This window comes from Rhodocyclus purpureus, assembly GCF_016653115.1.
Classification (GTDB): Bacteria; Pseudomonadota; Gammaproteobacteria; order Burkholderiales; family Rhodocyclaceae; genus Rhodocyclus; species Rhodocyclus purpureus.
In genome coordinates this window covers 1-57,340 of record NZ_NHRX01000030.1, presented here as the reverse complement: position 1 = coordinate 57,340, position 57,340 = coordinate 1, and the positions used below count along the sequence as shown (strand labels likewise).

Below are 57,340 nucleotides of genomic sequence, written 5' to 3'. Positions count from 1 at the left end.
CTCGCTGGTCGCGGTCACGGTCGAGCGTCTGCATTACGTCGAGGTCGCCCAGCGCACCGAACTCGAGGCTGCAGCCGAACGCCTGCGCAGTTCGATCCTGTCGGCGCTTTCACACGATCTGCGCACGCCGCTGACCGTGCTGGTCGGCCTGGCCGACTCCCTGTCGCTGTGCGCGCCCGCGTTGCCGGCACCGGCGCTCGAAACGGCGCTGGCGCTGCGCGAACAGGCCGAGCGCATGGCCAGGCTGGTCGGCAAGCTGCTCGACATGGCGCGCTTTTCCGCCGGCAGCGTGCGCCTGCGCGCGGAGTGGCAACCGCTGGAGGAAGTGGTCGGCAGCAGCCTGAAATTGCTGGGAGCGGCGCTTGGCAGCGAGCGCGTACGCATCGACCTGCCAGCCGATCTGCCGCTACTGCGCTTCGATGCAGTGTTGATCGAGCGGGTCCTGTGCAACCTGCTGGAGAACGCGGCCAGGGTCTCGCCCGCGGGTTCGGAAATCGGCATCGATGCCCGCCTTGCCGGCGACTTCGTCGACATCGCCGTCAGCGATTGCGGGCCGGGCTTTCCGGAGGCGGCGACCGGCACGGGATTCGATGCCTTCGTGCGCGCACAGCAGGCGCCGGGCAGTTCCGGAACCCGTCTCGGTCTGGCCATCTGCCGCGCCATCGTCGACGCCCACGGCGGCCGGCTGCGTGTCGACAACCGCCCCGACGGCGGCGCCGTGGTGATCGTCAGCCTGCCGCGCGGCGTGCCGCCGGTGCTCGAACCGGAGGTCCCTTGAGCGATCAACGGCCGACCGTCCTGCTCGTCGAGGACGAGGCGCAGATCCGCCGTTTCGTCGGTCTGGCGCTCGCAGACGAGGGCTGCGCGGCGGTCGAGTGCGGGTCGCTGAGCGAGGCGCGCGCAGCGCTCAGGCTGCGAGCGCCCGACCTTGCCATCGTCGATCTCGGTTTGCCCGACGGCAGCGGGATCGAGCTCGTGCGCGAGCTGCGCGGCTGGTCGCCGGCGCCGATCCTGATCCTCTCGGCGCGCAGCGAGGAACACGACAAGATCGATGCGCTCGATGCCGGCGCCGACGACTACCTGTGCAAGCCCTTCGGCGTCGGCGAACTGCGCGCGCGGGTGCGGGCCCAGTTGCGGCGCCGCCCGCACCCGGTCGGCACTTCGCCACAGATGAGCTTCGGCAAGGTCACGGTCGACCTGTCGCTGCGCCAGGTCACGCGCGCCGGCGAACCCGTACACCTGACGCCGATCGAGTACCGTCTGCTCGCCACCCTGATCGCGCATCCGGGGCAGGTGCTCACCCAGCGCAAGCTGCTGCGCGAGGTCTGGGGACCGGCCTATGTCGAGAGCAGCCATTACCTACGTGTCTATGTCGGCCATCTGCGCCAGAAGCTGGAAGACGATCCGGCCCGGCCGCGCCATTTTCTGACCGAAACCGGCGTCGGCTACCGCTTCGTCGCCTGAATCCGCGATGCACAGCCGTTACGGTCCCGTCCTGCGCGCGCTCGGCATGATCGTCATGCTGTTCGGCCTGACCCTGCTGGCGCCGGTGATCCTCTCCTGGGCCGTCGACGACGGCGCGCAGAGCGCCTACGACGAGACCTTCGCCCTGACCATGACCTGCGGCGCCCTGCTCTGGCATGCGTTCCGCGACGACCGCCGCGAACTCAAGGTGCGCGACGGATTCCTGATGGTCGTCCTGGTGTGGACCCTGCTGCCCGCGTTCGCCGCGCTGCCGATGATGATCCAGCTCGGCATGAGCTTCACCGATGCCTACTTCGAAGCGATGTCCGGCCTGACGACGACCGGTTCGACCATCCTCTCGGGTATCGACCTGCTGCCGATGTCGATCAACCTGTGGCGCCATCTCCTGGTCTGGATCGGTGGCATGGGACTGATCGTGCTGGCAATCGCCATCCTGCCGCTGTTCGGCATCGGCGGTCGGCAGATGTTCAAGGCCGAGACGCCGGGACCGATGAAGGATGACAAGATGACGCCGCGCGTCGCCGAGACGGCGAAGGGGCTGTGGCTCGTCTATCTCGGTGTCTCGATCGCCTGCGTCTTCGCCTATCGCTGGGCCGGGATGAACTGGTTCGACGCCTTCTGTCATACCTTTTCGACCATGGGACTCGGCGGTTTCTCGACGCACGACGCGAGCTTCGGCTATTTCGATTCGCCGGCGATCGAGGCGGTCTGCATCTTCTTCATGCTGGTCGCCGGGATGAACTTTGGCACCATGTATCTCGCGCTCAGCGGACGCTCGCTTCGCCCCTACCTGCGCGATCCGGAAGCGCGCTGGTTCATCGGCGTCACGCTGTTCAGCATCGTCGCCGTCAGCGTCTTCATCTGGCAGCAGCAGGTCTATCCAGAATTCCTGACCGCCTTGCGCCACGTCGCCTTCAACCTGGTCTCGATCGCGACGACGACCGGACTGGCCAGCGTCGACTACGCGCAGTGGCCGATCTTTGCCCCCTTGTGCATGCTCTTCCTGTCGAGTTTCGTCACCAGCGCCGGGTCGACCGGTGGCGGCATCAAGATGATCCGTGCGCTGCTGCTCTACAAGCTGGTGTACCGCGAAATGGTGCGCGCCCTGCACCCGAAGGCGGTGCTGCCGATTCGCGTCGGTGACCAGGTCGCGCCGCAGCCAATCCTGTACGCCGTCCTGGGCTTCAGCTTCCTGTACATGCTGAGCATCGCCGCGATGACGCTGCTGCTCTCGTTGAGCGGGCTCGACATCATCTCGGCGTTCACCGCGGTCGTCGCCAGCATCAACAACACCGGGCCCGGTCTCGGCGTTGTCGGGCCATCGACGACCTACGCGGTGCTCAGCGACTTCCAGACCTGGGTGTGCACCTTCGCCATGCTGCTCGGTCGCCTCGAGATCCTGACCTTGCTGGTTGTGCTGACGCCGGCGTTCTGGCGCGGCTGAGCGTCAGCGCCCGTCGATCCTTCTCGCCTCGATGTAGAAGCGCTTCTCGTGCGCCTCGCCCATCGAGAAGGTCTTGCGCGGCAGGGGGCCTTCGCGCACGACCATTTTGAGCAGGTCCGACTTGCTCACCTGCGGCAGGTGGAAACCGACGCAGTCGCCCGAGAGCGACTGGCGTTCGAGCACGTCGTCGCCGTGGATGTAGTCGACCTCGGTGGCGCCGCCGCGCGAGATGAAGTCGTCGATGAAGGCCTGGAAGGTACCGACCGCGAGCGACGAGGACGGAGCGGCGACCTCTATCACGCTGAAACGCTCGCCCGGGCCGATCAGCCCGGCGGCGTGCCGCTCGGCGGGTGTCGCCGCCAGCTGCGCGCGCATCGCTGCCGCCGAAGGCTGCTCGGTGCATGAGCAGCGCTCGCCGAAATACTCGGCGAGCGCCCGGCGCACGTCGGTGCCAACGCCGAAGAGCAGGCGGTGGATCGGCGCGAATTCGAGCGCGGGGTCGTGGATGTTGCCCACCTCGACCAGCGCGTAGCGGCAGGGATGGTCCATGCCGACCGAGTCCTTGACGCTCTCCCAGATCGACTTGGCGGTGGCCAGCGAGTGATTGCCGTCGCCGACGGCGAACAGCAGCGGCGGCGTTCCCGGCGCGACGCCATAGCGTTGCGCGAAGGTCCCGGGATCGACGAGGGCCGAGAGCGCCTGCTGCAGGCGAGCGCTCTCTGCGTCGCCGATCGCGTAGCCGGCGACATGCCCGCCGCCCTGCATCAGCTCGGTCGCGTACAACTGTGTGAGCTGCTCGCGTCCGGCGGCGATCGGCTCGATCACCGTGCCTTCGGGATCGTCGATCAGCACGAGGATGTGCGGCAGTTCGAGCTCGGCACCGCGCCGCACCTCGATGCGCGGCGGCAGGCGGGCGACGATCGTGCCTTCGGTCGGGCGGATCAGGCTCCTCGATTCGGGGCGGAAGTCGAAGTGTTCGAGGTCGATTTCGAGCATCAAGCCGCGCCGGACGCGCCCGCCGATCGTGCGCTCGACGTAGATGGCGCCCTCGCGTTCCTGCAGCAGTCCGGCAGCGAGGTAGTCGCGCATCGTCTGCTGGATGCGGCGGATGCGCTCCGCGGCGTCGGCCGCGCCGAGGTAGGCCTCGGGGAAGATCAGGTGCAGCGTCGAGGGCGAATCGCCGACGGTATCTGCGACCTGCTGCCAGTATTCCGGCTGCGAGGTGTATTGGTCGCAGGCGATCACCGCCCATTTCTTCAGGTCGATGTGCGGCGCCGGCAGGCAGATGCGCGGCAGGCGGAAGCCGGTGGGAGCGTCCATGGTCGGGGAATGGGAAGTGGAGACGCTGCATTGTACCCATTCGTGCATCGCCCATTCGTGTCATGCCAGTGCCTCCCGCTTGAGGGGACCGTAGCTGCTCGCGCGCATCGGTGCAGCCGTCATGGGCCTGTCCTCATGGCTTCGGGATATATCTCAAAGTCATGGTTGCGGCGTTATCCACCTATAATGCGCTGATGCCTTCTTCCCGATGAGCACCGTGCGATCTCATTCCACCCCGCATGCCGCCCGGATGCCCCGGACCAGCGCTGGCGTCGTCTGGTGGTGGTTGCCGTATGTCGCATTCGTGATCTACGGAAGCTTGCTGCCGTTCGAGTTCAGGCCGCTGCCGGGCGACCTGGCGTGGGCGCGATTCCTGCAGATCCAGTTGCTCGACGTCGGTGCGCAGGGGCGTGCCGACTGGATAGCGAACGGCGTGCTGTACGTTCCCGTCGGCTTCCTCTCCGTCAATCTGCTGGCGGGAGGACACGCGGGCCAGCGTTTGCCGGTGCATCTCGTGGCGGCACTGGCCTTCTCGTGCCTGCTGGCAGCCTGCGTCGAATTCGCCCAAGTTTATTTTCCCAACCGGACCGTGTCACTGAACGACCTCTATGCGGAGTGGATTGGCTCCGCGCTGGGGGTGATGCTGGCGGGTCGCTGGCAGGCGCGATTCTGGACCCTGGTTTCGTCCTGGAAACAGATCCGTGCCGAACAGCTCCTGATCCTGTTGCTCGAAGCCTACGCTGCGCTGTACGTCGCGTTCGGCTTGTTTCCCTTCGACGTGATCCTGTCCGCTGCGGAAATGGCGTCGAAGTTGCGCTCGGCCGCCTGGGGCTGGCTCGTCGCGGACGAATTCAGGACGGGCGGGACGCTGGTCGCCACGCTCAAGCTGCTGGCCGAGGCCTTGGCTGTCATTCCGCTGGGCGTCCTCCTTGCCAGACTGCGTCGGCAGGCGACGGCAACGCAGACGGTGCTGGCCGGGCTGGCGCTCGGGGCGGTGATCGAGATCGCGCAATTCTTCCTCGTTTCCGGCGTGTCGCAAGGTGCCTCGGTGCTGACCCGCGCCGCCGGCATCCATGTCGGCGCCAGACTGTGGATGGCCAGGGCCCGATTCGACATGCCCCGCCTTGCCGGATTCGTCCTGCGCTACGCCCGGCCGCTGCTGTTCGTCTATCTCCTGCTGCTGGCGGCGATCAATGGCTGGTTCAGGTACGCGTGGGGAGATCTTGCTACGGCGACCCGAGTGTTCGAGGCAACGCGCTTTCTCCCTTTCTATTACCACTACTACACGACCGAACAGGCAGCGCTGCTCAGCCTCGTTTCCGTCGCCTGCATGTACGCGCCGGTCGGCGCCTTCACCTGGATTGCGCGGACTTCCCCGGCGGTGGCTTTCTGGGCCGCGCTTGCCTTGTCCGCTGCCTTCGAGACGAGCAAGCTGTTCCTGCAGGGCCTGCACCCCGATCCGAGCAATCTGCCGATTGCGGGCCTGGCTGCCTGGGGCCTGGCCAGATCGATCGCGTATTTCGAAGTCACGCTTGGCCGGCTCCCGGCTCCGTCGATTCCGCGGGGAGGGGACGGCGAGGCGCTGTCCGGAGAAATCATGGCTGCTCGCCGCCAGGCGCGGGAAGAATCTTCCGGTCTGGCGACGACCGCCGGAGCCGCTTCGGTGCTGCTGTCTGCGCTCGGCCTGGTTGCGCTGGGCTGGGGGGTCCGGGATTTTCCGGCCTGCAACCTCGCCCTGGCGGTCCTGCTTGCGGCCAGCGGATGCCTGCTCTGGTTGCGTCCGCACTGGATCCTGGTGGTGATCCCGATCGCTGCCGCGCTCCTCGATTTGGCCCCGTGGACCGGGAGATTCTTCATCGACGAGTTCGACCTTTTCATCGCCTCCAGCCTCGGCATCGGCTACCTGAGGACCCGCGGACAGCCGGCGGTCGCGGCGAAGAAGGACATGGCGTTCCTCCTGGCCTTGTCCTTGCTGGGCGTCTCTTATGCCGTCAGTGCGCTCGTCGGCCTGTTTCCCTGGAAGCCGGTCGATGCCAATTCGTTCGCGCACTACTACAGCCAGTTCAACGGGCTGCGGCTGGCCAAGGGCATGCTCTGGGCTTTGTTGTTCCACGGCCTGCTCTCCCGCTTCATCGCTGCTGGCAAACCCGTGTTTGGGCTCATGGCGCTGGGCATGGTGATGGCGGTGGCCGGTGTCGTGCTGGTCACGACCTGGGAGCGCTGGGTCTTCCCCGGGCTGTTCAATTTTGCCGACGAGTACCGGGTCACCGGGCCGTTTTCGCAGATGCACGTCGGCGGGGCAGACCTCGAGGCTTTTCTGACCCTGAGCGTTCCGTTCCTCGTCTACGGCATCTTCGAACAACGCCGGACATCGGCCAAATTCGGCCTGCTGCTGTTGCTGGCGGGCTGCACCTACAGCCTGATGGTGACCTTCGCGCGCGTCGGCTACCTTGCTTACCTCGTCGCCGTGGGGCTTGCCGCGCTGGGGATGTTCGGCGGGAAAGCGGCTGCTCCGGCGACCCGGCGGCGACTCACGATGGCCGGCCTGCTTGCGCTGATCGTCGTCGGCGTCGCCGCCCCCGTCATGCTGGGCAGCTTCGCCCAGGCGCGTATCGCGGTGGCGGGGAACGACCTGAAGCTGCGTCAGGCGCACTGGGCCGACGCGCTCGCCATGCGCGATGCCGGCTGGACGACCCGCCTGTTCGGCATGGGACTGGGGCGATTCCCGGAAACCCACTACTGGCGCAGCATGGAGCCACGCTCCGGCTCCTACGCGCTGCTACAGGAGGAGGACAACGTCTTCCTGCGCCTGGGGCAGGGCCAGCCGCTGTTCGTCGAGCAGATTATCGCGCCGAGACGGGATGCCAGCTACTCCTTGCAGGTGCTGCTGCGCAGCACGGCAAAGGATCCGGCAATCACGCTGGCGCTTTGTGAGAAATGGTTGCTGAGCTCGGCCGGGTGCAGCAACCAGACCATCAGTTTTGCCGGGAACGGCCGCTGGCAAGCTTTCAACCTCGACGTCCCGTCGCTGCAGGGCAGCAGTGCAGGCGGCAGACCGATGAAATTCTCGGTCTTCAACGCCAGCAGAGATTCACCCCTGGAGGTCGACGAACTCGCCTTGCTCGATGAGGGCGGCCGCAACCTGCTGAGCAACGGCAATTTCCAGCAGGGACTGGATCACTGGTTCTTCGTGCCCGATGACGCCCTCGCCTGGAACATGTCGAGCATGCCGGTCCATCTGCTGTTCGAGCAGGGATGGTTAGGCCTGATCGCGTTCGGGCTCCTCGCCGGTGGCGGCTTGGTGCGTGCGTTCGTCCAGGCCCGGAGGCGCAATGCCAGCGCCGTGGTGGTGCTGGCTGCCGCTTCCGGGCTTCTGGTCATCGCCACGATGGATAGCCTGATCGACAGCCCGCGCCTGCTGTTCCTGCTGACGACCGTGTTGCTGCTGTGCTGGCGGAGCCACGAGCTGGACTCGGCGCAGTCGATGAAAGCCTGAGCCGACGGCAGCCGAAGCGGATCAGCAGCCGCCCAGTCCGGGCTGGATGGTGATCAGGATCGACCTGCCGCCGCCGTTCGGCCCGCACAGGCGATAGCTGCCCCCGTCATCCCTGAACAACTGCCAGGCATAGCTGGTGCTGCCGTAGTTGTAGACGACCTTCGCATCGCCGGGCGTTTGGTCGATCGACCAGCTGCCGACCCGGCTGCTCGGGTCGCTCTTGTCGGCAGGTCCTTTCTTGTAATCCCAGAGTTGGCCGCCACCACGGTGCTGCTCCTGCCATAGTTCCCCGTGATCGTTGGCGCAGATCGTGTTTCCGGAGACCGCTTTTTCTATTTGCCTGGCGTTTTGTTGCTTTCCCGTGCACGCGATGGTGTTGCCCGAGAGCGCCAGTGCACCGCTGGCGAGAACAAGAAAGATGGGATTCATGACGGTCTTCTCCAGAATTTCAGGACGACGTCGACAGGTCTGCGCCGCGCAAACGGTTCTCACCCGAAGCGACATCATCAGCATGCTAGCATCTTCCGGTCGAATGCAAATCGCATTTTGGCGACCGCTTCTGGTGGCTGGCTCCGTGCGTTCCTGTGGTCGGCCGAGTGTTGCGCCTGAGCGTCCGCTCGACTGGATTTGCATGCGACCCTGCCTTGAAACTGACCTTGTCTCTGGCATCACCTGCTATGCTACGCAGATAGATCGGGCGCCGCCATGTCGTCAGGCCCGGCTTGGGTGGGGCCATGTGCTTCTGCGGTTCGCGGGCGCCATGTGATCGGGCGCAGACGAAGTTCGCTCGACTTGCAGCGGGCGACTTTCCCGGGTTCCCCCAAGCCCGGCCTGCACGCCAGATGCTTGACGCCAGTGCCGGCGCTCCGGTCCACACCCTGTCAATGAGCGCCAGTTTTATGCCTCAGGGTGGCGAGCGATCCGTCGTTGCCCACTTTGCCTTGCCGGTGGCTCACGACGCGAAGATCTTCGATCTCGTCACCTGTTCATGCCGACGATGGTGACGTCAATGGCGGAAGGAGATTCAGGTCATGTCAACACTCAGTTCCCCGCCGGCAGTGGAAGGCGCGCGCTGCGCCACACATCAGCCGGCGATCCAGTCCGCCGGCGGCAGCCACATCTCCGTCTGCCGTGGCCAAGCCGAAGCCAGCGGCACCGACCGGCATGCATCGCAGGTTCTTCGCCAAGCGCGCTCGCAAACGGACTCGCTTGCATCGGGCAAGCCGCGATTCAATGAGCTTGACATTGACCGGACGGCAGCCACAGAGGGGGGGCTTGCCGCCTGGAAATGCCTGTTTGCCAAGTACGGCGTCGCCTGTGCAGAAAAGGTTGCCGGCGACTTCGCAGTCGGCTTCACCGACGAGCGAGGCGTTTCCTTCGCTGCGGTCGATCGCTTTGCGCGGAACAGCCTCTGCTATCGCATCGACGGCGGCAGGATCCGTTTTTCGCCAAACGCCGACGAACTCGCAGATGACGTGAGCGGGATCGACCCGCAAGCGATCTTCGATTATCTCTATTTCCACGTCATTCCATCGCCACGTACCATCTTCAAGGGAGTGTTCCGCTTGCCACCCGGCCATTGCCTGATTCTTGAGCATGGCGAACTGCGCATCACCCGATATTGGCAAGCGCAATTTGTGGAAGGTGAGCCCGTGGCGTTCGGCCAACTCGCTGCGGAATTCCGCCGCTTGCTGCGCCAGGCCGTGGCAAGACAGCTTGACGGTAGCAAGCCCGCCTCCTTCCTGAGTGGAGGTACCGACAGTTCGACCGTTGCCGGAATGATCGGCCAAGTCTGCGGTCGCCCGGCCGCGACCTACTCGATCGGCTTCGATGCCGAGGGCTACGACGAAATGGCTTATGCGCGGATTGCCGCGAAACATTTCAGCACCGAACACCACGAATACTATGTGACGCCGGACGACCTGGTGCAAAGCATTCCTGCAGTCGCCGCTCACTACGACCAGCCCTTCGGCAATTCCTCGGCGCTGCCGGCCTATTATTGCGCGAGGATGGCGAGGGACGACGGTGTCAGTCTGCTGCTTGCCGGCGATGGTGGCGACGAGTTGTTCGGCGGCAATTCCCGCTATGCCAAGAGCAAGCTCTTCGATTACTACCACTATCTCCCGGGGGCATTGAGCAAAGTCATGGAGCCAGTGCTGGCCGGGGACATTTCGGGACGGCTGCCGCTCTTGCGCAAGCTGCGCAGCTATGTCGAGCAGGCGCGTGTTCCCATGCCGGACAGGCTGCAGATGTACAACCTGGTCATGCGCCTGGGTCTCGACCGGATGATGACTCCCGAACTGCTCTCCCGAGTCGATATCGAGCAGCCGCTGCTGGAACAGCGCAAGGTGTGGCTTTCCGTGTCCACCAACTGCGAGCTCAATCGGGAGCTGGCTTACGACTGGCGCTACACCCTGGCGGAAAATGATTTGCCCAAGGTATGTGGCACCAGTCGCCTCGCGGGACTGAGTGTCGCTTTCCCGATGCTGGACGACGACTTGCTCTCCTTTTCCCTGAGCTTGCCAAGCGCGTACAAGCTGAAAGGCTTGAAATTGCGCTGGTTCTTCAAGGAAGCGCTACGCGGCTTCCTGCCCGAGGCCATCCTCGCCAAAAAAAAACAGGGTTTCGGCCTGCCTTTCGGTGTCTGGCTTTGCCGGCATCCGCGGCTCAATGAACTGGCCAGCGAATCGGTACGCAGCCTTGTCGAGCGCGGCATCCTGCAGGGCGATTTCGTGGAAACGCTGCTTGGCCAGCGCCTGTCGGAGCATCCCGGGTATTACGGTGAGATGGTATGGATTTCGATGATGCTCGAACACTGGCTGCGTGTGCATGCGCCCCGATTCTCGCTCAAGAGCGACTGAGCAAAACGGGCTTCCTCGACGAGCCGAGCCATGCTCTTTACCAGCGCCATCTTTTTCTGCGTGTACCTGCCGATCGTTCTTGTGGGGTACTACCTGCTGGGGCGGCGCGACGCCATGTGGGGGGCCATCTGGCTCTTCCTCGCTTCACTGGCGTTTTACGGCTACTGGATGCCGGAATTCACCACGCTGCTGCTCGGGTCGATCATCTGGAACTTCTGGATCGGCAAGAAAATCGGCGGTGCCCGCCAGGTGGGCGGAGTCCCGGCGAAGACCGTTGCAGCGCGGAACTGGTTCACGCTCGGCGTCGCGGTTGACCTTGGGCTACTTGCGTATTTCAAATACGCCGGATGGTTCGTCGCCAATCTCAACGCGCTGACCGGCCAGGACTGGAGTACGGGCAGGATCATTTTGCCGATCGGCATTTCCTTCTTTACCTTCACGCAGATCGCTTTCCTGAGCGATGCCTATCTGAAGGGTACGAGAGAAGTCAGGTTCGCCCATTTCGGTCTCTTCGTCACCTATTTCCCGCATCTGATCGCCGGCCCCGTGATCCACCATGCGCAGATGATGCCCCAGTTCCGGGATGCGGCCAGCTACCGCTTCGTTCCCGGGCACGTCGCCGCCGGTCTCTTCATCTTCGCCATCGGTCTGTTCAAGAAAGTGGTTCTTGCAGATGCGATCAGTCCTTACGCCGATGCGGTTTTCGATGCTGCCCAAGCCGGCGAGCGTCCCGACCTTGCCGAAGCGTGGATCGGGGCGCTGGCCTACACCTTTCAGTTGTACTTCGACTTTTCCGGCTACTCCGACATGGCCATCGGCCTGTCCTGGATGTTGAACATCCGGCTCCCGTTCAATTTCGATTCACCGTACAAGTCATTGAGCATTTCGGATTTCTGGCGGCGTTGGCACATGACACTGTCGGCCTTCCTGCGTGACTATCTCTACGTTGCCTTGGGCGGCAACCGCAAGGGGCCGCAGCGGAGGTATGTGAACCTTCTGATCACCATGGTTCTGGGCGGTTTGTGGCATGGCGCCAACTGGACCTTCGTCTTCTGGGGCGCTCTGCATGGCGGCTATCTTGTCATCAACCACGCTTTTCGCGCACTCGTCAGCCGGCATCTGCCCCGACTCCAAGCCAATTCCATCTTCAGGCTGGGGGCCTGGCTGCTGACTTTTCTCTGTGTGGTTGCCGGCTGGGTCTTTTTCAGGGCAGCCGATTTTTCGTCGGCAATCAGGGTGCTCGACGGCATGTTCATCCCGGTCTTTGCTGCCGAGGCCGCTGCCAATATTCATCCGATCCTCTGGAACCAGGGCCTCGACGTCGTGCGAGCCCTCCAGTTCCTGACGGTCCTGGGCGCCATCGCCTTTCTCTGTCCCAACAGCAATCTCGTCGGCGAACATGCTTTGCATGCCGCCGGCCGTCATTCATTGGTGCCGCCATTGCTGTCGGGGATTTCGCTGGTCGCTTGTTTACTTCTCGTACTGGTTAACGAGACTCGCGCCACGGCAAGTGCGTTCATCTACTTCAACTTCTGACATGAAGTCCCTCCTTCTCTGCATTTCCGGCGCTGTCCTGATGCTTCTCTTCATCGAGGCCGGCTTGCGCCTGTTGCCGGTATCGACAGCGACGCGGAGCGATTACTACCTCGCTCCACGCATCTTGACCTATCCGCCAGGACACTGTTTCACCGTCTCGACAGGCTGGGACCTCAAGAACCCGCAAAGGCAGTGTGCGAACAACTTCGGTTTCCTCTCCGAGCGGGATTTCTCGAACGATCCGCAAGCTATCGCACTCGTCGGTGACAGCTTCGTCGAGGCCAACATGCTGCCGCGCGACCGCACGCTGGCGGCGCAACTCGAGTCGCTGCTTGCGGACAGGCCCGTGTTCGCGCTGGGAGGTCCCGGTTCCAGCCTCCTCGACTACGCCGAGAGAGCGCTTTTCGCGGCAAGCCGCTTCGGCATTAACACGTTTGTGTTCGTTCTCGAGCGCAGCGATGTCGAGCAAGCCTTCTGCGGTTCGGGCAATGTTCATGCCCTCTGTATCGATGCGGCTTCCCTGCACTTGCGTACCCAGTTGCAGCCCGCGCCGTCCCTTTTCAAGCGTTTCGCCAGGGAGTCGGCGCTCGCACAATATATTTTTTCACAGCTCAAGTTCAATCCCGCGCAAGCTTGGCGCTCGCTCGGCGAGAAGAAGGGGCCGCCACCAGCCCGAATCGCCACGCCAGGCATGAGCGCGGATGCGTGCAGAGTCGCCGTGCTCGCGTTCTTTGCGCAGCTGTCGCAGATCGGAGATGCACGGATCTATTATGTGATCGATCCTCCGCGGGAAGACCTGTTCGCCAAGAATGAAGAGTCTGCCTGTCTGCAGGAGTTAAGAACGGTGGCGGAGGAGCACGGCGCGGTTGAAATAGAAACCGCTCCGTCTTTCAGGGAGGACCTTGCCAGTTCTGGCTTGAAGCTCGAGGTGGGCCCATATGACCACCACTGGAATCCGCGGGCGGTGCGGATGGTGGCTCAGGCGATTGCACAGACGCTTTCAGCACCAAGGTGAGCGCTGCGCGGTAATGGGGGGCGCCAGCATGGCTGCCGGAGGGGAGGAACGCGGGTGACGGCGATGATCTCTGGAAAACTGGAGCTTCTTCAGGTGCTCAGGGGCATTGCGGCCTTGCTCGTCGTGCTCCTCCATTTTCAAGACATATTGCTTGACGAGTGGCCGTGGTTTGCGGAGTTTTTTGCCCATGGCTACATCGGCGTGGATATCTTCTTCCTGATCTCCGGCTTCGTCATTTATGTGTCAACGGAAAACGGGCACGATCGTGATGTGATCAGCTTCCTGACTCGGCGATTCTTTCGCGTCGTTGTGCCTGCGTGGGTGGCCATGGCCCTCCTGCTGTGTATTAAACCACCGCTCCTCGAAAACCTGATCCTCAGTGTGCTGTTCATCCCACTGCAGAACAGCCACCCGCCCGGGTACGGATACAACTTCCTGATCGTCGCCTGGACCTTGACTTACGAGCTCATCTTTTACACCTTGTTTGCCGCAGCGATGGCGTCGGAAACCGGGAGGGCTCATCGTGGCCTGGTGGCGGGCATGCTGATTGTTGGTATGGTCGCGGCCATTCAGACGTTGACCGGGACCTATACCCTGAACGCCGAAGAGGCTGCCGTGCTCCCCTCACGACAGTTCCTTCCCGTCCAGATTTTCAGCTTGTTGGGTAACCCGCTGTTGACGGAATTCGTTGTCGGCGTTGGACTCGCGTGGGCCTACCAGCGAAAATTGCTCGCCTGGCTTGCACGCGAACCTTTCGTCCCTTTGCTGGTGGTGCTCGTGTCAGCCCTGCTGACGCTGATGTTTCACTATCGCGACGGGAATGGGTGGACTAACGCAGGCCTCCTGGCACTCTGTATCGTGATCGGCACACTGATCGCTCAGTCAGCGATCGATCGCACCGCTACGACGAAGCAATACCTCCGGATTGCCGTTTATCTTGGGGAGCTTTCTTACAGCATTTATCTCCTGCACCCGATCGTGAAGTCGATTTTCTCGGTTGCGCCAGTCGGAAAATTGGCCGCTGCAAGTTTCGGTCCAATGGGGATGTTCTTGCTGATGTTGGCTTGTACTTTCTTCGCAGCTCGCTTTTTCTACAAGCTGGTGGAGCTTCCCTGCCAAACGATCGGAAGGGAGGTGGCCGAGCGTCGCCGCCGGTTCGTCGTATAGACGCTTGCCGAATTCCGTGAGGTGTTGGGTTTTCAGGCCGGGGACGAGTTCACGGGCGGGGAGGATTTATCGAGTCTGCCATTTGTTTCGTAAAAAGCTTCCTCCCTCGTCCATGAGCCGCAACAGTCGGCCACGCACATGGCGGTTGTAGAGGAAATAGGAAGTTGTCGAGTAGGTGCGTTCGGTCCATCGCATCTTGTATTCCTCACAATTCCCCATGAAGTCGAAGGTCCCCACACCACGCCTGTAAAGTTCCTCGATCAGCGGTTTGTAAATGTAGGATCCGGCGCCGATCGAGTGCAGGGATTCGTCATAACTGGCTTTTTCGTTGTAGTATATTTTTTCAAAGACGAAGCCCATGGCGTAGGAGATCGGTGTTCCGTCCCGCGAAAGGATGCTTCCCAGAAACCACCCGTTCGCTGCCGCCCTGGCAAGGAAACGACGATAAAAGCCTTCCTGTCGCGGGTTGGTCGTGATCGATGTTCCAGCCTTCTCTTTCCATGAGCGTCGATCTATGCTCAAGATGTGTGTGATGAAATCCTCGACCTCTGCCGGTTGCTCATAGAAGCGGATGTCGAATCCTCCTGATTTGATGAGCCGGTTCTCGGATTTTTTCAGGTTGTCGCGAAAGTTCTTTGATAATCCGGAGAAATACAGCTCCTTGCATTCCGGAAGTTCGATATAGGGCGATTTGCTTTTTCCATATATGTGAAGTGCGTGTCCTTTGTTGCGGCAAGTCTCCTGGAAAATTTTTTGAGAGATGCTGCCATCGACCAATGTTACATGGAATTTGTCCCACTCCCGATGCTGCGAAAAGATGAACTCGAAGAGGGCTTCCAGATGTGCGCTGGCTCGATCGGCGTCAAGAAGGAGACCGCTGCGTCCCGAAAATATCTCGGTGATCGGCTCGAGGATCCTCTGGTGCAAGCCGCGGCTGCGCACGATCCTGACATGGCAAGGGATGATGCCGCGTGTCCTTTGCTCATCATGCACTACGAAGACTTTTTGCGGCACCGACTGAAGGTGGTTTTCCCAGAGGGAGAGCGTCCATTCGATTGTTCCGGAGATGCCGATGCCGTTGGCCTCGGTGGCCAAGGGGCGCAGCAGGTCCGGCCAGTCCTGGGCCAGCCTGCGGCATTCGTCAATCGTCTCCACTACACTTATTTTCATGGATTGTTCCTCGCCGGGCGTATTCTTGGAGGTGCCTGATCCGGTTCCTGAGTTGCCATAAAGCGTGCACGGCCAATCCTTTGCTGGTGCGGTTGTAGATTGTCCATGGCTGTCGTGCGTAGGTCCTGTTAGCTGCCGAGTAGCGCCTTTTGTGTGGTTCGATCAAGCCCATGAAATCAAAACGTGAATTTCCCGAGCGTGCCAGCGATAAAATCGATCGATAGCGGACGAAATGGGAGATCGACAGGTGGTCGAAGTCATCCACGTAGCTGTTTTTCAGGTCGACGAAAACACCGCTACGTGATAGTCCGAGGAGGTAGGCGACGGGACGGCCCGCAACCAGCAACAAATGGCCGGCAAGCATGCCACTGCGGATCGCCCTGGGCAGCAATGCCCGATAGAAATTTTGCTGTCGTGGATGGTTCGTGATGGCCGATCCGGCCCGGTGTTTCCATGAGTGTCGTTCTATCTCGAGAATCGAATCGAGCAACGCATCGCTGTCTTCTGCTCGCGAGTAGCGCAGGTCGAGCAGGCACGCATTTTCCTCTTCCGCCAACTTGCGCTCGGTCTGCCGAATTCGCTGACGAACATCTTTGGCGACTCCGGACCATCCTCTTTTCTCGTCGCTTTCCAAGGGGAAGAACAGCGATTCCCGTGCTTCCCCGACAAGGGCGCGGTATCCCCCCTTCGCGATCGCGTCCATCGCGGCGAGGCTGGCCCTGCTACCTGTCACCAGCGTCATGGCCAGGCTCACCCAGCCGGGACAGGCCAGGTCGAGGCCACCAAGCAGATCACCTAAGATCCGACGAGATCCGGGTTCTTGGAGCAACGGTCCACTGCGCCCCCCGTATGTTTCGGTGGGCAGTATCAAACGCGGCCCAAGTCGACTGTTCCGGTCGATCAGGAGCGGCAGTATTCCGATGATGCGCGAGTTCTCCCAGGCGACGATGACCCGCGATTCGTCTGCCTCGGGAAAGGCTTCGAGGATCGCCTCGAACCATTCGAAGCTCGCAGTGGCGTCGTCTCCTCGCAGGTTGTCGGGGTCCTCCACGGCAAGCGCATTCCAGTATTCCCGCAGGGGTGCGTAAGATCGCCGCTGGTCGAGGATCTCGATTTCTCGGTGCATGCTTTTCAGGGAATGTCCAGGCTATGCGCGATGACTGCGAGCGAACGGTCGATATCCTGTCGCGTGATGTTCTGATGCACGGACAGGCACAGGACATGCCGGGAAAGAAAGACTGCGTCGCTGATCGTTCGTGCGTCGCCGGAGGAAAAAAGGGCCGAATGAAGGTGCAAGCCGAAGGTGTGCAAGGCGACTCCGGAATCCAGCCAGTGATGGTCGATATCGTCGCGTCGGGGCAACAGCAAGGGAAAGACCCATGGGCAAGCTGTCTCGGGCAGAACAGGGAATAGGCAGGTCAGTTCCGGGCACTCGCTCAGTTGTTCCGCATAGCGCCCGTAGTTGGCCCGGCGGAGCCGCGCGATAGCGGCAAGGTCGGCGCACTCGATGATTTGTCGGGCGAGGGGCGGCATGGTGCAAGCAGCCAGACGCGCGTCGAAAGGGTAATGGTCCTCGCCGCGCATCCCGTTCGCTGCGCCGGTCTGCGCTTCCGTACGGCGCGGCTTCATGGCCAGGCGCAGCCGTTCCAGTTTCTGGAAGACCATCCATGCCCAGGAGTGATCGGAGCGTGCGAGCGATTCCTCGAGCATCCGTTTCAGGAGAACGATTCGTTCGTCGAGCGGCGGCAAGGGGGCTTGGGCGCCAGGCACCATCGCCGGGGCCCTTCGCCACAAGCCGCCGCCAACCGAGGAAGGGATCAGTTTCCAGAAACTGAAGATCCCGTAGTCCCCCTCGATCTCGACGAGGGCAGGGGGCGAGCCTTGCAGAAATGAATGCGACCAGTCTTCGATCAGCCGGATGCCGCGTTCGCGCAGCCCTTGCAGAGGTGCGAGGTCAACCTTCATGCCAAAGAAGTGGATCACCAGCACGCCGCCGGTTTCCTGATCCGCTTTGGTGTTCAAGTCGGCATGGTCGATGGAGAGGTCGCGCCGGATACGATAGAAGACGGGCTCAAGCCCGGCGAACAGAGCTGGCGTGACGCCGGAAGGACAGTGAAAGGCGGGCATCAGGATCTTGCGTCGTCCCGAGAGCGCAATTTCCTGGCAGGCCCGCAGCAAGGCGCCTCGGCCATTGTAGGTGAGTTCAAGGCCTGGAGTCTCCAGCAGCGCCCGCGCCGATTTCAGTCGGCGTGGCCGGAAGATGTCGTGCAGCGAGGCCACCGGATGAACTTCGGGCTTCTGTCGGCCAGCCTTCAGGGCCATGGCGCTACTCCGTCCGGGTGGCCACGGACGGCACCGAAGACGGCGGACCCGTCCCCTCCGTGGTGGCAGCCTCTGCGATCGCCGGAGCAGGCAGATCCCGCCATTTGCCCACCCGCATCAACTTGTTGCGCAAGCCTGGCAGTTCGAAGCGAAGTTCATAGGCGCGATGGGCAGACTGCAGGGCTCGCTCGTAGTCACCCATCTGGAAATATGCCAGGCCAATGTTGTAGTGAAGGCCTGCGTTCTCCCCAGCAAGTTGCAGAGCCGACTCCAGCTTGGCCACCGCTTGCTGCGCCCTGCCTCTGCTCAACAGATAAAAACCGTGCAATATCTTGACGTTGGCGTCGTCGGGGCGGAATCGCTCCCCCCGCTCGAACCAGCAGGCCACGGTGTAATCGGACCCAAGCGGACGATCCACCTTTTCCTTCTGCGCCAGCTTCATCATCGCCATCAAGCCTCTGGGATGGTTTGGGAAGACCCGCAGCAGGTAATTCAGGTCGCCTCCCGGCGTGATCGACGAGTGGCCACCGCGCAGGCTCTCGACCTTGGGCGTGAAGTGCGCACTTTCGACCAGCACCCGGCCGGCTTGGCCTTCCGTCCTGTAGTCCTTAGGCCCGTAGTGATTCGCCAAGCTGCCGCACTCTTGATAGGCGTCTTGATAGGCGACTTGAGCGAAGGTCACGGCCGGGAGCCCTGACGTCAGCAAGACGGACAACAAGAAACGAAGCATCGTCGGACTCCCGGTTGCCTTGATCACCCGTCGCGCTGCCAGAAGTTGCCGGCGCGGAGGGTTGATCATGCGTGAACCAAACATCATATTCCGTTTAGCATGTCGCGCTACCGATGTCAAAAGAATTTTTGCGGCGCTGCTGCCCACGGATGGGCAGGAACGGAGTCAGCGCGCACGGGATTTGAGGCGGCCTCCGCCTGAGCATTAGACTACAATGCAGTTTGCGATTAGCATATGCAGCAGTGCTTTTTTGCGTTGGGCGCGCGCTCCGCCCGGCGAACGGCATGGGTTGTTCGGGGCTGTCGAGTTCGGGAAAAGGGCTGGCGGCAGACCTGAGAGATAGCGATCGTCACCTGGGGTGAGGCCATGAACAACGGCAGCCTGGTCTGGGAGCATTTTCCCGCCGCAAAGCTGGAAGAAGATCGCGACCTGCAGAGCGAGTGGAATCGCTTGAACGCGAGCGGAAGCAACCTGCCGTTCCTGGACGTGGCGGTGATGCGCAACGCGCTCGTGACCTTCGGCGATGGTTGCGAACGTCTGTTCGTGGGGCGTCTTGACCAGCGCGCCCTGGCGATGTTGATCGCCAGACCCGTCGGGAGATTCCGCTGGCAGACGTTTCAGCCTTCGCAACTGCCCTTGGGCGCCATGGTCGTCGCCAAGGAGACCTGCCCGGAAGTCTTGCTCGACGGCCTGGTGATGAGCGGCCCGGATCTCAAGCTGGTCTTCTCGCTGACCCAGCTCGATCCCGTCCTCGTCGCACGAACGCCCGATACGGCGCGGACGTTCAGCGCCGACTACATCGAGACGGCCTGGATCGATATCGCCGGTGACTTCGACGCTTACTGGAATGCGCGCGGCAAGAATTTGCGCCACAACCTGCGCAAGCAGAAAAAGAAATTGGACGCCGAGGGCATTGTCGTCACGACGAGGGAAATCACCGCTGCGGAAGACATGAGCAGCGCCATTGCACGCTACGGAGCCATGGAAGTCTCGGGTTGGAAGGCTCTGTCGGGTACGGCCGTACATCCGGAAAACCCCCAGGGACGCTTTTACGAAAGACTCCTGGAAGATGCCGCGGGCAAGGGTGAAGCCGTGGTCTATGAATATCTTCTAAACGACCAAGCCGTGGCATCGAATCTTTGTCTCGTTCGCGGCAAGACGATGACCATCCTGAAGACCGCCTACGATGAGCGGGCTCATGCGTATTCACCGGCGTTCCTGCTCATGCAGGAAATGCTCCAACTGTTGCACGCCGAAGGGAAAGTGAGAACCATCGAATTCTATGGTCGTGTCATGGAGTGGCACACGCGCTGGACGGAGGAAAAGCGTACGCTCTATCACATTACCTGCTATCGCTGGCCAATCCTGAAAGTCATCGCCGCCGCAATGAGGAGGAAAAAAGTGGCAGCCGCGAAATTGCCCGCTCATCTTGCTTGACAGAAGCGCGCAGATCTTCTCCGTTCACGCGCAGGGAAGCCTAATGTTTCATTCTTCGTCGCGGAATATTAGCAGTTCATGCAAGGTGCCCGTATGGTGAGCCTGCGTAGCGCTTTCTTTCTTTCGTTGCTCGAAAGGTCGGCTCTCGTTGCGCTATCGCTCGGCAGCAGCGTCATACTTGCGCGCCTGCTCAAGCCGGAAGAAATCGGCATCTACTCAGTCAGTCTGGCAGTCTTGGCCGTTGCCCAGGTTCTGCGCGACTTTGGTGTTGGCAACTTCCTGATCCAGGAAAGCGACCTGACTGAAGCGCACATAAATACTGCATACGGCGTGTCACTGATCGTCGGCATCGTATTGTTTCTGTTGGTCTGGTTGCTCGCTCCCTATGCCGCCGATTTCTATAGCGAAGCGGCGATGGTCGAGACCATACGCATCAGTTCTCTGAACTTCATTTTGCTGCCTTTTTGCACGATTTCGCTCGCACTGCTGAGGCGAGACATGTCCTACGACCGCCTGGTCAGCGTGAATCTGGCCTCGGCTTTTGGCGGATTTTTGGTCAGCGTCGGACTCGCCCACCTCGACTGCGGACCGAACAGCATGGCGATTGGCGCAGTCTTCGGGAATGTCATCACTGGATTGGGGGCGTGGTTAGTGAGACCGGATCGCGAATTGATCCGACCGACACTTACGGAATGGAGAAAGATCGTCAACTTCGGCGGGCAAAGTTCGCTTGCCAATGTGGTGACAGCCATCTCGATGAACGCGAATGACCTTGTCGTTGGCAAGGTGCTTGGCTTCCATTCGGTCGCGATTTTCAGTCGCGCCCAGGGAGTCATGAATATTTTTCATCGTGACATCTTGAGCGCCGTGCGTAACGTCGCCTTTCCGGCATTTGCCGATTTTCATCGACAGGGACTGGCACCCGAGCTGACGCATGCCCGATTTATAGTGCTGCTGACTGCATTTGCATGGCCTTTTTACGGACTCGTCTCGCTCTATGCGCTAGAGGTCGTCAGGTTCATGTTTGGCGGGCAATGGGACGAGGCTGTCTCCCTGGTGCCTATTTTTTGCTTGGCAGGTGCGCTGTTCGCCGTCAACTCCCTGATTCCTCAGCTGTTGATCGCCGTGGGCAAGATTCATATTGTCACTCGTGCGGAGGTTGTGCTGCAACCGCTGCGCTTCTTCATGATAGCCGCTGCCGCATATTTTTATCGTTCCGTTGAGGCTTGTGCAGTCGCGTACCTGATTTCAAGCATGATTGCGCTTCCGGTGTTTACGTGGGCGCTGGCGAGAGTTTTCCCTGCTCATGTCCTGGATTTCATTTCCGGATTGTTGCCGAGCTTTTTAGTCGCCGTAGTGACCTTGGTTCCGGTCTCGGTGCATGTTTATTTTTCCGGTTTTTCAAGGGGTGTTCCGATCGATTTTTCAGAGATACTGCTGGCGTCGGGTATTAGCGCTGCAGTCTGGGTCTTCTCGCTGCTTTGGTTGAATCATCCACTGAGCGAGGAGCCTATGTTCTTGCGGGTCGTAACACGTTTTTCCTTGGCGGGTAATAGAAGATTCTGAAATTTGATATCGTAATCTTTCCGTTCAAGGTTGGTCACTGGAGTCAGCTTTCCTTGCTCTCGATCTTGTAGAGTCATCTTGGTTGATGTCGTTATTTTGAGTGGCGTTTCGAGCAGTCGAGGGACACAGCTTTTGGCAAGCGGATTTCGGAAGTGGAAGTGCTGGTCCTTGAGAAAATTACAACGTGAAAATTTATGGATGATAGGGTTTTTCTGTGCCAGGATCAAAGCGTAGCCAGCTTGAAGTTTGGGTGAAAAATTTTTGGTGTCGCCAGGTTTCTGGGGAAAAGGGATGTTATTTTATAGGGCATTGCTGGAGTGCTAAATGAAATCTTTTATTAAAAGATTGGCTCGCATGAGTGCTGACGGGTTGTATGTGGCGTACTTGAGGGGGCTGAATCCGGAAAAGCCTTATCCTTTGAGAATGTGGGTCGATAAAAGAAAGATGTTTGGCGTTTTTAAATCAGCCAGAGACCCGCTATTCAATAAGTTGAGTTCCGAAGTCTGTGCTGGCTCCAATGTTGAATTTCTTCCGTATGGGGCTGTGCAAGAAAACGATGTAATCGGTGAGTGGACGATGAGTAAGGCTGTGATGAAGTTCCTGCTGGAAAAAATGCTTGAAGAGAAGCCCCGGGTCATAATGGAGTGCGGTTCCGGATTGAGCTCGATTTTGCTGGCGCATTATGCGTCAATCGCCTCTGCGGATGGTTTTGAGGTGCTGGTCGTGAGTTTGGAGCAAGATAAAGAAGAGGTTGGTAGGAACATGAGTCGATTACGGTCGATCGGGCTTGAAAGTTACGTGAAAATAATACATGCGCCGACAGACGCTGAAGGAAATTACCTTCTGGATGCAAAGGCGATACTTTCAGCCACGCGCAACAGTAAGGTTGACTGCTTGATCATTGATGGTCCATCCGGGCCGGAAGGCTGTCGAATCAGTACGCTCCCATTTTTGTCCGAGTACTGCAGCAGAAATGCGCGATGGTATCTCGACGATGCACTACGTGATGGTGAGTTGAACGCGCTAGTCATGTGGGCGGGCCTGAGTGGTTGTTCTGTGGAGGGGATTTATCCCTTTAGTAAGGGGCTTGCAGTGGGAAGAATGAATTGTTTGGTCGGTCGGCCTTCTGGGTCTTAGTCAAATGAAAGTAGCGCTTCTGTGCTCGGGCTTGGGCAATATATATCGGGGTCACGAAATATTTGCCCGTGACCTCTTTGAACTGGTGGGCGGGTCGGTCGAAATGACTTTGTTCAAAGGTGCGGGAGAGCCAGCCCCAGGAGAGGTCGTTGTCGCCAATGTTCAGCGCACGTCCGCGTCACTGGATCACATCCACGTGGTCGCATCCCCCAAGTGGGAGAGCGCAGTCAAGGAGCAAGAGCGATTGCGGATCGAGACCGCAACGTTCTCCCACGCTGCTTTGAAGCATCTTCTGGAGGGAGAGTTCGACATCATCCACTGCCTGGAGCGGGAAGTGTGTGATTTCGTTTTCGGCGAACGCCACCTCTTCAGGAAGACCCCGAAGGTGCTCTTCTCGAATGGCGGCGCCATTCCATGCGCGGAACTGCCGCGTTGCGATTTCGTCCAGGAACACACTCCGCATAATCTGCAGCGCAGCGCCAGGCACAAGGCCTTCCTGATTCCGCATGGCGTGGACCTCAGCCGATTCAATCCTGGGGTCGAGTCGTCGTTCCGTGAAAGACACGGAATACCGGAGGATGCGTTCGTCGTCATCAGTGTCGGCACGATCTGTTACTGGCACAAGCGCATGGACTATGTGATCAGGGAAGTGGCGGAACTGAACGATGCATACCTGCTGATCGTCGGCCAGGAGTGTTCCGATACGCCGGCGATCAAGGAGTTGGGCAGGCGCCTGATGGGGGAAAGGATCATTTTCGCCAAGCTGCCTCATGAGGAGCTTCCCCAGGCCTACGCCGCGGCAGATGTGTTCGCACTCGGGTCGCTGGCCGAAACCTTCGGTCTCGTCTACATCGAAGCCATGGCGATGGGGCTGCCGGTGATCAGCACCAACAACGTCAATCAGCGGGAAATCATCAAGGAAGGCATTTTCATCGACATGAGCAAGGCGGGGGCGCTCAGTACTTGTTTGCGCAACGTCGATCGGTCGGCGTTGCTTGCGCTCGGTGCGAGAGGCCGAAGACATGTCGAGGAAAATTACGACATGCAAGTGTTGAAGCAGCTATATATCGAGAAGTATCGGCAAATTGCCTTGGCCCCGGTCAGTCTTCCCGAATATTCATTCAAGCACAGGGTGCTGGCCAATGTGCGCGCCTCGATGCGCAAGATTTCCCGGATGCTGTTTGCCTGAGGTGATCCAGCCCGGGATTCATGGTACCTGGAGTCAATATGCTTACGGTCCTGATGGCAACGCACAACGGTGCGACGACGCTACCGAGAGTCCTGAACTCTTATTGCCAATTGGTCGAGCCCGCGGGAGGTTGGCGCCTGGTCGTCGTCGATAATGTGAGCGTCGACGCAACGGGGGAGATTCTGGCTGGCTTTGCCGGGAGTCTGCCAATTACGCCCGTGCGGATTGAAAAGCGCGGCAAAAATGTCGCACTCAATGTCGGTCTGGATCTGGTTGATGGCGACTTGGTCGTGTTCACCGATGACGATGCGATTGTGGATCGGCAATGGCTTGTCCGGCTGCGTCAGGTCGCCGACCAGCAAGCGGATTTCGACGTTTTTGGCGGACGAATCGACCCTGTGTGGCCCGATCGATTGCCCGAGTGGATCCCCCGTGTAGTCAACCTGGGGGCTACCTATGCCATCACGCCAAGGGGACTGAGGTCCGGCCCGGTCAGTGCAAGTCAGGTCTGGGGCGCGAACATGGCGATTCGGACCAGCGTTTTTTTGCGTGGTCATCGTTTCAATGAAGCCGTAGGGCCCAGCACCGGACAGTATATGATGGGTAGCGAACTGGAATTGACATGCCGCATCGAACGCCTCGGGCACAAGGCGTGGTTTGTCGAAGATGCGCAGGTGGGCCACATCATCCGCAGTCATCAACTCGACCGGCAATGGATCATAAAGCGGGCCTATCGGCTCGGCAGGCACATGTTCCATCAGGAGATCGACAGTATTCCACGGGACGTGAAGATGCTTCGCGGTGCTCCTCGCTGGAAATACAGGGAGCTCATTGCGGCGTTAGGCAACTCGCTACGCTGCGCGCTTGCACGAGACGATGACGGCAAGTTTCTGGCCGATTGGCAGCTTTCGTTTCTCAGAGGGTATCTTGCAGAGGCCGGAACTTCAACGCAAGCCCGCAGCCACGGTGCGCTCGTTCGCTAGTCCGCTGCTCCGCCGCTGTTTCCGAGTTCCGGTCAGAAGAGCATGCCTTCCTGGCGCATCCTGCCCGTCCTTTTTCTGGTAATGGCGTTCAGCTTTTCGTGCGCATGGTGCTTGTTGCTGCCGGGAAACATGAAAGACTTCGCACAGAGTCTGGTGGCGGTTTTCGCGTCGAACATTTTGTTCTGGCAGAAAAGCGGCTACTTCGATGCTGCAGCAGAGTTGAAGCCGCTGCTGCACACGTGGAGTCTGGCGGTGGAGGAGCAATATTATGTCCTCTTTCCGCTGTTCATCATTCTCGCGTGGCGCTTCTGGCGGCGCTGGATCGTGGTCCTGACGACGGTGCTTTCTGCCGGCTGGGGAGCGTTATCCGGGCTTTCGCGAAAAGTGCCCGCAGGTGAACGAGAAGGGGGGCATTCTCGTCTGGGGGGATTCGCATGCGGCAGCGCTGGCAAATGGAATCCTGCAGTTGCGGACGGACCTCGTTCAGTTCACGGCGAACAGTTGCCCGCCGGTAGCGGAGCTGGACGTGGCATGGCGGGCCGGCTGCCGTGAGATCGGCGAGCACGTCCTCGGCGAGATACGCCGTCTGCAGCCGCGTGACGTGGTCCTGCACGCCTATTGGACTTTGTACGAGGACCCGGCGCTACTGGACAAGCTGAAAAGAACGGTCGAGCACATCCGCTCCGCCGTGCCAGCCTCGCGCATCACTATCGTCGGCTCGGTTCCGCGGTGGAAACCCAGTCTGCCCGAGTATCTGGTTCGCGAAAGGATCCGCCTGGATGCTGAGCTCTATATCCGGAACAGTGCTTCGGATGAGTTGCTCGGCCTCGACGACTCGTTGAAGACGCTTTCAGAGCAGAGCCTGGTCAGGTTCTTTTCGCCGTTCGCTGCGCTGTGCGTCGGGCGCTCCTGCCGGGCCGGCGTCGAACACCATGGAGTGATCATGCCGACCGCGTGGGACTACGGGCATTTGACCGAAGGGGGCGCATGGTTGGTGGCGAAAGCACTCAGCGAATAGGGGGAGGCCATGCCGCTCCGCCGTCGTTCGCGCACGCGCGCGTGGCGCTGGCTAGGAGCGGGGAGCCCATTTTTTGACGAGGAGGGCGAGCAGGTAGGCAAGGGCGCGCCAGCGGCGAGGGTCATGGCGTACGGCTTGCAGGAAGGCATGCAGGGCAAGCTGGGGCGAGCCGTGCCGGTATTGGGAATAACCGAAGTCGAAGGCAAGCTTGGCCAGGCGGCCACTGACTTGCCTGGCTGTTACCGCCGTGCCGCCAGGGGATGACAATCCCCATCTCGCCAGCGCATCCGCAAGTACCTTGTATTCAAAATTCTCCCGTTTCGGTGTGTTCGACAGGCTTCCCGGCACGGTATTCCGGTAGAAGGAATAGATCTCGTTCAGCATGTGGATCTGGCACGTCTGCGAAACCCGCAGCCAGTAGTCGTAGTCTTCCCCGGTGACCAGGCCGGTGCGGAAAAGCCCGACTTGCGCGACGACTTCGCGTCTGATCATGACCGAGGAGGTGTGTATGATGCAGCCCTTGAGCAACAGGATGTGGTAGATCCAGCCCGTCCGTCGTGCCTCGGTCTCCGTCAGACCGCTCCTGTCCGGCCGCTGTAACTCCGGATATTCGCCTCCGGCATCCGGTCTCCAGTCATACCACTCGTGGAATACCACACCCGCCTCGGGATGACGTCTGAGATAGGCAAGTTGTGCGTCGAGCTTGCCTGGAAACCAGCCGTCGTCGGCATCGAGAAAACAGATGAGGTCGCCGCTGGCATTGCGCAGCCCCGTATTCCTGGCCGCGGCGACGCCGCTATTGGCCTGGCTGATGATCGTGACCTGGGGGGCCTCCGTGCGGACCAGAGCCACGGTCCGGTCGACCGATCCGTCGTCGATCAGCAGTATCTCGAGCGGTGAATAGTTCTGCGCAATCACGCTGCGTACTGCCTGCAGCACATATTTTTCGGCATTGTAGGCGGGGATGATGACGGAGATCATGGGGGAGACGCCAGGATCTCCGAAGCTTGCGGCAGCCTTGTGCTGAGCGTTCATTTCACCCTCATTTCCGGCTTCGGAAAAACGGCCTCGACTGCGACTTTGCCGAGTGCCAGGAGGTTTTCTCGTCGCTTGCCGTAGCGTGCGGAGAGGATGTGTTTTTTCGCAGCCTCCAGTGGTTGCCGACGCTGCCTGCTGCGGTAGCCCCAATCGAAGAGGACCTCGGCAAGGCGCTTTTCGACCAGGGCGATCTGCCCTCGGCTCAAGTCCGGGTAGTCCAGCATGGCGCGATACGCCTTGATGAGATCCGGCGCATTTTCGGCCGCAGAGCCGGCGCTTGCGAAGGAGAGGTTGGCCTCGTGCAACTGATAGCGAATTTGCGCTGTCTCCAGGCTGGCAAACCTTCGTTGTCGTGACAGACGGACCCAGTATTCGTAGTCCTCGGCGATCCTCAGGTCCTCGTTCATCAATACCTTTTCAGGGCCGCAGCGCATGGCGACGGTCGAGAGGTTGAAGTAGCAGCCGTATTCCAGGAGGTGTGTGAAGAAGTCCTCGCTGAACACCCGGATCCAGTCCTGGACATGGCTGACCGGTGCCATGTCCAGTTTCCTCCGGTAGTTGGGGCCCATGTAGTCGACGGCATGGCCGTCCTGTTCGTAGTGGGCGCCGCCGAAGACGACCGCGACTTCCGGGAACTCAGCGAACACGCGGGCACAGGCGGCCAAGTGTCCAGGTAGATAGCGATCGTCGGAATCGAGGAAGGCGATCGCTTCGCCGCTCGCCGCAAGCAGCCCGCTGTTGCGCGCGCCGGCGGGCCCCTTGCTGCGCCGGTTGTGCAGCACACGAATACGCTGATCCTGGCAACTGTCCGCCAGCCAGGCCACGGTTCCATCATTCGATCCATCGTCGACAATGATCAATTCGAGATCGACGTCTTCCTGGCTCAGCGCAGAGTCGATGGCGGCACCGATCTGGTGGCGACGGTTGTAGGTCGGGATGATCACTGAGAATTTCATTGGCTCGATTCCTTGGCGAATATTGCCGCTGGCTCGTTCAGCGGAAAGCGCGGGGGCGTTGCCCCCCCACGTTCAGCAACATCCTGAGCCCGAATCTCCACTTGTTGCGGTCCCAGGGGGTGAAGCGGGGTAATTCGTAGAGGGAGGATTCGGCATGACAGGCTCCGGGCTGGGTGGTCACGGCGGCGTCGAAGCCCAGCGAACGGACCATGTCCACGTGGGTACGCCGGTAGTCGGCGTCAGTCTTTCCGTTCGGGTAGGCGAACAGGCCTATCCTTTCGCCGAGGATGGTCTGTAGGGCATCGCGGCTTGCGCTGATTTCCTCTCGTGCTTTTTTAGCGTCCGTGACTGCCAGGATCGGGTGGCTCACCGTATGCGCTCCGATCCCCATTCCGGATTGCCGCAGGGCCTTCACTTGTCGGGTGCTCAGCATAAGGTCGTCGGGCAGGACCACCCGTGCGGAGCGCGCGATGCTGGCGACAGCCGCTTCCCTCTCGCGCGGTGCCAGGTGCTTGATGGCGGGGATCAACTTGTGCAGCGTCGATCGCTTCTCCGCCAGCGTACCCACGGGCAGATCATCCAACATGAGCGCTTGCGCATCGATGAAGGCTTGTTCCGTCCGTCGCACCGATTCGATGAGCGTGTCGTTCCACATGCGCCCGCCATCGAGAAAGCCGGTAGCGACAAAAATTGTCGCGTGCAGCCCGTGTCTCTTCAGGATCGGCAGGGCTTGGGTGAAGTTGTCTGCGTAGCCGTCGTCGAAGGTGATTGCCGCTGCGCGTGCGGGAAGTTCGTCCCGGGGAAGTCGCTGGATGGCTTGATCCAGCGGGATGATGTTGAACCATGACTTCAACCAGCCGAGGATTTCGTCGAAGCGTCGGCAGTCGGGTTCCTCCGGAAAGAGGCGGTCCGGGCGTGCATGAACGCGATGGAAAATGAGGATCGACAGGCGAGCCTTGCGGCCACCAGGCGATGCGAGCGAAAACGCTGTCCTCAGCAGCATTCGACTAATCCTTCCTGGCGGCGCCGGCAGGCGTCGGCACAAGCGATGCAGTCGCAGGCGGTTTTTTCTTGCTCAGACCGACATATTCGAGGATGCCCATCTTGGGGTCTCGCTCCCAGCCGCGGGTTTCAAGCCATCTTCTGGCAAGTACGACAACGACGATGAGGCTGTAAGGAAGGTCGTAGTAGGCAAGGCTCAGGAATGCGCCGCCCACTGCGTAGCCGACCATGCTGACCTGGACCATCGCGCCAAGATCTTCGACCCATTTGGCTTGGGGAGTGCCCTGCGCATTTTTCTGAAGCCAGCGCGCGCTGCGCCAGGTGCTCATTCCGATAGCCAGAAAGAGGAGCAGCCCGAAGAAGCCATGATTGCCGAGGACCTGGAAATAGATGCTGTGGGCAGCGATAACGTTGGCATTGTAGGTGCCGTACAGGGTGAAAAAACTCTGGTACTGATAGCTCATGCCGGCGCCGAACAAATGGTGCAGTGCGACTTCACGTGCTACGATCCAGCCGTTCAGACGACCAATTGCCGACAAATCCTCCTGGTAGGAGTGGATCGTCGACATGCGTTCCCACCATGCGTCGGGCATGAGCGGCAGAAAGGCGACGATCAGGATCAGGACGATTCCCAACCACAGTTTCTGGTCGTTCCGGATCCAGAGCATGGCCCCCATCGCGGCAATCGCGAGAAACGCCCCACGGGAATACGAGCCGATGGCGGCAACCGCGCAGAGGAGTATCGTTGCGGTCAGGAGGTGTTTGAGCCATCGTTGTACTGCTTGTAGTTGAAGAAATCGCAGCAAGGGGATGACCATGATCAAGGCCAATGCAAACTCGTTGTTGCCTTCGACAAACGAGCCAGGAGGTCCCCAGACTCGATGCGAGCCACCCGTAAGCAGGGTAAAGATCCCACCCTTGAGGCCGATGAGTGCGAGCGAACCCGCGGTCACCGCGACGAAGCTGATGATGTGGATCCGATTCCAGAGGAGGCTCAGGGCGACCAGGTTCATCAGCGACATCTTCATGAAGCGTGACCAGAGCTCGAAGTCGCTGGCCGGGTCTTGTCCAAGGACCCAGGACAGGTTCACCCAGATGATGAACGCCATCAACCACGCAACAGGGGGACCCTGGAATGGGGATTGCTTCTCCTGGCTCAACAGCAAGCCGATCATGGTCGCGATGGCAGCCACGGCGGCAAGTGGGGCCGAATAGGCCAGACCCCAGGCAAATCGGTGGGGGTTCATGATGCTCAACCAGGTCCACAGCATCACCCCGATCCACGGACGGCGCAGTGCAGCCATGGCCAGAACCGCCACGATGGCGATGATAAGCAGGTCACGCATGTCGGTCCCCTGCATGGTTTTTGAGGCCCGACGCCGACATCGCGAGCGACTGGCGGGCGGGGGGCGCGAAGCGGGGGCGCAGATTCATCTTCAGCCCTACCGGCTTGCTCGCGCGGACGCTGTTATCTCCCTGAACAGTTCGACTTGTCGTTGAGTCGTTTCCGTCCAGTCGAAGCCTTCGGCGTAGCGTCGAACTTGCGCTCGTTCCGGCAGATCGGCGAGCAATTTCCTGACGGCGTCGGCAATGCTCGGGGCTGCGCGTTCGGGGACGAGGCGGCCGGCGACAGCAGTCCGTACCACTTCTTGTGTTCCGGAGACCGCCGTTGCCACCACCGGGGTGCCGCAGGCCATGGCCTCGAGCAAGACGTTGGCCCAGCCTTCACGGCTAGAGCAGAGGAGCAGCGCGTCGGCCGCGCTGTACCACCAGCGCAGTTCGTCGTGGCTCACCTCGCCGGCGAAGCGTACCCTGGCGCTTAGCCCGAGACGACCCGCCAAGTCTCGTAGCGCTGTGCGTTCAGGGCCGGCGCCGGCGATGACGAGGCTGACCGTCGTCGGCAGACTGGTCAGTGCCTCGATGGCGATATGATGCCCTTTCAGTTCGACCAGGTGTCCGACTGAGAGGAGCAGTGTCTGATCGGGTAGACCGAGTTTCCTGCGCGCCAGCGCTTTTTCCTCCGGCCTGAATCGCTCCAGGTCGACACCATTGCGCAGCACGTGCAGCTTGGCCGGATCGGCCCCCAGTTCTTCCAGACGGTCCATCAACGCCTTGCAGACGCCGATCGAGGCATGCGCGTTGGCGGCGGTCTGCAGGATGAGCCTGCGCGGGTGGGGATAGCGCGCTATCAGGTTGAGATCGCTGCCGCGCGCGGTGACGACGAAGGGCTTGCCGAGCTTGCGCGCAAGTATCGATGCAGCGACGCCGTCGGGGTAGTAATAATGCGCATCGATGAGGTCGAAATCGAAGCCGTCCTCGATCATGCGTCTGGCGGTCGGCAGTGCGCCGATCGCCAATGTCCGCGGGGCGATGTTCATTCCGACCTTGGGCGGCAGGAAATAGCGGGGGTGGTGGACCTCGATGTCGCCATGCAGTTCGCGACAGGGCGTCGCCGCGAATGTCGCGTACTCGCCGAAGCGTCGCGCGCGCGAAGGAAACCAGGGCACTGGCGCGATCACACGGGTTTCGACTTCGCCGCTCTTCAGCAACTCGCGCAAGCGCGTTTCAACGAAGATGCCGTGCAAGGGCCTGACCACGCTGGGGTACAGCGTCGAGAAGAGCAGGGTACGGATGGGGGGGCTCATGTGCGCAGCGAGCAGACACTTAGTCGCCGGTGTCTTGCTTGCCGATCAGCTTGAGGTAGGGGGCCCGGTAATTGGCAACGCTGTTGCGCCAATTGCGCACCTCCTCGACGAAGCGCCGGCCGTTGGCCTTGAGCTCCGGCCATCGTTCGCGCTGCCTGACGAGGTCGAGGATGGCAGCGGCGAGCGACCCGGCGTCGCCTGCCCGGAAAAGCATGCCGGTCTTGCCGTGCTCGATCAGTTCCCTGTGTCCGCCGACATCCGAGGCGACGAAGACTTGGCCTTGGGCCATCGCTTCCAGAGGCTTCAACGGTGTCACCAGTTCGGTCAGCCGTATCGAATGGCGGGGGTAGGCGAGGATGTCGACCAGATCGTAATAGCGGCTGACCTCGCTGTGCGCCACTCGCCCGGTGAACACCACCTGGTCGTCCAGGCCCAGCGCCGTGGCACGCTGCCTGAGATTTTCTTCCTGCGGACCGCCGCCGACCAGCAGCAGGCGGGTTGCGGGCTCTTGCCGAAGGATGGTCGGAAAGGCGTCGAGCAGCAAGTCCAGTCCTTCGTATGCGTAGAAGGAGCCGACAAAGCCGATCACGGTATTGCCCTCCAGGCCGTACTTGCGTAGCAGCTGCCGCTCGGGTGGGCGGGCTGGCCGGAAGGCTTCGACGTCCACGGCGTTGGGAATGACGCTGACCTTGCTGTCGGCGATACCGCGCGCGAGGATGTCGGCGCGCAGGCCCTCGCAGATGGTGAAGACGTGATCCACCTTACGCATCGCCCGGCTCTCCAACCAGCGGGAGGCACGGTAGCGCAGGCTACCCGCGCGGGTCGTGCCGTGGTCGACGGCCGCATCTTCCCAGAAGGCGCGGACCTCATAGACGATGGGGATGCCCCGTCGGCGCGCCACTCTGATTGCCGGGATGGCATTGAGTACCGGCGAATGGGCGTGGATGATGTCAGGCCGGATGTCGTTCGCGACTTCCTCGATGCGGTTTTCCAGTCGCTGCATGAGGGCGACTGCCTGTGCAAGCGGCAGTCGCGAAAGAGTGCTGGACCGGGATCGGGTGCGGTAGAAGCGCAATCCGTCGACTTCCTCAATGGGGCCACTGCTCGCACCTTGCTTCGGGGACGTCAGGTGGAAAGTTTCCCAGCCGAGCGCACGCTGCTCGCGCAGCAAGGCGGCCGTGCGGAAGGTGTAGCCGCTGTGCAGGGGGATCGAGTGGTCGAGGATGTGCAGGCTGCGAATCATGGGCGGCTCCGCTGTTCCATTACGTTGCGCAGGAAGGCCTCGAACATGAGGAGGGTCCAGATCGGTGCGCTGCAGTCATGGCGACCGGATAAATGCGCGTCGACCAGATGTTCGAGGTAGGGGCGGTTGAACCAGCCGGTTTCGGCCAGTCGCGGGCCGAGGATGGCTTCCTGCATGCGTTGCCTGAGCGGCCCCCGAAACCAGCGGGCCAGCGGTACGGCGAAGCCCATCTTGGGACGGTAAAGTATGTCGTCGGGCAGCTTCGGCTCCATCGCCTTCTTCAGTAGGTACTTCCCTTCCTGACCGCGGATTTTCTGCGAACTGCGCAGGCTCGCCAGCCACTCGACCAGCGGGTGGTCCATCAGCGGTTCGCGCACTTCCAGAGAGTGGGCCATGCTGGCGCGGTCTACCTTGGTGTTGATATCGCCAACCAGATAGGTCTTGAGATCGAGGTACTGGATCATTCCCAAGGGATCGTCGGTGCCGGCCTTGGCCGCGTGCCTCTCGAACACCTCCCGGGCATCGTAGCCGTCCAGCGCAGAGCGAAAGGCGGGGGTAAAGAGCTGCTCGCGCATCGGTCCGCGCAGGATGGAGACGGAATGGAAATAGGCCTCCACCGAACTGCGGGCCATGCCCTCGAAGGTCGTCTTGGCGCGCAGGATCCGTGGCGCCCAGTCGGCTTTCGGGTAGAGCTTGCCGAGCACGCCGAAGAGCGGGCGACGAAGCCCCAGCGGCAGCACCGAGCGCATCTTTTCTTCCATCAGGTGCAGGCGGTAACGCCGATAGCCGCCGAAGCTTTCGTCGCCGCCGTCGCCCGAGAGCGCTACCGTGACATGTTTGCGCGCCAGTTGGCAGACGCGGTAGGTCGGGATGGCCGAGCTGTCGGCATAGGGTTCATCGTAGAGTCCGGCCAAGGTGTCGATCAGGTCGAAGTCGTCGCTTTCCACTCTGTCGAGCTGATGCCGGGTCCGGTAGCGGTTGGCGACCCTCTGTGCGAATTCCGACTCGTTGAAGGCGGGGTCGGCGAAGCCGATGGAACAGGTGTTGACCGGAGACGTCGATAGACCGGCCATGATGGCGACGACGGCGCTTGAGTCCACGCCCCCGGAGAGGAAGGCGCCAAGCGGAACTTCCGAGATCATGCGCAGCCGGATCGATTCTTCCAGACGATGATTCAGTTCGCTGCAGGCATCGGCGTCGCTGATCGGGTTGTCGAGGGTGAAGCTGACGTCCCAGTATGCACGCGCTTCAGGCAAGGGCTGAGCGCGGCGCAGGACGAGCGTGTGTGCGGGCGGAAGCTTCCTTGCCTGCCTGAAAATCGTACGTGGTTCGGCGACGTAGCCCAAGGCAAAGTATTCCTCGACGGCACAGGGGTCGATCTCGCGCTTGAGGCCTCCGTGGGCGAGCAGGGATTTGAGTTCGGATCCGAACAGGAAGCTGCCATCGTCGAGGAGCGCGTAGAAGAGCGGCTTGACGCCGAGCCGGTCGCGCGCCAGGAAGAGTGTCTCGCGCTGGCGGTCCCAGAGGGCGAAGGCGAACATGCCGCGGAAGCGCTCGACACAGCGCTCGCCCCAGGTTTCCCACGCATGGACGATGACCTCGGTGTCGCTGCGGGTGTGGAAGACGTGGCCGAGCGCCTGCAGTTCCGGGATGAGTGTCCGGTAGTTGTAGATCTCGCCGTTGAACACGACGCAGACGCTGCCGTCCTCGTTGTAGAGCGGCTGCTGACCGGTCGACAGATCGATGATCGCAAGACGTCGGTGACCGAGGCCGACTCCGGGTTCGATGTGCAGGCCTCCGTCATCGGGGCCGCGATGCCGCTGCGCCTCGTTCATGCGCTGCAGCACGGCGCGATCGATGTCGCGTTGACCTCGGGTGTCGAAAATCCCTGTGATGCCGCACATGCTCTTTGGTCCGATCAGGTGGAGAATTGCCGGGCGCTGCTTTCGCACAGACGGCCGTATAGCTGTCGGTAATTGCGGACCATGGCCGCCATGCCATAGTTTTTATCGACCAGTTGGCGGCCTTGTCGCCCCATTTGTCGCGCAAGTTCCGGCCGTCGTGCCAAGCTGACAATGGCTTCTGCCAGTGCCTCCGGGTTGGCGGCAGGAACGAGTCGCCCGTTCAATCCATCGCTGACGAGTTCGACATTACCGCCAACCGCAGTGGCGATGACAGGGATGGCGCAGGACATGGCTTCAAGGATCGTATTGGAGATGCCCTCACCCAGCGAGGGGAGGACGAAGCAGTCAAGGGCGCCCATGATCTCGGGCACATCGTTGCGCTCCCCCGGCAACCATGCCAGATCGCTCAGGCCGGCGGCACCAAGGATTGCTTGCGACTCAAGGCGCAACGGGCCATCGCCGATCATGACCAGTCGTAGTCGGTCGCGGAGTTCGGGGGCGATCTGTAGCGTCTTGACGAAGGCCCGGGCGAGGTTGCTCTGATCCTTGATCGCCTGCATGCGGCCTATGGTGCCGACGATCCAGAAACCGGCAGCGTTGAAGGGCGACCCGGAGATCGCCTGCCGCGATGAACGCGGATGAAAGCGCAAAGAATCGACACCGTTGTAAATCTGGGTGATGCGATGCGCACGGATGCCAACCCGACTGACGAGATAGCGTTCGAGATCGCACGACAGGGCGATGTAATGTTTCACGAACGGGCTGTAAATTCGCCGCAGCCACTGGTATTTCCTGTTATCGCCGTTGATATCGCCGACGTCGCGGCCGTGCTCGCCGTGGATGCGCATCGGGACGCCGGCAGCCCATGCCGGCACCACCGCCTCGAGCGCGGCCAGATTTCTGGTGTGGACGATGGTCGGTGCGAGTCGCCGAAACAGGCGATACAGCCTCGGATAGCTCGCCACAAGGTGTCCGGGAGGCTTGTGCAGGGCGATGAATTCGACATCGGTCCGACGAATGCGCTGCCTGAAGGTAGTGATCTCCGTCAGGGCGATGACGACATGACGATAGGAATCTTCGGGCATGTGGTTGATCAGGTTCACGATGCCGTTCTCCAGTCCTCCGATGTCGAAGCGGTACACCACGTGGGCGATCAGCGGGCGAGGATCGTTCATCGCCGCCTGGCCTCGCGCAGGCGGCGATGGATTTCATCGCCCAGGTCTTGGTTGAAGCTGGCCAAGGTCTCGCCGGCGTCGGGCTTGGGTGCATAGAGAATGATCACCGCTCCGTCGTCACCCTGACCGGACAATATGGAAAGCATCGATAGCCACTTGGCCTCGATATCGCTGCTGGTCAGGCGGCCGTTGATCCAGTACCACTGCCAGATGAGGTAGCGTTCGTCGCGCTTGTTCTGCAAGGAGAGTATTTCGCCAGTGCGGACGCGCTGTACCCTTGCCGTGGACGGGGCGGCATCTTCTCCTCTGGCGACGAGTTGCCAGTTGGGGCTCTGCGAGCCGACCAGCACGTTGCTCGATGTCACCAGTTTTCGTTCGTAATTCTGGTTGCGATAGTAAGCGACGTAGACCCCCACCCAGCGGTCGTCCTTGGTGTAGGACGAGTGCGCTTGAGCGGAAGGCTGGTTAAACCTGGGTTGCCAGTTGATCATCGGCGGGCCGGCTTTCCATTCGTGCGTGGATTCGGGCAAGGACAGAGCGACCGGTTCGGCGTGCTTGTCCGCGCGGAGCAGACTGGTAACTGCCGGTCCCGATGCAATGACCAGCGCGACCGCGGGCGCAAGCAGCCAGACACTGTTGTCTTTCGCGGATCCGGGGGCCGCCTCGCTGGCCAGGTCCCGAGCTGCAGGTGCTGGCTCTTGCCAGCGCATTCCTATGCCAAAGATGGTGGCGATCACGATTCCGAAAAATATCCAGCCGTAGATGAGATGATCCACGCCGACCGCCAGCCGGTTGTCGGAGAGGTGACCGATCATGACAATGAGGTATGCCCGGAGCCAGTTCGCGACGATGGGTACGAGCAGTGCCACCAGGATGAGGGCCAGGCGTCTTTGCAGCGACTGATAGTTCAGGTAGGCGTAAAGAGTGCCGATCATCAATGAGGCGATCAGGTAGCGAATACCGCTGCACGTCTCGATCACCGACCAGTGGCCGCTGGGGATCATGAAGTTCTGACCCTCCCTGTAAACGGGTATTCCCGTCAGACGCAAGGCAAGCGTTGTAAAGTCAGCGGTCCATTCCATAAGGCGTGGCATCAGGAAATCGCCGATCGGCACCGAAAAGAACAGGAACAGCAAGGGAAATGCGAGCTTCCTGCTGGTCTGGGTACCGACCAATGCCATGACTGCCAGCACCACGATGCCGACCACGGCAAACTGGGTCAGCGCATTCGCTCCAATCAGGTCTCCCAGCAGCCACAGGAGGACGATCCCCGCCAGCGGCAGGAGAAGCCAGAAGCTGGCGGACGGCTGCAGCCGTCCTAGATGCTCGCGCTCGCGCCAGATGAGCCAGAGCGAGATGGGGGCGACGACAAACCCGTGAAGGTAGGTTTCCGAGCGCCACCAGATTTGGGTCATCCCGTCCAGCGTACGCCAGTAGCAGTAGCCGACCCACAGCAGGGTCGCCCCGATCGCCAGCAGTGTAGGTTGCCATTGCCTTGCCGCAGCAGGCGCGTACTGGTTCATTGGCTGATCCCGTTCGACAATGGAAGATGGCGGTCCAGGGCGGCGAGATTTGCCCCCCAGCTGTAGTGCGCGAGTATGCGTTGCCTTGCCGCGTGGCCGATGCCTCTGCCTGGCTCCTCCGCATTCAGCAAGTGGTCGACCCGGTCGATGAAGTCCGTGGGCGATGCTGCGGTCAGCAATTCCCGGCCCTCCAGGGCATCGATCGCACTCGCGCATTCGATCGATGCAACAACGGGTTTCGCCATCGCCATCGCTTCGAGAATCTTGTTCTGGATGCCGCGCGCGACGCGCAACGGTGCGACCACGACCTTCGCGTGCTGCAGCCACGGGCGGACGTCGGCGACGGTGCCGGTGACGACGACGTGCTCGCCGGCGAGCGCGCTGACCTCGTCCGTCGGGCTGCGGCCGACGATCACGAAGCGCGCATGCGGCTGCCGCGCGCGCAGTTCAGGTAGCATCTCGCGCGCGAACCAGGTGACCGCGTCGATGTTCGGCCAGTAGTCCATGGCGCCGGTGAACACGACCGGCAACTCGCCCGCGCGGTAGGGCGACGGGCGCCCGGGATCGACCGAGAAATAGTCGGCATCGACGCCGTTGCCGACGGCCTCGACCTGCCGGCTGCACTCGGGGGCGAGGCGGGTGAACAGCGCGACCTCGGCCTCGGTGACGAAGAGGCCGCGTGTGGCACGAGCGGCCATCCTGCGCTCGTAGGCGAGCAGGGTCTCTCCCTCGCGCCGGTACAGCCACGACAGCGGCCAGCGATGCTGCGCTGCGTATTGCGTCCACTTGGCCGAATCGACATCGACGAAGTCGATCAGGGTCGGCAGCAGGGGCTTGTCCTCGACGTACTGCGCCATCGCCGAGGAGAAGACCACCGCGGCGTCGATGGCGTTCGTCCGGCAGCAGCGATCGACCCAGGCGCGCAAGCCGCCGTCGCGATAGTAGGCGAGCGTCAGCGGCTCGCCGGCAACGAGTCCGTTCAGGCTGCGCAGCCTGGCCAGACGCGGATCGATGCGGGCGACGTGCAGGTCGGCACACATTCCCCGCAGCAGCTCGATGTGCGGCTCGTCTTCCGGGTCGTCGATGAAGGTGCCGAGGAACACGCGATGCCGTTCGAGCAGGTGCTTGAGCAGATGGTAGGAGCGCAGCTTGTCACCCTTGTTCGGCGGGTAGGGCAGACGATGGACGAGATAGAGGATGTTGGTCATCGCGCGTCATCCCAGGTTGCGCACGATGTGCGGACCGAGCCGGTTGGCCAGCCAGAGCGGCAGGCGTCGCCAGGCTTCGATGAACAGCCTGAATTTCGCGTTGCTCGGGTTGTTCTGCGGGATGCCTGCGCGCCGGTACAGGCAGTATTCGTAGTGCAGCGGCTGCGGCGCGAAGCCCCAGTTCTTCTTGAAGGCGTACGAGCCCGTGCCCTTCTTGCTGCGCCCGTAGTCGAACACCTTGAGTCCGCGCTCGCAGCTGCGGCGCAGCAGTTCCCAGTACTTGAAGTCGTTGGCGGCAAGCTCGCGCGCGCGCTCGTCGTCGCCGGCGTAGTAGGGCAGCACTTCGTCGCGGAAATAGAAGGAGAGCACGCTGCTGAGCGGCTGCCCCTCGGCCGTGCTCACGGTCAGCACCTCGCAGTCTTCGCCGAAGGCGTGCTGCAGCGATTCGAAGTAGCGCCGCGGCAGCGCGGGCGTGCCGTGACGGTGCGCGTTGTCGGCAAAGAGCCGGAAGAAGCGATCGGTCGACGCGTCGATGCTGCTCGTCAGGCCGTTGCCGATTCCCTTGCGCACCATCGCCCGCTGCTTGCGCGGGATGGCGAGCAGGTTGTCCTCGACCGTAGGCAGGATCTCCTTGCGGAAGGTGACGTAGAGGTCCTGGGCCGGCCAGTCGGGATGGCGCTGCCTGCAGTTGCGGAATTCGAGGTGGGCGACGCCGAGTTGTCCGGCCAGGCGCTGTGCCGCTTCTTCGAGCCGCTGCGCGGCTTCGCCGCTGCTCGCCGCGACCCCGCCATAGACCGCGAAGGGCATCGCCACCAGCGCGTGGCCGAAGAGCAGGCTATCGACCTCTGCCAGCGGCAGCACGCCTTCGAGCTCGCCCGCGTCTTCGGCAAAGAGGAAATGGGTCGGGTGGCGGAACACTTCGCGAACGATCCCCTGCCAGGCTGCGCGGTGAAAGAAAGTAGCTTCCGGGCAGGCGAAGACAAACTCGTCCCAGCGCGCGGCGCCGCGCGTGTCGGCAGGCTGCAGCTCACGGATGATCATGGACGCCCGCGCCCCGTGAGGAACAGCTCGTCCATCCGCCCCCAGGAAAAGTCGGCCAGGAGGCGGCGCAAGCGTTGTTCCATGCGCTGGATGTTGAGGTAATGACGGAAGCGCGTCTTCAGGCCGATCCCCGGGATGCGTGGCTGCGCCGGGTCGACTTCCCAGGGGTGGAAGTAGAAGACCGCCGGCAGCCGGTCGACCGTGTTGACGCGGCGGATCATCCAGCGTGACAGGCGGTAGGGCAGCAGGCGGAAATAGCCGCCGCCGCTGGCCGGCCAGTTGCGACTGAGCAGACGCAAGGTCGTCGCCGGAATTTCGAGCACGCCGGAAATCCTGTGCGCATGCCGTGGTGCGTCGGGCATCCCGTAATGGTCGTGACGGATCGGGTAGACGCTCGAGCTGTACTGGTAGCCTGCGCGTTCCAGGCACTCGAAGGCCCACAGGTTGCCCGCACCGATCGAGAAGCTCGGTGCGCGGTAGCCGCGCACGGCGCAGGAGGAAAGGTCTTCGAGGATCAGCTTGGCAAGGCGCACGTCGGACGAGAACGCGGCCGGCGTCTGCTCGCTGGCGCGCTCGTGCGCATAACCGTGGCTGGCGAGCTCGTGGCCGCCGGCGACGATCCGCCGGATGACCTGCGGGTAGCGCTCGGCGACCCAGCCGAGGGCGAAGAAGGTGGCCTTGGTCTCGTGCTCGTCGAGCATCGCCAGGATGCGGTCGACATTGCGTTCGATCCGGCACTCGCGCGTCGCCCACTCGCTGCGCGGGATGTGCGGCGCGAATGCCGAGACCTGGAAATAGTCCTCGACGTCGATGGTCAGCGCGTTGGCAAAGGGGGCGGGCATCGCGGACCTCGCCTTCAGGCGACCGCCAGGCGGCCTGGCAGCCAGCTGGCGAGATCGTCGACGATGCGCTCGGCGGCGCGTCCGTCCCAGCGTTCCGGGAGGCAGCCGGACTTGCTCCGGCCGGCGAGTATGGCGGCAACCTCGCGGCGAATGGCGGCACCATCGTTGCCGACCAGCGTGTTGGTGCCCTGCTCGACGGTGATCGGGCGCTCGGTGTTCTCGCGCAGGGTGAGGCAGGGGACGCCAAGCGCCGTTGTTTCTTCCTGCACGCCACCCGAGTCGGTGAGCACGAGGCGGGCATTGGCCATCAGCCCGAGCATCTCCAGATAGCCTTGCGGCGGCAGCACGACGATGCGTCGGGTGTCGAGCAGGGGCCAGAGGGCAAAGCCTTCGATGCTCTTGCGGGTGCGCGGGTGCAGGGCAAAAACCAGCGGCAGCGTCGCCGAGATGTCGCGCAGGGCGCCAAGGATCGCGGCGAGAACAGCGACCTTGTCGACGTTCGAGGGACGGTGCAGCGTGATCAGGCCATATCCTGCCGGACCCGCGATCAGTTCCGGGTCGGCACCGGCCGCGCCGAGGGTGGCAGCCGGCGCGCGCGCCAGTGGTCGATTGTCGAGCAGCGAGTCGATCATCACGTTGCCGACGAAGTGCACGCGATCGGCAGCTATGCCTTCGCGCGCCAGGTTGTCGGCAGCGCTGCGTTCGGTCGTGTACAGGCGGTCGGCGACCTGGTCGGTGAGGACGCGATTGACTTCCTCGGGCATCGAGCGGTCGTAGCTGCGCAGGCCCGCCTCGACGTGCACGACGGGAATGCCTTTCTTGACCGCGACCAGGGTGCATGCCAGCGTCGAATTGACGTCACCCACCACGAGCACGCAGGAGGGCTGTCGCTCGTCGACGACGGGCTCGAAGCGGCGCATCACCTCGGCGGTCTGTACGGCATGCGAGCCGGAGCCGACTTCGAGATTGATGTCCGGAAGGGGGAGGCGCAGGTCCTCGAACAGGCGGTCGTTCATGTCCCGGTCGTAGTGCTGGCCGGTATGGACGAGCAGGGTGGGCAGCGTCGGCTGCCGCGCGGCGAGGGCGCGCAATATCGGTGCCATCTTCATGAAGTTGGGGCGAGCCCCGACGACACAGACGACCGGGCCCAACTCGCCACGCCGGTATGCAGACATCGTTTCTTCCTCAGCGTACGGGGGGCGGGATCGGCGGACTGCCGCCCGGCAGATGCCGCTCGTCATCGACCAGACGTTGCAGCAGGTCGAGCGACGCGCTGCTGATTTTTTCGAGTTGCAGCAGGCTGTACTCCAGCCTTCTCAGACGTTCGCCAAACTGCTGGACGTTGAGCGCGGCGAGCAGGCTTGCCGGATCGTCGCCGTTGCCGAAGCCGGGAGCGGCCTGCGCTCGCCCGCTTGCTGCCGGATCCGCGGCAGCGGGATGCGGCTCGCTCCGCACCATTCCGTGCGCGGTTTCCGCTTCGAGTTCGCGCGCGACTTCGGCCACGTCCTCTGCGTCGAACCCGGTTTTTTCGGAGAGATAACCCGAAAGCAGCAGGCGGTCGCAGAGCCCGTTGATGCGCCGTGGAATCCCGCCGCTCGCCTTGAAAATTGCGGAGAAGGCCGCCGGCTGGATGAGCGGCAGCCCGGTCGACCCTGCGCAGCGCAGGCGGTGCTCGATGTAGGCCCGGGTGTCATCGAGGTCGAGCGGTGCGATGTGGCAGGCAGCGATCACGCGTTGCCTGAACTGCATCATCTGCGGACTTTCCAGGATCTGCCGGAACTCGATCTGGCCGACGAGGATGCTCTGCAGCAGCGCCTCGTTGCCGCACTGGAAGTTGGAGAGCATGCGCAATTCCTCGACCGCACGCGGGCTGAGGTTCTGCGCCTCGTCCACGATCAGCATGCAGCGCCTGCCCTGGCTGTGCGTGCGCTTGAAGAGCTCTTCGAGCGCGATCAGCAACTCGGCCTTGCTCAGCCCCCGGGTCTGCAACCCGAAGGCGGCACCGATCATCTGCAGCGTGTCTTCGGCGTCGAGCTGGGTACTGACGAGGTGAGCCGCGAAGATCCGCTCGGCATCGAGGCTGTCGAGCATGCCGCGAACGACGGTGGTCTTGCCGGCGCCGACTTCACCGGTGACGACGACGAATCCTTCATGCTTGTGCAGCCCGTAGGCGAGATAGGCAGACGCGCGCCGGTGCTGCTTGCTGTCATAGTAGAAAGCAGGGTCGGGGTTGAGCTGGAAAGGCTTGTCGGTCAAGCCGTAGAAGGCCGTGTACATGCTTTCAGTATATAAAAGAAATGGTTCCTATGACAGCGTGCTCTTTGCGCGGGGCGTTCTGGCTCTCGAAACTCGATTGGCGCGCGGTGAGCGAGCCGCTGGTCCTGCTGCCCAGCTTGCTCGTCAAGCCGAGTTGATAGAGCGTGTTCGTGGCGCTCGCGTCGCCGTTGCCGATGCTTTCCTGGCGCGAGGCGAGCAAGTTCAGGTTGGTGATGGGGCTGAGCCGATGCGACAGGCTGAGGCTCAGCCCCTTCTGCTCGATGAGCGAACTCGGCGTCGTCTCGTCCAGAAAATCATTGGCCTGCAGCGACTGACTCTCGCTGCGATGGGCCACCAGCGTCAGGGAGTTGCGCGCGCCCATGATCGCCACTGCCAGTTGCTGGCGACGTTGCAGTCTGGCGCGCGCCGCCAGGAAATCGCTGCTGCCCTGCGTCGCGCTGACCCGAGGGATCGCGCAGTCCTCGATCTCTTTCTGCGTGGCGTCCGGGGTGAATAGCTTGCACTCCCGTTCAGCCTGGTCCCAGGCGGCGTTTTGTCCTACCCGCGAAAACTGGTTGGGCAGCAAGGACACGTCCTTTGTGTCCGTATAGCTGATGCTGCTCAGCGGAAAGCGATGGCTGAAGCTGAAGTTATGCCCGTCACCGAAGAAACGTCGTTCCTTCGAGGCAGAGATCGTGGTGCGCTCGGTCGGATTCCATTCGAAGCCGAACCCGTGAGTTCCGCGGCTTTCCTGGTTCGCCGATGCATAGTTGTTCGCTTCGCGACCTCTGTTCAGCGAGAAGCGCAGATCGGGAAAGATCAGATAGCTGGCCGTGGCGCGGACGCGATCGGCGTCGTATTGCATCCCGTTGCCGTATTCGCTGCTGCTCTGGCTGCCGTCGATCGACCAGTTGAGTCTCTGGAACGGTGTGCCGCCGCTGAGTTGCCCGCTCCATTGCGAAAGGTCGAGGTTGGTGGCAGTGGCACTGGCCGAGCGGGTGGTCGATGCGTCGTGGCGCAGCGAGTACCCGAGCACGCCGGCGATCTGTCCGCGAATGTAAGGCGAGAGACGATAGGTCGAGGTCTCGGTGACGTTGCTGTTGATACTGGTGTTGCCCGGTGACTGCGGCCCGAACGCCGAGATCGGCTGCTGCGCGACGATGCCGCTGAAATCGACGAAAAGCCATTGCTCGACCGCTTCGAGCGTCGCGAAGCTGTTCAGCGAATTCTGGGTGCGCTCGTACTCAGGGTGCTGCGCGTAGAATTGCTGTCGCAGCGAGTAATCGAAGTGCCCCTTCAGGCGAGCGCTGCTGGCCTGGATGCGGATTCCCGGTGCGATTTCGGTGATCTGGTCGGCCTGTCGGCCGTTGCTGCCATTGACGCGCACATTGTCGGTCAGCGTCTCGGTCAGCATTATTCGCGGCTGGATGGTCCACGGCGGCTGTCCCATCGAGGCGTTGGTGCCGGCATCGCCATCGAGTGCCGAGAGCATGCCTGAGCCGCTCGACAGCTCTGCCGGAGCGCTGCCGCCCGATGGTGCGGGCGCTCCCGGATCCGCCATCTGGGCGTTGGCGGCGCTGCCCAGAACAAGAAACACTGCAACGAACTGCGCGCGCGGCAAGCTAGTCCGCATGATCATGCCCGTGCTTGCGCGCGTGCTTGTGCGTCTCGCCGTGCTCGTCTCCGTAGCCATAGCCATAACCGTAGCCGTAGCCATAGCCGTAGCCATAAGCGCTGCCAGCCGCTTGTCGTGCCTGATTCAGTACCATCATCTTCAGCGGGCAAGCGTCGATGACGGCGAGGGCCTGCTTGACCGCGGCCTGGGGCGTCTCCCCGGCGTGCACGACCATGACGATCTGGCCCATGTGCGAGGCCAGCGTGCGCGCTTCGGTCGTGAGCAGCAGCGGCGGCGAGTCGAAGATGATGATGCGGTCGCTGTAGCGACTGGACATGTCGTCGAGCAGGCGTACCATGGCCTCGCTGGCCAGCAACTCGGTGGCGCGCGGGTGCTGCGTTCCACTCGGCAGGATCGACAGCTTGTCGATATTTGTGCGCATCAGGAACGGTGAAATATCGAGCGAGTCGTCGCTGACCACATCGAGCAGTCCAGGGGCTTGGGCAAGGCCAAGCATCTTGAGCAGGGTCGGCCGGGCGACATCCGCATCGACCAGCATCACGGTGTGGTCGCGCTCCATGGCAATGCTGGTCGCCAGATTGACCGCGGTCGTCGTCTTTCCCTCGCCCTGCAAGGCGCTGGTGACCATGATCAGGTTGCCGTTGCGCATCGGATCGGCGTCCTTGCGCATCGCATTGGCGATCAGCGGCCGCTTGATGACGCGGAATGACCCCGCCAGATCGCTCTTGCCCGCGTGTGGAACCAGCAGGCCGGCTGTCGCCATCGCCTCGAGGTCGATTTCCACCTGTTTGCTGCGCCGGTTCGGTCCGCTGCCGGCCGCCGCTTCGGTCTGTGCCGAGGGAGTCGAAGTGGCATTGTCATTGGCCGAAGCCAGGGGCTGTGGCGGAGGCTGGCCGACGCCTTCGTCGGGGGCACGGGGCGCAGCCGGCCGCTCCGCCAGTCCGGCTGCGGCCTGGGGCGTGCTTGCGCTCGTCTCTTCGGCGGCGGGCAGCGGCGGCATGGAGCGTGCGGCTTCGTGACGAGCCGCTCCTGCCGCGCGGAGTTGTCCGAGCCGCTGTGCCGCTTGTTCAATCAGGTTCATCGATCGACCTCAGGCAGCGCGTTGGAAAAGGAAAAGGGCCGACGTTCCCGTGCCATAGGCGAGCAGCAGTCCGGTCAGGGCGATCAGGAAGCGACGCATGCTGCGCTTTTCCTTCCGCTGCCTGGCCTCGTTGGGAACGAGGGCCACGGTACCGAGAACCTGCAGTCCGGTCACGTCGCGCAGGGTCTTGCCGTCGAAGAACACCGGCCGAATCTGGCTCGCCGCGAAGGCGGCAAAGAGGCCCGTAGCCAGGGCGAGCAGCAAGCCGCCCGGCAGCAGCAGCAGGCGGTTCGGGGCGACCGGTGTCGACGCCGCGCGCGGCGGGTCGATCAGGCGAAAGTCGGCGATTGAACCGGTCGAGTCCAGATTGCCCGACAAGGCTGCCGACTCGCGACGACTCACCAGTTGTTCGTAGTTCTTCTTGTCGATGTCGTAATCGCGGTTCAGTTGCGCGAATTCCGCCTCGATTTCCGGCTGCGTCCGCAGCGTCTCGGTGGTGCGTTTGAGGCGCCCCTCGTACTCGGCCACTCTTGCGCTCAGCGAAGCAACCTGCGCTTCGGCCTCCGCCAGGGCGACCTTCAACTGCTGATAGACAGGGTTGTTGCCCAGCGTGGAACCCGGATTGGCGGCTGCCAGTTTCTTTCTCTCCGCCAGTTCCTGTCGCTTCTGCTCCTCGAGATCCTTGATCAGTCGGCGCGTGCCGACGACGTCCGGGTGTTTGTCGGTATAGCGCTGCAGCAGGGCGTCGAGATTGCGCTTGAGGGCATCGATGCGCCCGTCGATTTCGGGCAAGGAGACGCCCGCATCGCTGCCCGAGGCATCGGGCAGCAGAACCGGTTCCTCGCCCATGATCTGACGGCGCAGGGAGTCACGCGCACCCTCAGCCTCGCGCAAGGCCAGCCGGGCGCCGTTGAGTTCGGTGCTCAGCGCCGACAGGCGATCGATGCTCGAACCGGAGCCGCTGACCTGGAGGTCGATGTTGCGCAGTTTGAACTCCTTCAGCCGGTTTTCTCCTTCGGCCAGCTTCTTCTCGTAGTTGCTGATCTGTTCTTCGAGAAACTTCCGCGCCGAACTCGCATCCTGGCGTTTGTCGCCCAGGCTCGATTCGACGAAGATCGAGGTCAGCGCCTGCACCACCCTTTGCGCCCGTTCCGGGCTGGTGTCGCGATACGACAGCGTGTACAGATTGTCACGGCCGACGCTCTGGATTTTCAAGGTCGTCATCAGGCTCTCGACCAGCGCTTCCTGGTCGGCCTTGTCCTCGATGTTCAGGTCCAGGTCGGCCATGCGGATCAGCTTTTCGACGTTGGGCCGGCTGATCAGCGTGCGGCTCAGCATCATCACCTGCTGGTCGATGTTGGGCTGCACGGCAAGTCCGGCCATCAGCGGCTTCAGGATCGACTGGGTATCGACGTAGATGCGCGCCGACGCTTCGTAACGGTCCGGTAGCGAGAGCACCCCGACGGCGGCGATTGCCCCCACCAGCCAAGCCACCGCCATGCCGAGATGGCGATGCTTCCATGAGCCGCGCAAGGTGGTGAACACCTGGCGAAGGATTTCTTCCATCGTGAGCCCCGAACGGTTGGCCGCGCCGGTCGGCGGCGCGGCGTTGCAAGGCGCAAACTCAGAACCAGCTTTGCGGGATGATGAGCACGTCGCCCGGCTTCATGTCGACGTTGGCCGAGACGTCACCGCGCTTAACCAGATCCTTGAGGCGGACCTGGTAGAGGGCGTTTGCCTCCGCGGTGCGCAAGATCGTCGCGGCATTGCCATCGGCAAAGTCGGTGATGCCACCGACGGCAATCATCACGTCGAGCAAGGTCATGTTCTGCCGGTAAGCGAGGATCTGGGGCTTGGCGGCGGCACCGATCACCCTGATCTGCTCGCTGTACGGACCGACGAAACCGGTGACGATGACGGTGACGACGGGATCGCGGATGAACTTGGCGAGTTCCTTCTCGATGTCGCGGGCCAGGCTGGTCGAATCCTTGCCGATCGCCGGCAGATCCTCGATCAGCGGCGCGGTGATCTTGCCGTCCGGGCGTACCGGAACCGCCATGGAAAGCTCAGGGTTGCGCCAGACCACGATGTTCAGTTGATCACCCGGTCCGATCTTGTAGTTGTAATCGGCAGAAGCCGCGGCTGGCGGTGCCGGCGGGTGGCTGGCACAAGCGGCGAGGGTGAGCGCCGCCGCGGCGACCGTCAGACATCGGGCAACGAATCCAGCCTGTGGGGACCGCATCATCGTTCTCCTTCCATCAGTCATGCCGAGGATCGGCGGCGGGAAACGGATTTACGCCCTAATCATATACGAAATGACTTGGAGGTGATGCCTTTTGGCATATTTTCATGGCCGGGCTAGGCGCGCGGGCAGGCCGATCGACGGCGAAAAAAAAGCACGCACACCGCCGTGGCGATGTGCGTGCCTGGCCGCGGGGCGCTGGCGGCCTCGAGCGGAAGCGCGCGTGCTTAGATCACGCCTTGCGCCGCCATGGCCTCGGCGACCTTGACGAAGCCGGCGATGTTCGCACCGTCGATGTAGCTGACGCTGCCGTCGGCGCGCTTGCCGTACTTCAGGCAGGCTGCGTGGATGCCCTGCATGATGCCGAGCAGGCGGGCGTCGACCTCTTCGCGCGACCACGACAGGCGCAGCGCGTTCTGGCTCATTTCGAGGCCCGAGGTGGCGACGCCACCGGCGTTGCTGGCCTTGCCCGGTGCGTAGAGGACGCCGGCGGCTTCGAAGGCCTTGGCGGCTTCGATGGTCGACGGCATGTTGGCACCTTCGGCGACACACTTGACGCCGTTGGCGATCAGCGTCCCGGCATCGGCGTCGTCGAGTTCGTTCTGCGTCGCGCAGGGCAGGGCGACGTCGACCGGGACGTGCCACGGACGCACGCCGGCTTCGAACTTGGCGCCGACACGCGCGGCGTAGTCGCTGCAGCGGCCGTACTGCTCGTTCTTGACTTCCATCAGGATTGCCAGCTTTTCGGGCGTGAAGCCTTCCTCGTCGATGACCGTGCCGCTGGAGTCGGAAACCGTGACCACCTTGGCGCCGAGCTGCATCGCCTTCTCGACCGCGTACTGGGCGACGTTGCCCGAGCCGGAGACGCTGACGCGCAGGCCCTGGAACGAGAGGCCGCGGGTCTTCAGCATTTCGTCGGCGAAGTAGACCGTGCCGTAGCCGGTGGCTTCCGGACGGATCAGCGAGCCGCCGAAGGTGAGGCCCTTGCCGGTGAACACGCAGTCGGCGCGGTTGGCGAGCTTCTTGTACATGCCGGCCATGAAGCCGACCTCACGGCCACCGACGCCGATGTCACCGGCGGGAACGTCGGTGTCGGCACCGACGTGGCGGAACAGTTCGGAGACGAAGGCCTGACAGAAGCGCATGATTTCGCCGTTGCTCTTGCCCTTCGGGTCGAAGTCGGAGCCGCCCTTGCCGCCGCCCATCGGCAGCGTCGTCAGCGCGTTCTTGAAGGTCTGCTCGAAGGCCAGGAACTTCAGCACCGACAGGGTGACCGACGGGTGGAAGCGGATGCCGCCCTTGTACGGACCGATCGACGAGCTGTGCTGGATGCGGTAGCCCTTGTTGACCTGCACCTGGCCCTGATCATCGACCCAGGAGACGCGGAACATCACGACGCGTTCGGGTTCGACCAGACGCTCAAGCAGGTTTTGCTCGGTGTACTTCGGGTTCTTCTCGATGAACGGCCACAGGCTTTCCATCACCTCGGTGACGGCTTGCAGGAACTCGGGCTGGCCGGGGTTGCGCGCGGCAACGTGTTCCAGGAATTGCTCCACGGATGCGTACTTCATCATTACTCCACAAACTGTTATCGACGATTCAAATCGAGGCTCGTTGGCGAGCCTCGTCCTTCGGTACTTGGGTAATCCGCCGAGCGCATCCGCGGCACCTTGCGGCTGCTGCACGCTCCTTGCCCGAGCCGTGCAGGGCACGGATCGGCTGGCGGCAGGCACCGTCAAGAGCACCTGATATTTTCACACAGAGCGGCGCGCTTGTCGCGTGGCGCTTGACTAAATTTCGGAAGGATGCGCACGTGCCGGGTGAGCTGCGCCAGCGAGGCCTAGCCCGCGCTGGCGCGACCAGGGCTAGCGCCGCAGCTGGCGCAGTCGCTCGCTGGCGAAATCGCTCAACTGCGGCGACAGCTCACCGCTGTCGAGCGCACGCTGGAAGGCGGCGGCGGCGTCGGCACGCTTGTCCTCGGCCTGCAGGGAAACGCCGACGCCGATCAGCCAGGTCGGCATCGCCGGGTCGCTGCGCAGCGCCGTGAGGTAGTGCCCGATCGCCTCGGCGTGGCGTCCGAGCCCCTGCAGCAGGGCGGCAAGAAAGGCGTGGTACTCGGGATCGTCGCCGGCGCCGGCGAGGCCCCGTTCGAGGGTCGCCAGCGCTTCGCCGCGCGCGCCTGCGGCTACCTGCAGGCGTGCCAGGGCCATCGCGAAGTCGCTATTGCCGGGCGCCAGTGCCAGTCCGTCGCGCAGCAGCGCGCTCGCCTCGGCGTTGCGCCGCGCATCGACCAGCAAGCCGGCCAGGAGTTGCCGCGCGTTGTGGTTGGCCGCGTTGTCCGCCAGCGCCAGGCGCAGCGACTGCTCGGCATCGACCATCCGCCCGCGCTGCAGCGCAGCGACCGCTTCGCGGTAATGGTTGTCCGAGCGCTGCTGCGGGCTGACCAGCTTGATCGACGCTCCCGGATGGGCGCTGGCGGGGCGTGCCGGTGCCGCGCCGGTCGCCGGCGGCACAGCGCTCGCCTCCCTGGCTTGAGCCGGCTGCGGGGCTTCGGCAGCGGCGCGCGGCGCCGGCTCGACAACTGCGGCAGTAGCCGTGGGAGCCGTCGCAGCCGGAGCGGCCTGAGCGGCCGAAGCAGGCAAGGGGGCCTGGCCGGGCGACGTCATCGGCGGCTGTCCACCCGCATCGGCGACGGCCGGCGTCGGCGGGGTGGGGCTCGTGCCCGGTGCCGACGGCGTGCTCGCAGCCGTCGGCGTCCCCGCGGCGGCAGCGGGAGCAGCAGCCGGCGCGACCGCTGCAGGGGCGGGCGCCGGTGTGCCGCCGACCAGCCACGGCGGTAATCCGTAGAACTGGATCCAGACGATCGTGCCGCCGGCGAGGACGAGGAAGGCAAGCCTTGGCAGCAGCCACTTGGCCGACTTGCGCGGCGCCGGCGCGACACGCAGATCCTTGCCCGCAAGCTCGTCACGCGCCGCTTGCGTCGGCGGCGTCGGTTGTGCTGCCTGCCGCCGGTCGAGGTTGCGCAGCATCTGGTTGATCAGGCTCATGGTCGTAAACTCCAGCCGATGGCGCCGGCGGTGCCCAATGTCAGGGCCGCCAGCAGCAGGCGCTGCGATGTCCACCGCGACCGGCCCAGCGATGCCGTGTCCCTGGCTGCGGCGAGCACGTCGAGCAGGCCGACGTGGGGATTGCCCTTGCCGTAGGCGGAAAGCAGCGCCTTGTGCGCCAGGATATTGACGAGCCGTGGCACGCAGCGCGAACTTCGGCGCAGTTGCCACAGTGCCAGCGGCGTGAACAGGCGGTCGCCGGCGAAACCGGCGACGCGCAGGCGGTGCGCGACGTAGCTGTCGACTTCCTGCGCCGACATCCCGCCCAGGTGGTAATCGAAGGTGATCCGCTGTTTCAGCTGGCGGATCGAAGGGTGGTCTAGCTTGTCGTTCAACTCGGGCTGGCCGAAGATGATGACCTGCAGCAGCTTGCGCTTTTCGGTCTCGATGTTGGTCAAGAGGCGCAGCGCTTCCAGCGTCTCGATCGGCATCGCCTGCGCCTCATCGAGACAGACCACCACCCGCCGCTGATCGCTGACGATGCCGATCAGCCGCGTCGTCAGCGCGCGCAGCAACTGGTGCTGGCTCTGCGTCTCGGTCGGCGTCAGCTCCAGGCCGAGTTCGACCGCCAGTTCGAGGAAGAGCGCCATCGGCTCCAGGTAGGGGTTGGGGATGTACGCCACCTGCACCTGCGGCCCCAGGCTGAGCATCAGCTTGCGACAGAGCAGCGTCTTGCCGGTGCCGACCTCGCCGCTGATCTTGATGAAGCCCTCGCCCGAGTGCACCGCGATCAGCAGCGTGTTCAGCGCCTCCTGCGCCGCTCGCGTCGAGCAGAAGAAGTCCGTGTCCGGCGTGATGCTGAACGGCGGCTCCTTGAGGCCGAAATGGGCGAGGTACATGCGGGTCACTGACGGGCCGGGGGCAGGCTGCCGAGGTTCTCGATACGTTGCTGGGTTGCCGCGATGTCGTCGCTCCAGGCCGTCTCGTCCTTGACCACGGTCGGCTTGAGCAGGATGACGAGCTCCCGCTTCTGCGACGACTGCTCGCCCTTGCTGAAAAGCGCGCCGCCGACGGGAACGTCGCCGGCCCCCGGGATCTTGTTACGCGTGTCGTCGGTCCGCTCGGTCATCAGGCCGCCGATCACGATCATCTGCCCGTCGCGTGTGCGCACGACGCTGTCGGACTCGTTGATCGTATTGACGGCGAAAGGCACCGGGACGCCATCCGATGACGGCATCGAGATCTTCAGCTTTTCAGCGATGCTGTTGACCATGGTGTGGATGTGCAGGGTGATGTTGTCCTTGTCGTCGATCTGCGGCGTCACGTCGAGCGAGATGCCCGAGAAGAAGGGCTGGTAGGTCAGCGTCGGGGGCGTCACCAGATTGGGCGAGCCGGCCGTGGTGCTCGGAGTCACCGTGCCGCCGACGATGTTGGTGACGAAAGGCTCCTCGCGGCCCACCTTGAGCACGGCCTTCTGATTGTTGAGCGTCGCAACGCGCGGGCTGGACAGCACGTTGACCTGCCCCTGCGTCTGCAGGAAGTTGATCAGCGCGCTGAAGTTCTGCGTCTGGAAGGCGACCCCCATCCCCGCCGAGAAGGCGTTGCCGCCGGCGACGCCCAATAGGGTACTGCCGAGCAGCGCGCTGAGGCTCGTTCCTTCTGTAACAGTTCCACCCTGGCCACCGGCGTTGGTGGGTGAAGTGGGCGTTGCCGTATACAGCGAGGAATTCGACCCCACCGAGAAGCGATGCTGGTTGGCCGTGTTGAACGCGGCCCAGTTGATCCCCTGCTGCGCGCCCGAATTGAGCTCGACGTCGATGATCTTGGCCTCGATGATCACCTGGCGCTCGACGGCGACCTGCATCGAGCGCAGGATCTTCTCGATCATGCGCAGTTCGTTCGGCATGCCGCGCACGAGGATGCTGCCGCTCATCGGGTGCACGGTCAGCGCGCGACCGTCGCTGCAGCCTTCCATGCCGCGATTGGTGGCGCCGGAAGCCTCTCCGCGGTAGGAGATGTCGGCGCGCCGCGACCCGCCGGCGCCGAGCGGCGTCTGCGGTGTTGCCGTGCCTCCTTCCGCACGCCCGACCTCGCAGCCGAGCGTGGTGCGCAGCGCGTCGGCGATTTCGCCCCACAGGTCGGCCTTGGCCAGGGTGCTCAGTGCGCTCGCCTGGACGCCCGAGTAACCACCGCCACCGCCCATGCTGCCACCCGTGGTGCCGACGGTACTGCCGGCGCCGCCCCCGGCGCCGGCACCCGTGCCGCCGGTCGACGAGGAGGCGCCGCCGACGACCATGATGTCGCTGACGCCGCGGCGTTGGCCGCTGATGTAATTGACCTGATAGAGGCGGGTCTGCAGTTCGGGTTGCTGGATATAGACGCGGTTGCCTTCGACCGTATAGTCGTAGCCATACACCTCGCGGATCGCGTCGAGCGCCTCGAACAGGGTCACGTCCTTGAGGTTGAGCGTCAGCCTGTCCGGCAGCGCGGCTGCCGCCAGCGTACTGGCGGCGGTCTGTGGGCCGGGAGCGACGTTCTTCGGCTTGATCAGCACGCTGTAGCGGGTATCGGCGAAGATGCCGAGCAGCACCTGCGCGATCGGCGCGTCGTTCACCACGAGGTCGAAGCGGGGCTCGAGTTGCCGGCGTGAGGCCTTCGGCAGCGGCATGCGCAGCGGCGGCAGCAGCGAATCGCTGACCGCGGCGGGGAGCGGCGAGCTGGTCTCGGCGGGGCGCGTGGCCTGCGAAAGTTCGTCGTTGATGCGCTGCAGCGTCGCGGTATCACGCGGCGGATTGAGCGTCGAGCAAGCGGCAAGGCCCAGCGCCAGCAGCGGGAAGAGCGCTCGCCGGCGCGCGCGGGCGCGTTGCGGGGTCTGTCCTGTGCTTCTTCTCTTCATTGCCTGTCCTCGTGTTCGGGAGATGCCTGCCGCCAGCGTCGGGTGCTGCGGGGATGTGTGCGCGCGCCTGCCGGCGGGCGCAAGCTCTTGTCGACGCCGGTGGCGACATCGAGCGTCTCCGTCGTCTCGTCGCGCTGCAGCTTGACGACGCCCGACGCGATCGACGTGATCGTGGCACCACCGATGCTGGCGCCGGACTGTAGCACCTGGCCGTCGATGATCGCCAGACGCCGCGTCTTGCCGACCACGGTCACGCGCAAGCCGCCGGCTGCGCCATCCTGAACGCTGCCGCCCGCTGCCGCGGTCGACGCCGGGCGCAGCGGGTCCTGCCGTCCACCCTTGCTCGCTGCACCGGGCTGGCGCGCGCCGGCCACGGCGGGCGCCAAGTTTAGCGCAGCGGTGCTCGCCACTCCGCTGCGTGCATCGCCCGTCTGCGCCAGCTGTTGGCGTTCGACCAACTGCTGGCCGACCTGCATGACGACCTGCTCGGCGATCCGTTTGCCGATCTCGCCCGCCAGCGGGCTGCTTGCCGGCACATCCGCCTTGCCGGCGCTCGCCAGCAGCTGCTCGACCCCGGTGGCGCTGCTCGTGTCGGACGCGCCGACCGGAAGGCCGCAGGCAGCCAGCAGCAGGCCGGCCAGCACACGGTAGGTGATCGTCGAGCGTGCGTAGCGGCGACGTCTGGCTGGATCGGGGGCGGCCAGTGTGGTGGCAAGCGCGGCGATGCGGGGCGTGGGCTTCATGGGCGTCTCGGTCAGCGCAGCGCGTCGCTCGCCTGCTCGCTCAAGGTGTAGAGGGTGACGTCGAGCACGGCTTCGGGGTAGGTCTTCGTGCTGATGCCGAGGTCCGACCAGAACAGCCGCAGCTTGGACTTCTCAAGGCTTTCCAGATAGGCGAGCAGCGTCAGATAGTCTCCCTTGACGCTGAACTTGACGCCGTGGCGGTAAATCTTCTTTCTCGCTGGTTCCGCGCGACTGCCGCCAGTGCCGCCGTCGCCGGTGCTGCTGCCGACGCTCGCCTGCAACTCCGTTGCCGGCAGCGTGCTCAGCGAGAGCAGGCTCAGTTCGGGTGGGAGCGCGAGCAACTGTCGCACCAGGGTGCCGAGCGGCGAAGCATCGCCCTCGGCGCGGCTGACGGAGGCTTCGAACGCGGCGAGCGTCGCCTGCATCTCGGCGAGCTGCTCGCGCTGCACGCGTTGGGTCTCGTTGCTGAGGGCCGCCGCCTTTTCCTTCTCGGCAAGCTCCTCGCGCAGCACGGCCAGGACCTCCTGCTGTCCCTGCTCCTCGGCGTGCATGGCCGCTAGCTTGCGTTGCTGCGGCCCGATCAGGCTGGCGTCGAGCAGCCCATAGATCAGCGCTGCACCGACGACGAGCAGCAGCAGCCGTTCGCGTTGTGCCAGCCCGTCGAGGCGTTGGCGGAGGAGGTCGAGTTGTTTACCCATGCCGGCCGCTCAGTTCAGGGTGAAGCGGACGCCCGCTGTGGTGCTTGCACCGGGGCCGGTCGTCGGCGTGATCGCCAGCGCATCCAGTTGGATGCCGTCGTCGGCGAGGGCCTCGTTGAGCCGGCGCGCGTAACGCATCACCGCATCGCGGTGCAGCGCATTGCCGCTGAGCGAGAGTTTCCTGCCGCCCGCACTGATGCCGATCTGCACCAGCCACACCCCGTCCTCGCTGACCGTGCTGAGCAGCGCCAGTATGCGCGCGTGCCCGGCCTCGCTGTTCTCGCTGCGCATCGACGCCAGCACGCTCGCCGCGTAGTCCGCGTCCGGTTTCAGGGCATCGATCTGCTGCTGCAACTCGCGCTCGCCACGGGTGATCGGCGACTTGCCCTTGACCTCCTTCTGTTGCTGCAGCAGCGCATCCAGCCGCTCCTGCGTCGCAATGACCTCGAGTTGCCCGAAGCCGAGGTAGGCCGCGATCGAGAGCAGCAGCGCTCCCCACACGTAAAGCATGAGCTTGATCGAGAGCGGCTTCCTCTCCTTGCGCGGCAGCAGATTGATTTGCTGGCTCATGCTCGCGACCCGTTCCCGATCATTCGTTGTTGAAGCGCAGCGCGGCGCCGAGCACCAGGAAGTAGCGCGACTGGGTCGCCTCGTCGGCCAGTTCCGGGGTCCGCGAAAAATCGAAGACCTCGGCGAGGTCGATACGTCGCACCGGAACCGACACGTTCTGGGCGACGATCTCGCCGATCGCCATCGGTCGCTGCAGCGGTGCGATCAACACGCGATCGACGCTGATGAACGGAAAACTGCGGCTGATGAAGTCGAGCGAACGCTGCACCTGCAGTGCGATGCGTTCGAACGCCCGGTTTTCGCCCTCGGTATCCGGCATCGAATCGTCGAGCAGGCTGTCCTCGAAGTAGCGATCGAGATAGAGCTCGCCGCGGTAGGTCACCGTGAACAGCACGCCCTGGCTGGCGACGCGCAGCAGGCCGATCCCCTCGTCGGGTTTGGCGAGCAGCGCGGCGATGTTGCGTTGCGCGGTATCGGGGATGTCGATCGCTGCGAGGGGCAGCCTGGCCTGGGCGAAGGCCGTACTATGGCGGGCAATGGTCTCGTGCGGCGAGACGATCACGTAACACTGCTGCGGCCGGTTCGGGATGGCCTCGGCGGTCGGGATGGTCATCGACGCCATCGCCACCTCGTCGACCGGCCGTTCGATCATCGGTGCCAGCGCCCAGCGCAGGCTCTGCTCCATTTCGGCGGGCTGCACCGGCGGCTCCGGGACGACCAGCGTACGGTACTCGCTGCGATCGAGGCAGAGCACCCAGGAGGTTTGGTCGGCGGCAATCTGCTGCGCCATCGCGCCGAGCGAGGTGGGTTCGACCCCGCTGTCGGACACCGTAGCGCAGGCGAGCACGAGCGGCTTCTCGCCGGCAGTTGTCGGCGCCAGCACGGTAGCGCCCGTGAGGCCGTTCCGTCCGCTCTTGACGGCGGACCAGCCGAGGATCTTCTTTTTCTGAAACCAGCGTGAAAACATCGGGATGCGCCTGAGTTCCGGGAGGGCGGCGGCCGCGCCGGCGGGGCGAGCGAGGGCTGATCCAATCTTACAACGCTTTCGCGCCCTTGCACGCCGTTTTTCCGCGCTGCCGGCCTGCGCTGCTGCGCAAGAATTCGCAAGAATTCGCTTGCCGCGAGCCCGGCGCAGGCCTAAAGTGATAGAGCGTCCGTGCGCGGATGCAGCTTTGGGGGCCGCGGCCCCTTCATCCAAAGGAGTTCATCATGAAAAACCTGCAACAACTGCGTGCTGCCCGCGAAGTCGGCTTCACGCTGATCGAACTGATCATCGTCATCGTCATCATCGGCATCCTCGCCGCGGTGGCGATTCCCAAATTCACCGACCTGACAGCAGATGCGGCTCAGGCTTCCCTGAAGGGGGTCGCCGGCAACATTGCCTCTGCTTCCGCTACGAACTATGCGATTCGTAGCGCTAACCCAGCAAAGGGCGAACCGGTGACGGATTGTACGAATGCGGGCGTAAATGCATTGCTTGAGGGAGGCGTTCCGACCGATATGACCGTTGCGGGTACGAAGCCGGACTGCACGATCAACTATACGACCCCCAAGACCGGAGTCACTGCAGTGTCGTTCAAGATCCAGCTAAGGAAGCACTGATTTAATCGAAACCAGCCGACGCCTGCCGTCGGCAGCCGCTCTTTGAGATAATGACGCCCTGCCTCACGCTCGTGACCGACCATGCAAGCCACCTTCTCCGAACTTGAGTACAGCGC

The 57,340-nt window shown here is 62.9% G+C and carries 47 protein-coding genes (1 of these 47 cut by a window edge); 15 read left to right on the top strand and 32 right to left on the bottom strand.

Going from position 1 to position 57,340, the window contains the following annotated elements; all coding sequences use genetic code 11:
• The 3 genes in view from CCR84_RS05860 to CCR84_RS05850 are tightly spaced (at most 7 nt apart) and all read left to right on the top strand, a layout consistent with a single transcriptional unit that may run on beyond the window.
• Positions 1-778: the 3' portion of a DUF4118 domain-containing protein gene (locus tag CCR84_RS05860; RefSeq protein WP_201210509.1), read on the top strand. Its footprint begins 701 nt before the window's first position; 778 of the gene's 1,479 nt are visible here — the last part of the coding sequence; its start codon lies off the left edge, out of view; the stop codon is at positions 776-778.
• Positions 775-1,464: a response regulator gene (locus CCR84_RS05855; protein WP_201210508.1), complete on the top strand. Its 690-nt coding sequence runs from the start codon at positions 775-777 to the stop codon at positions 1,462-1,464. The genes CCR84_RS05860 and CCR84_RS05855 overlap by 4 nt, the downstream gene beginning before the upstream one ends.
• Before the next feature lie 7 nt (positions 1,465-1,471).
• Complete coding sequence (locus tag CCR84_RS05850) at positions 1,472-2,929, top strand: TrkH family potassium uptake protein (RefSeq protein WP_201210506.1); 1,458 nt, start codon at positions 1,472-1,474, stop codon at positions 2,927-2,929.
• Positions 2,930-2,932: 3 nt separating this feature from the next.
• Here CCR84_RS05850 and CCR84_RS05845 read toward each other — a convergent pair whose 3' ends face one another.
• On the bottom strand, positions 2,933-4,249 hold the full coding sequence (locus CCR84_RS05845) for a DUF1015 domain-containing protein (RefSeq protein WP_201210505.1): 1,317 nt from the start codon (positions 4,247-4,249) through the stop codon (positions 2,933-2,935).
• A 250-nt stretch (positions 4,250-4,499) separates the two neighbouring features.
• On the opposite strand from CCR84_RS05845, the gene CCR84_RS05840 reads away from it, so the two are divergent.
• A complete protein-coding gene (locus tag CCR84_RS05840; RefSeq protein WP_201210503.1) occupies positions 4,500-7,745 on the top strand; it encodes a VanZ family protein in 3,246 nt (1,081 codons plus the stop codon).
• 21 nt (positions 7,746-7,766) lie between these two features.
• Here CCR84_RS05840 and CCR84_RS05835 read toward each other — a convergent pair whose 3' ends face one another.
• Entirely contained in the window at positions 7,767-8,258 is a 492-nt protein-coding gene (locus tag CCR84_RS05835) for a hypothetical protein (protein ID WP_201210501.1), read from the bottom strand.
• 518 nt (positions 8,259-8,776) lie between these two features.
• Between CCR84_RS05835 and CCR84_RS05830 the strand changes: the two genes are divergently transcribed.
• From CCR84_RS05830 to CCR84_RS05815, 4 genes are all read left to right on the top strand, one after another.
• A complete protein-coding gene (locus CCR84_RS05830) occupies positions 8,777-10,606 on the top strand; it encodes an asparagine synthase (RefSeq protein ID WP_201210499.1) in 1,830 nt (609 codons plus the stop codon).
• 30 nt (positions 10,607-10,636) lie between these two features.
• A complete protein-coding gene (locus CCR84_RS05825; protein ID WP_201210498.1) occupies positions 10,637-12,142 on the top strand; it encodes an MBOAT family O-acyltransferase in 1,506 nt (501 codons plus the stop codon).
• Between the two features lies 1 nt (position 12,143).
• Entirely contained in the window at positions 12,144-13,157 is a 1,014-nt protein-coding gene (locus tag CCR84_RS05820) for a hypothetical protein (protein ID WP_201210497.1), read from the top strand.
• Between the two features lie 63 nt (positions 13,158-13,220).
• A complete protein-coding gene (locus CCR84_RS05815; RefSeq protein WP_242508570.1) occupies positions 13,221-14,324 on the top strand; it encodes an acyltransferase family protein in 1,104 nt (367 codons plus the stop codon).
• Positions 14,325-14,390: 66 nt separating this feature from the next.
• Here the strand turns inward: CCR84_RS05815 and CCR84_RS05810 are convergent, their stop codons facing one another.
• The 4 genes from CCR84_RS05810 to CCR84_RS16780 are packed head-to-tail and all read right to left on the bottom strand — an operon-like array spanning position 14,391 to position 18,498.
• The gene (locus CCR84_RS05810) at positions 14,391-15,494 is read right to left on the bottom strand and encodes a GNAT family N-acetyltransferase (RefSeq protein ID WP_201210495.1); all 1,104 of its coding nucleotides are present in this window, start codon (positions 15,492-15,494) and stop codon (positions 14,391-14,393) included.
• Complete coding sequence (locus CCR84_RS05805; RefSeq protein ID WP_201210494.1) at positions 15,466-16,620, bottom strand: GNAT family N-acetyltransferase; 1,155 nt, start codon at positions 16,618-16,620, stop codon at positions 15,466-15,468. The genes CCR84_RS05810 and CCR84_RS05805 overlap by 29 nt, the downstream gene beginning before the upstream one ends.
• Positions 16,621-16,625: 5 nt before the next feature.
• Positions 16,626-17,816, bottom strand: coding sequence for a DegT/DnrJ/EryC1/StrS family aminotransferase (locus CCR84_RS05800; RefSeq protein WP_201210493.1), 1,191 nt, complete (start codon positions 17,814-17,816; stop codon positions 16,626-16,628).
• 4 nt (positions 17,817-17,820) lie between these two features.
• Positions 17,821-18,498 (bottom strand): tetratricopeptide repeat protein, encoded by a 678-nt coding sequence (locus CCR84_RS16780; RefSeq protein WP_207186234.1) that lies wholly within the window; start codon positions 18,496-18,498, stop codon positions 17,821-17,823.
• A 414-nt stretch (positions 18,499-18,912) separates the two neighbouring features.
• On the opposite strand from CCR84_RS16780, the gene CCR84_RS05790 reads away from it, so the two are divergent.
• The 6 genes from CCR84_RS05790 (at position 18,913) to CCR84_RS05760 (ending at position 25,876) form a co-directional block, all read left to right on the top strand.
• A complete protein-coding gene (locus CCR84_RS05790) occupies positions 18,913-19,983 on the top strand; it encodes a GNAT family N-acetyltransferase (protein WP_201210489.1) in 1,071 nt (356 codons plus the stop codon).
• Positions 19,984-20,061: 78 nt separating this feature from the next.
• Entirely contained in the window at positions 20,062-21,549 is a 1,488-nt protein-coding gene (locus tag CCR84_RS05785; RefSeq protein WP_207186233.1) for a lipopolysaccharide biosynthesis protein, read from the top strand.
• A 324-nt stretch (positions 21,550-21,873) separates the two neighbouring features.
• A complete protein-coding gene (locus tag CCR84_RS05780) occupies positions 21,874-22,686 on the top strand; it encodes a class I SAM-dependent methyltransferase (protein ID WP_201210487.1) in 813 nt (270 codons plus the stop codon).
• A gap of 4 nt (positions 22,687-22,690) precedes the next feature.
• A complete protein-coding gene (locus CCR84_RS05775; protein WP_201210486.1) occupies positions 22,691-23,875 on the top strand; it encodes a glycosyltransferase family 4 protein in 1,185 nt (394 codons plus the stop codon).
• Positions 23,876-23,913: 38 nt separating this feature from the next.
• The gene (locus CCR84_RS05770) at positions 23,914-24,858 is read left to right on the top strand and encodes a glycosyltransferase family 2 protein (protein ID WP_201210485.1); all 945 of its coding nucleotides are present in this window, start codon (positions 23,914-23,916) and stop codon (positions 24,856-24,858) included.
• A 394-nt stretch (positions 24,859-25,252) separates the two neighbouring features.
• Positions 25,253-25,876: an SGNH hydrolase domain-containing protein gene (locus tag CCR84_RS05760; protein WP_338052572.1), complete on the top strand. Its 624-nt coding sequence runs from the start codon at positions 25,253-25,255 to the stop codon at positions 25,874-25,876.
• 51 nt (positions 25,877-25,927) lie between these two features.
• Here the strand turns inward: CCR84_RS05760 and CCR84_RS05755 are convergent, their stop codons facing one another.
• The 26 genes from CCR84_RS05755 to CCR84_RS05630 all read right to left on the bottom strand — a co-directional run bounded on the left by CCR84_RS05755 (position 25,928) and on the right by CCR84_RS05630 (position 56,589).
• A complete protein-coding gene (locus CCR84_RS05755) occupies positions 25,928-26,911 on the bottom strand; it encodes a glycosyltransferase family 2 protein (RefSeq protein ID WP_201210482.1) in 984 nt (327 codons plus the stop codon).
• Positions 26,908-27,870 (bottom strand): glycosyltransferase family 2 protein, encoded by a 963-nt coding sequence (locus CCR84_RS05750; protein WP_201210480.1) that lies wholly within the window; start codon positions 27,868-27,870, stop codon positions 26,908-26,910. Before CCR84_RS05750 ends, CCR84_RS05755 begins: the two co-directional genes overlap by 4 nt.
• Positions 27,871-27,907: 37 nt before the next feature.
• The gene (locus CCR84_RS05745; protein WP_201210478.1) at positions 27,908-28,873 is read right to left on the bottom strand and encodes a polysaccharide deacetylase family protein; all 966 of its coding nucleotides are present in this window, start codon (positions 28,871-28,873) and stop codon (positions 27,908-27,910) included.
• A gap of 4 nt (positions 28,874-28,877) precedes the next feature.
• Positions 28,878-30,218: a putative O-glycosylation ligase, exosortase A system-associated gene (locus tag CCR84_RS05740; RefSeq protein ID WP_201210475.1), complete on the bottom strand. Its 1,341-nt coding sequence runs from the start codon at positions 30,216-30,218 to the stop codon at positions 28,878-28,880.
• Between the two features lie 96 nt (positions 30,219-30,314).
• Positions 30,315-31,517: a glycosyltransferase family 4 protein gene (locus CCR84_RS05735; protein ID WP_201210473.1), complete on the bottom strand. Its 1,203-nt coding sequence runs from the start codon at positions 31,515-31,517 to the stop codon at positions 30,315-30,317.
• A gap of 19 nt (positions 31,518-31,536) precedes the next feature.
• Positions 31,537-32,757, bottom strand: coding sequence for a TIGR04063 family PEP-CTERM/XrtA system glycosyltransferase (locus CCR84_RS05730; protein WP_201210531.1), 1,221 nt, complete (start codon positions 32,755-32,757; stop codon positions 31,537-31,539).
• Positions 32,757-34,664: an XrtA/PEP-CTERM system amidotransferase gene (locus CCR84_RS05725; protein WP_201210471.1), complete on the bottom strand. Its 1,908-nt coding sequence runs from the start codon at positions 34,662-34,664 to the stop codon at positions 32,757-32,759. Before CCR84_RS05725 ends, CCR84_RS05730 begins: the two co-directional genes overlap by 1 nt.
• 14 nt (positions 34,665-34,678) lie before the next feature.
• Positions 34,679-35,839, bottom strand: coding sequence for a TIGR03088 family PEP-CTERM/XrtA system glycosyltransferase (locus CCR84_RS05720; protein ID WP_201210469.1), 1,161 nt, complete (start codon positions 35,837-35,839; stop codon positions 34,679-34,681).
• The gene (xrtA, locus tag CCR84_RS05715) at positions 35,836-37,362 is read right to left on the bottom strand and encodes an exosortase A (protein WP_201210467.1); all 1,527 of its coding nucleotides are present in this window, start codon (positions 37,360-37,362) and stop codon (positions 35,836-35,838) included. Before xrtA ends, CCR84_RS05720 begins: the two co-directional genes overlap by 4 nt.
• Positions 37,359-38,570, bottom strand: a complete 1,212-nt coding sequence (locus CCR84_RS05710) for a TIGR03087 family PEP-CTERM/XrtA system glycosyltransferase (protein ID WP_201210466.1) — start codon at positions 38,568-38,570, stop codon at positions 37,359-37,361. The genes xrtA and CCR84_RS05710 overlap by 4 nt, the downstream gene beginning before the upstream one ends.
• 6 nt (positions 38,571-38,576) lie before the next feature.
• Complete coding sequence (locus tag CCR84_RS05705; RefSeq protein ID WP_201210465.1) at positions 38,577-39,611, bottom strand: FemAB family XrtA/PEP-CTERM system-associated protein; 1,035 nt, start codon at positions 39,609-39,611, stop codon at positions 38,577-38,579.
• Positions 39,608-40,453, bottom strand: a complete 846-nt coding sequence (locus tag CCR84_RS05700; RefSeq protein ID WP_201210464.1) for an XrtA system polysaccharide deacetylase — start codon at positions 40,451-40,453, stop codon at positions 39,608-39,610. The genes CCR84_RS05705 and CCR84_RS05700 overlap by 4 nt, the downstream gene beginning before the upstream one ends.
• Before the next feature lie 14 nt (positions 40,454-40,467).
• Positions 40,468-41,628: a non-hydrolyzing UDP-N-acetylglucosamine 2-epimerase gene (gene wecB, locus CCR84_RS05695; RefSeq protein ID WP_201210463.1), complete on the bottom strand. Its 1,161-nt coding sequence runs from the start codon at positions 41,626-41,628 to the stop codon at positions 40,468-40,470.
• 10 nt (positions 41,629-41,638) lie between these two features.
• Complete coding sequence (locus CCR84_RS05690; RefSeq protein WP_201210462.1) at positions 41,639-42,730, bottom strand: XrtA/PEP-CTERM system-associated ATPase; 1,092 nt, start codon at positions 42,728-42,730, stop codon at positions 41,639-41,641.
• 4 nt (positions 42,731-42,734) lie between these two features.
• Entirely contained in the window at positions 42,735-44,330 is a 1,596-nt protein-coding gene (locus CCR84_RS05685; RefSeq protein WP_207186231.1) for a TIGR03016 family PEP-CTERM system-associated outer membrane protein, read from the bottom strand.
• Between the two features lies 1 nt (position 44,331).
• Positions 44,332-45,426 carry an XrtA-associated tyrosine autokinase gene (locus CCR84_RS05680; protein ID WP_201210459.1) on the bottom strand — a complete coding sequence of 365 codons (1,095 nt, stop codon included), beginning with the start codon at positions 45,424-45,426 and terminating at the stop codon, positions 44,332-44,334.
• A 9-nt stretch (positions 45,427-45,435) separates the two neighbouring features.
• The gene (locus tag CCR84_RS05675) at positions 45,436-46,992 is read right to left on the bottom strand and encodes an XrtA system polysaccharide chain length determinant (protein ID WP_201210457.1); all 1,557 of its coding nucleotides are present in this window, start codon (positions 46,990-46,992) and stop codon (positions 45,436-45,438) included.
• A 58-nt stretch (positions 46,993-47,050) separates the two neighbouring features.
• Complete coding sequence (locus CCR84_RS05670; RefSeq protein ID WP_420825383.1) at positions 47,051-47,668, bottom strand: XrtA/PEP-CTERM system exopolysaccharide export protein; 618 nt, start codon at positions 47,666-47,668, stop codon at positions 47,051-47,053.
• A gap of 227 nt (positions 47,669-47,895) precedes the next feature.
• Positions 47,896-49,239, bottom strand: a complete 1,344-nt coding sequence (gdhA, locus tag CCR84_RS05665) for an NADP-specific glutamate dehydrogenase (RefSeq protein WP_201210455.1) — start codon at positions 49,237-49,239, stop codon at positions 47,896-47,898.
• 294 nt (positions 49,240-49,533) lie between these two features.
• Positions 49,534-50,715, bottom strand: a complete 1,182-nt coding sequence (locus CCR84_RS05660) for a tetratricopeptide repeat protein (protein WP_201210454.1) — start codon at positions 50,713-50,715, stop codon at positions 49,534-49,536.
• On the bottom strand, positions 50,712-51,614 hold the full coding sequence (locus tag CCR84_RS05655) for an ExeA family protein (protein ID WP_201210453.1): 903 nt from the start codon (positions 51,612-51,614) through the stop codon (positions 50,712-50,714). Before CCR84_RS05655 ends, CCR84_RS05660 begins: the two co-directional genes overlap by 4 nt.
• 5 nt (positions 51,615-51,619) lie before the next feature.
• Complete coding sequence (locus tag CCR84_RS05650) at positions 51,620-53,611, bottom strand: secretin N-terminal domain-containing protein (RefSeq protein ID WP_201210452.1); 1,992 nt, start codon at positions 53,609-53,611, stop codon at positions 51,620-51,622.
• Complete coding sequence (locus CCR84_RS05645) at positions 53,608-54,354, bottom strand: hypothetical protein (protein ID WP_201210450.1); 747 nt, start codon at positions 54,352-54,354, stop codon at positions 53,608-53,610. The genes CCR84_RS05650 and CCR84_RS05645 overlap by 4 nt, the downstream gene beginning before the upstream one ends.
• An 11-nt stretch (positions 54,355-54,365) precedes the next feature.
• Complete coding sequence (locus tag CCR84_RS05640) at positions 54,366-55,052, bottom strand: hypothetical protein (protein ID WP_201210448.1); 687 nt, start codon at positions 55,050-55,052, stop codon at positions 54,366-54,368.
• Between the two features lie 9 nt (positions 55,053-55,061).
• Entirely contained in the window at positions 55,062-55,622 is a 561-nt protein-coding gene (locus CCR84_RS05635; RefSeq protein ID WP_201210446.1) for a PilN domain-containing protein, read from the bottom strand.
• 19 nt (positions 55,623-55,641) lie between these two features.
• Complete coding sequence (locus CCR84_RS05630; RefSeq protein ID WP_201210444.1) at positions 55,642-56,589, bottom strand: type IV pilus biogenesis protein PilM; 948 nt, start codon at positions 56,587-56,589, stop codon at positions 55,642-55,644.
• Between the two features lie 242 nt (positions 56,590-56,831).
• Here CCR84_RS05630 and CCR84_RS16690 point away from each other — a divergent pair, with 242 nt between their 5' ends.
• Positions 56,832-57,224, top strand: a complete 393-nt coding sequence (locus CCR84_RS16690) for a prepilin-type N-terminal cleavage/methylation domain-containing protein (protein WP_201210442.1) — start codon at positions 56,832-56,834, stop codon at positions 57,222-57,224.
• Positions 57,225-57,340 lie beyond the last annotated feature (116 nt).

What these genes read in the sequence shown, in the direction of transcription:
- CCR84_RS05835 (WP_201210501.1), bottom strand. Translation starts at nt 8,258, where the DNA reads ATGCTGATGATGTCGCTTCGGGTGAGAACCGTTTGCGCGGCGCAGACC.
- CCR84_RS05785 (WP_207186233.1), top strand. Translation starts at nt 20,062, where the DNA reads ATGCAAGGTGCCCGTATGGTGAGCCTGCGTAGCGCTTTCTTTCTTTCG.
- CCR84_RS05805 (WP_201210494.1), bottom strand. Translation starts at nt 16,620, where the DNA reads ATGCACCGAGAAATCGAGATCCTCGACCAGCGGCGATCTTACGCACCC.
- CCR84_RS05780 (WP_201210487.1), top strand. Translation starts at nt 21,874, where the DNA reads ATGAAATCTTTTATTAAAAGATTGGCTCGCATGAGTGCTGACGGGTTG.
- gdhA (WP_201210455.1), bottom strand. Translation starts at nt 49,239, where the DNA reads ATGAAGTACGCATCCGTGGAGCAATTCCTGGAACACGTTGCCGCGCGC.
- CCR84_RS05690 (WP_201210462.1), bottom strand. Translation starts at nt 42,730, where the DNA reads ATGTACACGGCCTTCTACGGCTTGACCGACAAGCCTTTCCAGCTCAAC.
- CCR84_RS05850 (WP_201210506.1), top strand. Translation starts at nt 1,472, where the DNA reads ATGCACAGCCGTTACGGTCCCGTCCTGCGCGCGCTCGGCATGATCGTC.
- xrtA (WP_201210467.1), bottom strand. Translation starts at nt 37,362, where the DNA reads ATGAACCAGTACGCGCCTGCTGCGGCAAGGCAATGGCAACCTACACTG.
- CCR84_RS05710 (WP_201210466.1), bottom strand. Translation starts at nt 38,570, where the DNA reads ATGACCAACATCCTCTATCTCGTCCATCGTCTGCCCTACCCGCCGAAC.
- CCR84_RS05735 (WP_201210473.1), bottom strand. Translation starts at nt 31,517, where the DNA reads ATGAGCCCCCCCATCCGTACCCTGCTCTTCTCGACGCTGTACCCCAGC.
- CCR84_RS05655 (WP_201210453.1), bottom strand. Translation starts at nt 51,614, where the DNA reads ATGTACCTCGCCCATTTCGGCCTCAAGGAGCCGCCGTTCAGCATCACG.
- CCR84_RS05790 (WP_201210489.1), top strand. Translation starts at nt 18,913, where the DNA reads ATGAACAACGGCAGCCTGGTCTGGGAGCATTTTCCCGCCGCAAAGCTG.
- CCR84_RS05725 (WP_201210471.1), bottom strand. Translation starts at nt 34,664, where the DNA reads ATGTGCGGCATCACAGGGATTTTCGACACCCGAGGTCAACGCGACATC.
- CCR84_RS05820 (WP_201210497.1), top strand. Translation starts at nt 12,144, where the DNA reads ATGAAGTCCCTCCTTCTCTGCATTTCCGGCGCTGTCCTGATGCTTCTC.
- CCR84_RS05755 (WP_201210482.1), bottom strand. Translation starts at nt 26,911, where the DNA reads ATGAACGCTCAGCACAAGGCTGCCGCAAGCTTCGGAGATCCTGGCGTC.
- CCR84_RS05675 (WP_201210457.1), bottom strand. Translation starts at nt 46,992, where the DNA reads ATGGAAGAAATCCTTCGCCAGGTGTTCACCACCTTGCGCGGCTCATGG.
- CCR84_RS05650 (WP_201210452.1), bottom strand. Translation starts at nt 53,611, where the DNA reads ATGAAGAGAAGAAGCACAGGACAGACCCCGCAACGCGCCCGCGCGCGC.
- CCR84_RS05815 (WP_242508570.1), top strand. Translation starts at nt 13,221, where the DNA reads ATGATCTCTGGAAAACTGGAGCTTCTTCAGGTGCTCAGGGGCATTGCG.
- CCR84_RS05720 (WP_201210469.1), bottom strand. Translation starts at nt 35,839, where the DNA reads ATGAACGATCCTCGCCCGCTGATCGCCCACGTGGTGTACCGCTTCGAC.
- CCR84_RS05830 (WP_201210499.1), top strand. Translation starts at nt 8,777, where the DNA reads ATGTCAACACTCAGTTCCCCGCCGGCAGTGGAAGGCGCGCGCTGCGCC.
- CCR84_RS05680 (WP_201210459.1), bottom strand. Translation starts at nt 45,426, where the DNA reads ATGAACCTGATTGAACAAGCGGCACAGCGGCTCGGACAACTCCGCGCG.
- CCR84_RS05750 (WP_201210480.1), bottom strand. Translation starts at nt 27,870, where the DNA reads ATGAAATTCTCAGTGATCATCCCGACCTACAACCGTCGCCACCAGATC.
- CCR84_RS05775 (WP_201210486.1), top strand. Translation starts at nt 22,691, where the DNA reads ATGAAAGTAGCGCTTCTGTGCTCGGGCTTGGGCAATATATATCGGGGT.
- CCR84_RS05630 (WP_201210444.1), bottom strand. Translation starts at nt 56,589, where the DNA reads ATGTTTTCACGCTGGTTTCAGAAAAAGAAGATCCTCGGCTGGTCCGCC.
- CCR84_RS05700 (WP_201210464.1), bottom strand. Translation starts at nt 40,453, where the DNA reads ATGCCCGCCCCCTTTGCCAACGCGCTGACCATCGACGTCGAGGACTAT.
- CCR84_RS05640 (WP_201210448.1), bottom strand. Translation starts at nt 55,052, where the DNA reads ATGGGTAAACAACTCGACCTCCTCCGCCAACGCCTCGACGGGCTGGCA.
- CCR84_RS05645 (WP_201210450.1), bottom strand. Translation starts at nt 54,354, where the DNA reads ATGAAGCCCACGCCCCGCATCGCCGCGCTTGCCACCACACTGGCCGCC.
- CCR84_RS05635 (WP_201210446.1), bottom strand. Translation starts at nt 55,622, where the DNA reads ATGAGCCAGCAAATCAATCTGCTGCCGCGCAAGGAGAGGAAGCCGCTC.
- CCR84_RS05660 (WP_201210454.1), bottom strand. Translation starts at nt 50,715, where the DNA reads ATGAGCCTGATCAACCAGATGCTGCGCAACCTCGACCGGCGGCAGGCA.
- CCR84_RS16690 (WP_201210442.1), top strand. Translation starts at nt 56,832, where the DNA reads ATGAAAAACCTGCAACAACTGCGTGCTGCCCGCGAAGTCGGCTTCACG.
- CCR84_RS05845 (WP_201210505.1), bottom strand. Translation starts at nt 4,249, where the DNA reads ATGGACGCTCCCACCGGCTTCCGCCTGCCGCGCATCTGCCTGCCGGCG.
- CCR84_RS05840 (WP_201210503.1), top strand. Translation starts at nt 4,500, where the DNA reads ATGCCCCGGACCAGCGCTGGCGTCGTCTGGTGGTGGTTGCCGTATGTC.
- CCR84_RS05670 (WP_420825383.1), bottom strand. Translation starts at nt 47,668, where the DNA reads ATGCGGTCCCCACAGGCTGGATTCGTTGCCCGATGTCTGACGGTCGCC.
- CCR84_RS05705 (WP_201210465.1), bottom strand. Translation starts at nt 39,611, where the DNA reads ATGATCATCCGTGAGCTGCAGCCTGCCGACACGCGCGGCGCCGCGCGC.
- CCR84_RS05810 (WP_201210495.1), bottom strand. Translation starts at nt 15,494, where the DNA reads ATGAAAATAAGTGTAGTGGAGACGATTGACGAATGCCGCAGGCTGGCC.
- CCR84_RS05800 (WP_201210493.1), bottom strand. Translation starts at nt 17,816, where the DNA reads ATGGCCCTGAAGGCTGGCCGACAGAAGCCCGAAGTTCATCCGGTGGCC.
- CCR84_RS05745 (WP_201210478.1), bottom strand. Translation starts at nt 28,873, where the DNA reads ATGCTGCTGAGGACAGCGTTTTCGCTCGCATCGCCTGGTGGCCGCAAG.
- CCR84_RS05770 (WP_201210485.1), top strand. Translation starts at nt 23,914, where the DNA reads ATGCTTACGGTCCTGATGGCAACGCACAACGGTGCGACGACGCTACCG.
- wecB (WP_201210463.1), bottom strand. Translation starts at nt 41,628, where the DNA reads ATGTCTGCATACCGGCGTGGCGAGTTGGGCCCGGTCGTCTGTGTCGTC.
- CCR84_RS05825 (WP_201210498.1), top strand. Translation starts at nt 10,637, where the DNA reads ATGCTCTTTACCAGCGCCATCTTTTTCTGCGTGTACCTGCCGATCGTT.
- CCR84_RS05740 (WP_201210475.1), bottom strand. Translation starts at nt 30,218, where the DNA reads ATGCGTGACCTGCTTATCATCGCCATCGTGGCGGTTCTGGCCATGGCT.